General features: G+C 59.2%; 49 protein-coding genes (1 of these 49 running past the window's edge). 24 read left to right on the forward strand and 25 right to left on the reverse strand.

Translation table 11 applies throughout. The features are described 5' to 3' along the window. The 4 genes from KDL09_RS16620 to KDL09_RS16635 form a co-directional block, all read left to right on the forward strand. Positions 1-687 (forward strand): PfkB family carbohydrate kinase (locus KDL09_RS16620; RefSeq protein WP_294387479.1); only part of this gene is annotated, 687 nt, incomplete at its 5' end. Positions 688-793: 106 nt separating this feature from the next. Next, positions 794-1,987 carry a carboxynorspermidine decarboxylase gene (gene nspC, locus KDL09_RS16625; protein ID WP_294387482.1) on the forward strand — a complete coding sequence of 398 codons (1,194 nt, stop codon included), beginning with the start codon at positions 794-796 and terminating at the stop codon, positions 1,985-1,987. Between the two features lie 88 nt (positions 1,988-2,075). Then, positions 2,076-5,414: a PVC-type heme-binding CxxCH protein gene (locus KDL09_RS16630; RefSeq protein ID WP_294387485.1), complete on the forward strand. Its 3,339-nt coding sequence runs from the start codon at positions 2,076-2,078 to the stop codon at positions 5,412-5,414. 145 nt (positions 5,415-5,559) lie between these two features. After that, positions 5,560-7,614, forward strand: coding sequence for a hypothetical protein (locus KDL09_RS16635; protein WP_294387486.1), 2,055 nt, complete (start codon positions 5,560-5,562; stop codon positions 7,612-7,614). Positions 7,615-7,644: 30 nt separating this feature from the next. Here the strand turns inward: KDL09_RS16635 and KDL09_RS16640 are convergent, their stop codons facing one another. Together KDL09_RS16640 and KDL09_RS16645 are read right to left on the reverse strand one after the other, a co-directional pair. Continuing rightward, positions 7,645-8,124 carry a glycine cleavage system protein H gene (locus tag KDL09_RS16640; RefSeq protein WP_294387489.1) on the reverse strand — a complete coding sequence of 160 codons (480 nt, stop codon included), beginning with the start codon at positions 8,122-8,124 and terminating at the stop codon, positions 7,645-7,647. Positions 8,125-8,169: 45 nt separating this feature from the next. After that, the gene (locus KDL09_RS16645) at positions 8,170-9,930 is read right to left on the reverse strand and encodes an ATP-binding cassette domain-containing protein (protein WP_294387492.1); all 1,761 of its coding nucleotides are present in this window, start codon (positions 9,928-9,930) and stop codon (positions 8,170-8,172) included. A gap of 88 nt (positions 9,931-10,018) precedes the next feature. On the opposite strand from KDL09_RS16645, the gene KDL09_RS16650 reads away from it, so the two are divergent. From KDL09_RS16650 to KDL09_RS16660, 3 genes are all read left to right on the forward strand, one after another. Continuing rightward, positions 10,019-11,668 carry an altronate dehydratase family protein gene (locus tag KDL09_RS16650; RefSeq protein ID WP_294387496.1) on the forward strand — a complete coding sequence of 550 codons (1,650 nt, stop codon included), beginning with the start codon at positions 10,019-10,021 and terminating at the stop codon, positions 11,666-11,668. Between the two features lie 12 nt (positions 11,669-11,680). Further along, positions 11,681-12,907 (forward strand): polysaccharide lyase 6 family protein, encoded by a 1,227-nt coding sequence (locus KDL09_RS16655; RefSeq protein WP_294387498.1) that lies wholly within the window; start codon positions 11,681-11,683, stop codon positions 12,905-12,907. A gap of 65 nt (positions 12,908-12,972) precedes the next feature. Then, complete coding sequence (locus KDL09_RS16660) at positions 12,973-13,353, forward strand: DUF2237 domain-containing protein (protein WP_294387499.1); 381 nt, start codon at positions 12,973-12,975, stop codon at positions 13,351-13,353. Between the two features lie 184 nt (positions 13,354-13,537). On the opposite strand, the gene KDL09_RS16665 is transcribed toward KDL09_RS16660, so the two are convergent. Then, complete coding sequence (locus KDL09_RS16665; RefSeq protein ID WP_294387504.1) at positions 13,538-14,182, reverse strand: DUF4126 domain-containing protein; 645 nt, start codon at positions 14,180-14,182, stop codon at positions 13,538-13,540. A 117-nt stretch (positions 14,183-14,299) separates the two neighbouring features. Continuing rightward, entirely contained in the window at positions 14,300-14,524 is a 225-nt protein-coding gene (locus KDL09_RS16670; RefSeq protein ID WP_294387507.1) for a hypothetical protein, read from the reverse strand. A gap of 996 nt (positions 14,525-15,520) precedes the next feature. Between KDL09_RS16670 and KDL09_RS16675 the strand changes: the two genes are divergently transcribed. Beyond that, positions 15,521-17,536 carry an SEL1-like repeat protein gene (locus tag KDL09_RS16675; protein ID WP_294387509.1) on the forward strand — a complete coding sequence of 672 codons (2,016 nt, stop codon included), beginning with the start codon at positions 15,521-15,523 and terminating at the stop codon, positions 17,534-17,536. Positions 17,537-17,563: 27 nt separating this feature from the next. Here KDL09_RS16675 and KDL09_RS16680 read toward each other — a convergent pair whose 3' ends face one another. The 4 genes from KDL09_RS16680 to KDL09_RS16695 all read right to left on the reverse strand — a co-directional run bounded on the left by KDL09_RS16680 (position 17,564) and on the right by KDL09_RS16695 (position 19,534). Next, the gene (locus tag KDL09_RS16680) at positions 17,564-18,058 is read right to left on the reverse strand and encodes a GNAT family N-acetyltransferase (RefSeq protein ID WP_294387512.1); all 495 of its coding nucleotides are present in this window, start codon (positions 18,056-18,058) and stop codon (positions 17,564-17,566) included. A gap of 24 nt (positions 18,059-18,082) precedes the next feature. Beyond that, positions 18,083-18,688, reverse strand: a complete 606-nt coding sequence (locus KDL09_RS16685; protein ID WP_294387517.1) for a hypothetical protein — start codon at positions 18,686-18,688, stop codon at positions 18,083-18,085. A gap of 107 nt (positions 18,689-18,795) precedes the next feature. Continuing rightward, complete coding sequence (locus tag KDL09_RS16690; RefSeq protein WP_294387519.1) at positions 18,796-18,969, reverse strand: hypothetical protein; 174 nt, start codon at positions 18,967-18,969, stop codon at positions 18,796-18,798. A 136-nt stretch (positions 18,970-19,105) separates the two neighbouring features. Further along, entirely contained in the window at positions 19,106-19,534 is a 429-nt protein-coding gene (locus tag KDL09_RS16695; RefSeq protein ID WP_294387521.1) for a protease inhibitor I42 family protein, read from the reverse strand. A 184-nt stretch (positions 19,535-19,718) separates the two neighbouring features. Here KDL09_RS16695 and KDL09_RS16700 point away from each other — a divergent pair, with 184 nt between their 5' ends. Continuing rightward, the gene (locus KDL09_RS16700) at positions 19,719-20,228 is read left to right on the forward strand and encodes a hypothetical protein (RefSeq protein WP_294387523.1); all 510 of its coding nucleotides are present in this window, start codon (positions 19,719-19,721) and stop codon (positions 20,226-20,228) included. Here KDL09_RS16700 and KDL09_RS16705 read toward each other — a convergent pair. From KDL09_RS16705 to KDL09_RS16715, 3 genes are all read right to left on the reverse strand, one after another. Next, positions 20,210-20,734, reverse strand: a complete 525-nt coding sequence (locus tag KDL09_RS16705; RefSeq protein ID WP_294387525.1) for a tetratricopeptide repeat protein — start codon at positions 20,732-20,734, stop codon at positions 20,210-20,212. The genes KDL09_RS16700 and KDL09_RS16705 overlap by 19 nt on opposite strands. Before the next feature lie 25 nt (positions 20,735-20,759). Next, positions 20,760-22,319 carry a WD40 repeat domain-containing protein gene (locus KDL09_RS16710; protein ID WP_294387528.1) on the reverse strand — a complete coding sequence of 520 codons (1,560 nt, stop codon included), beginning with the start codon at positions 22,317-22,319 and terminating at the stop codon, positions 20,760-20,762. Positions 22,320-22,385: 66 nt separating this feature from the next. Beyond that, a complete protein-coding gene (locus tag KDL09_RS16715; RefSeq protein ID WP_294387531.1) occupies positions 22,386-22,730 on the reverse strand; it encodes a hypothetical protein in 345 nt (114 codons plus the stop codon). Positions 22,731-22,907: 177 nt separating this feature from the next. On the opposite strand from KDL09_RS16715, the gene KDL09_RS16720 reads away from it, so the two are divergent. From KDL09_RS16720 to KDL09_RS16760, 9 genes are all read left to right on the forward strand, one after another. After that, positions 22,908-23,777 carry an alpha/beta hydrolase gene (locus KDL09_RS16720; protein WP_294387535.1) on the forward strand — a complete coding sequence of 290 codons (870 nt, stop codon included), beginning with the start codon at positions 22,908-22,910 and terminating at the stop codon, positions 23,775-23,777. 4 nt (positions 23,778-23,781) lie between these two features. Further along, a complete protein-coding gene (locus KDL09_RS16725; protein WP_294387538.1) occupies positions 23,782-24,015 on the forward strand; it encodes a hypothetical protein in 234 nt (77 codons plus the stop codon). Positions 24,016-24,135: 120 nt separating this feature from the next. Beyond that, positions 24,136-26,643, forward strand: a complete 2,508-nt coding sequence (locus tag KDL09_RS16730; RefSeq protein WP_294387541.1) for a PSD1 and planctomycete cytochrome C domain-containing protein — start codon at positions 24,136-24,138, stop codon at positions 26,641-26,643. A gap of 24 nt (positions 26,644-26,667) precedes the next feature. Further along, positions 26,668-28,095, forward strand: a complete 1,428-nt coding sequence (locus tag KDL09_RS16735; protein ID WP_294387543.1) for a DUF1501 domain-containing protein — start codon at positions 26,668-26,670, stop codon at positions 28,093-28,095. A 67-nt stretch (positions 28,096-28,162) separates the two neighbouring features. After that, a complete protein-coding gene (locus KDL09_RS16740; RefSeq protein WP_294387545.1) occupies positions 28,163-29,677 on the forward strand; it encodes a hypothetical protein in 1,515 nt (504 codons plus the stop codon). 347 nt (positions 29,678-30,024) lie between these two features. Continuing rightward, on the forward strand, positions 30,025-32,523 hold the full coding sequence (locus KDL09_RS16745; protein WP_294387548.1) for a hypothetical protein: 2,499 nt from the start codon (positions 30,025-30,027) through the stop codon (positions 32,521-32,523). 252 nt (positions 32,524-32,775) lie between these two features. Next, positions 32,776-34,191 carry a tubulin beta chain gene (locus tag KDL09_RS16750; protein ID WP_294387549.1) on the forward strand — a complete coding sequence of 472 codons (1,416 nt, stop codon included), beginning with the start codon at positions 32,776-32,778 and terminating at the stop codon, positions 34,189-34,191. 47 nt (positions 34,192-34,238) lie between these two features. Continuing rightward, positions 34,239-35,516: a tubulin beta chain gene (locus KDL09_RS16755; RefSeq protein ID WP_294387551.1), complete on the forward strand. Its 1,278-nt coding sequence runs from the start codon at positions 34,239-34,241 to the stop codon at positions 35,514-35,516. Positions 35,517-35,563: 47 nt separating this feature from the next. After that, positions 35,564-36,334, forward strand: a complete 771-nt coding sequence (locus tag KDL09_RS16760) for a tetratricopeptide repeat protein (RefSeq protein WP_294387554.1) — start codon at positions 35,564-35,566, stop codon at positions 36,332-36,334. 24 nt (positions 36,335-36,358) lie between these two features. On the opposite strand, the gene KDL09_RS16765 is transcribed toward KDL09_RS16760, so the two are convergent. The 3 genes from KDL09_RS16765 to thrH all read right to left on the reverse strand — a co-directional run bounded on the left by KDL09_RS16765 (position 36,359) and on the right by thrH (position 40,038). Continuing rightward, positions 36,359-37,468 (reverse strand): glycoside hydrolase family 3 N-terminal domain-containing protein, encoded by a 1,110-nt coding sequence (locus KDL09_RS16765; protein WP_294387557.1) that lies wholly within the window; start codon positions 37,466-37,468, stop codon positions 36,359-36,361. Positions 37,469-37,856: 388 nt separating this feature from the next. Continuing rightward, positions 37,857-39,371 carry an anthranilate synthase component I gene (gene trpE / locus KDL09_RS16770; protein WP_294387560.1) on the reverse strand — a complete coding sequence of 505 codons (1,515 nt, stop codon included), beginning with the start codon at positions 39,369-39,371 and terminating at the stop codon, positions 37,857-37,859. A 58-nt stretch (positions 39,372-39,429) separates the two neighbouring features. Then, positions 39,430-40,038 carry a bifunctional phosphoserine phosphatase/homoserine phosphotransferase ThrH gene (thrH, locus tag KDL09_RS16775; protein WP_294387564.1) on the reverse strand — a complete coding sequence of 203 codons (609 nt, stop codon included), beginning with the start codon at positions 40,036-40,038 and terminating at the stop codon, positions 39,430-39,432. Positions 40,039-40,160: 122 nt separating this feature from the next. Between thrH and KDL09_RS16780 the strand changes: the two genes are divergently transcribed. Further along, positions 40,161-40,637, forward strand: coding sequence for a pyridoxamine 5'-phosphate oxidase family protein (locus KDL09_RS16780; RefSeq protein WP_294387566.1), 477 nt, complete (start codon positions 40,161-40,163; stop codon positions 40,635-40,637). Here KDL09_RS16780 and KDL09_RS16785 read toward each other — a convergent pair. Beyond that, on the reverse strand, positions 40,628-40,996 hold the full coding sequence (locus KDL09_RS16785; RefSeq protein ID WP_294387568.1) for a YkgJ family cysteine cluster protein: 369 nt from the start codon (positions 40,994-40,996) through the stop codon (positions 40,628-40,630). The two genes, KDL09_RS16780 and KDL09_RS16785, sit on opposite strands and share 10 nt — an antisense overlap. A 117-nt stretch (positions 40,997-41,113) precedes the next feature. Between KDL09_RS16785 and KDL09_RS16790 the strand changes: the two genes are divergently transcribed. Then, on the forward strand, positions 41,114-41,764 hold the full coding sequence (locus KDL09_RS16790; protein WP_294387570.1) for an urease accessory UreF family protein: 651 nt from the start codon (positions 41,114-41,116) through the stop codon (positions 41,762-41,764). An 11-nt stretch (positions 41,765-41,775) separates the two neighbouring features. Here KDL09_RS16790 and KDL09_RS16795 read toward each other — a convergent pair whose 3' ends face one another. The 6 genes from KDL09_RS16795 to KDL09_RS16820 all read right to left on the reverse strand — a co-directional run bounded on the left by KDL09_RS16795 (position 41,776) and on the right by KDL09_RS16820 (position 48,520). Then, the gene (locus KDL09_RS16795) at positions 41,776-42,543 is read right to left on the reverse strand and encodes a hypothetical protein (protein ID WP_294387572.1); all 768 of its coding nucleotides are present in this window, start codon (positions 42,541-42,543) and stop codon (positions 41,776-41,778) included. 51 nt (positions 42,544-42,594) lie between these two features. Next, the gene (locus KDL09_RS16800; RefSeq protein WP_294387574.1) at positions 42,595-44,688 is read right to left on the reverse strand and encodes a TonB-dependent receptor; all 2,094 of its coding nucleotides are present in this window, start codon (positions 44,686-44,688) and stop codon (positions 42,595-42,597) included. A 208-nt stretch (positions 44,689-44,896) separates the two neighbouring features. Further along, positions 44,897-45,823 carry a hypothetical protein gene (locus KDL09_RS16805; RefSeq protein WP_294387577.1) on the reverse strand — a complete coding sequence of 309 codons (927 nt, stop codon included), beginning with the start codon at positions 45,821-45,823 and terminating at the stop codon, positions 44,897-44,899. A gap of 200 nt (positions 45,824-46,023) precedes the next feature. Next, positions 46,024-46,983: an acetyl-CoA carboxylase carboxyltransferase subunit alpha gene (locus tag KDL09_RS16810; protein ID WP_294387578.1), complete on the reverse strand. Its 960-nt coding sequence runs from the start codon at positions 46,981-46,983 to the stop codon at positions 46,024-46,026. Positions 46,984-47,012: 29 nt separating this feature from the next. Next, positions 47,013-47,969, reverse strand: a complete 957-nt coding sequence (locus KDL09_RS16815; RefSeq protein WP_294387581.1) for a LysM peptidoglycan-binding domain-containing protein — start codon at positions 47,967-47,969, stop codon at positions 47,013-47,015. A 23-nt stretch (positions 47,970-47,992) separates the two neighbouring features. Beyond that, on the reverse strand, positions 47,993-48,520 hold the full coding sequence (locus tag KDL09_RS16820) for a hypothetical protein (protein ID WP_294387583.1): 528 nt from the start codon (positions 48,518-48,520) through the stop codon (positions 47,993-47,995). Between the two features lie 104 nt (positions 48,521-48,624). Between KDL09_RS16820 and KDL09_RS16825 the strand changes: the two genes are divergently transcribed. Continuing rightward, entirely contained in the window at positions 48,625-49,923 is a 1,299-nt protein-coding gene (locus tag KDL09_RS16825; protein WP_294387585.1) for a methyltransferase domain-containing protein, read from the forward strand. Positions 49,924-49,974: 51 nt separating this feature from the next. On the opposite strand, the gene KDL09_RS16830 is transcribed toward KDL09_RS16825, so the two are convergent. The 3 genes from KDL09_RS16830 to KDL09_RS16840 all read right to left on the reverse strand — a co-directional run bounded on the left by KDL09_RS16830 (position 49,975) and on the right by KDL09_RS16840 (position 53,603). Then, positions 49,975-50,196: a zinc ribbon domain-containing protein gene (locus KDL09_RS16830; RefSeq protein WP_294387590.1), complete on the reverse strand. Its 222-nt coding sequence runs from the start codon at positions 50,194-50,196 to the stop codon at positions 49,975-49,977. A gap of 115 nt (positions 50,197-50,311) precedes the next feature. Beyond that, positions 50,312-51,871 (reverse strand): MFS transporter, encoded by a 1,560-nt coding sequence (locus KDL09_RS16835; RefSeq protein ID WP_294387592.1) that lies wholly within the window; start codon positions 51,869-51,871, stop codon positions 50,312-50,314. A gap of 175 nt (positions 51,872-52,046) precedes the next feature. Further along, positions 52,047-53,603, reverse strand: a complete 1,557-nt coding sequence (locus tag KDL09_RS16840) for an MFS transporter (protein ID WP_294387594.1) — start codon at positions 53,601-53,603, stop codon at positions 52,047-52,049. A 180-nt stretch (positions 53,604-53,783) separates the two neighbouring features. Here KDL09_RS16840 and KDL09_RS16845 point away from each other — a divergent pair, with 180 nt between their 5' ends. The 3 genes from KDL09_RS16845 to KDL09_RS16855 are packed head-to-tail and all read left to right on the forward strand — an operon-like array spanning position 53,784 to position 56,769. Further along, on the forward strand, positions 53,784-55,844 hold the full coding sequence (locus KDL09_RS16845) for a penicillin-binding transpeptidase domain-containing protein (protein ID WP_294387595.1): 2,061 nt from the start codon (positions 53,784-53,786) through the stop codon (positions 55,842-55,844). Between the two features lie 13 nt (positions 55,845-55,857). Next, the gene (locus KDL09_RS16850; RefSeq protein ID WP_294387597.1) at positions 55,858-56,283 is read left to right on the forward strand and encodes a hypothetical protein; all 426 of its coding nucleotides are present in this window, start codon (positions 55,858-55,860) and stop codon (positions 56,281-56,283) included. A 6-nt stretch (positions 56,284-56,289) separates the two neighbouring features. Further along, complete coding sequence (locus KDL09_RS16855; RefSeq protein ID WP_294387600.1) at positions 56,290-56,769, forward strand: hypothetical protein; 480 nt, start codon at positions 56,290-56,292, stop codon at positions 56,767-56,769. On the opposite strand, the gene KDL09_RS16860 is transcribed toward KDL09_RS16855, so the two are convergent. Beyond that, a protein-coding gene (locus tag KDL09_RS16860; protein WP_294387603.1) for an exosortase/archaeosortase family protein crosses the window boundary here: on the reverse strand, positions 56,735-57,671 show its 3' portion. The gene runs 869 nt beyond the window's last position; the window shows 937 of its 1,806 coding nt (coding positions 870-1,806); its start codon lies beyond the right edge, outside the window — the gene reads right to left on this strand; the stop codon is at positions 56,735-56,737. The two genes, KDL09_RS16855 and KDL09_RS16860, sit on opposite strands and share 35 nt — an antisense overlap.

Below are 57,671 nucleotides of genomic sequence, written 5' to 3' on the forward strand. Positions count from 1 at the left end.
GACTGGGAGCACATCTTTGGCAAACTCGGCGTCCGCTGGTTCCACACGGGCGGCATCTTCGCCGCACTTTCCGCCACGACGGCCGAACTCACCGTTGAAGCGGTCAAGGCCGCCAACAAGCACGGAACGATCGTCAGCTACGATCTCAACTACCGCCCGTCGCTTTGGAAAACCATCGGCGGCCTGGCGAAGGCGCAGGAGGTCAATCGAGAGATCGCGAAGTATGTCGATGTCATGATCGGCAACGAGGAGGACTTCACCGCCTCGCTCGGCTTTGAGGTCAAAGGCGTGGACCACAACATCTCCAACATCGAGCTCGACGCTTTCAAGGCGATGATCGAAACGGCGGTGAAGGAGTTCTCGAACTTCAAGGTCGCCGCCACCACACTGCGCGGCGTGAAGACCGCCACTGTCAACGACTGGTCTGCGATCCTCTGGCACGACGGCCAGTTCCACGAAAGCCGCAAGTATCCCGGCCTCGAAATCCTCGACCGCGTCGGCGGCGGCGACAGCTTCGCCTCCGGCGTGCAATTCGGTTTCATGGAGTTCAACGACGCTCAGAAGGCTGTCGAATACGGCGCCGCTCACGGCGCCCTCGCCTCCACGACACCCGGCGACACCTCGATGGCGACCCGCAAGGAAGTCGAGAAGACTATGGGCGGCGGTGGCGCGCGTGTGGTGCGCTGATGCCGGTGACGATGATCGTGCATGCTGTTCACGCTGAAGTGTGAACAGCATGTGACGTGCTTCTTGCGGAGTTATCCGTAAAACCTACTCTCCGCATTCCACCGAAATGGCCTCCACTGACTTCACGCCCCCTCACGTTTACGAGCAGCCCTATCCGGCGTTCGACATCAACGCCATCGAAACACCCGCCTACGTGGTGGACACGGCGCTGCTGCGTAAAAACATGGAGAAGCTCGCCGGTGTGCAGCGTGAGTCAGGCGCCAAAGTCCTTCTCGCGCTTAAGGGCTTCTCGATGTTCAGCGTGTTTCCGATCATGCGCGAGTATTTGAGCGGTTGCTGTGCTAGCGGATTGCACGAGGCGCTGCTGGCGCAGGAGTTCGGCAAGGAGGTGCACGTTTATGCGCCTTCGTTCAAAGAGGCCGAGATGCGCGCGATCATTCCCATCGCCCATCACATCAGTTTCAATTCGCTCGCCCAGTTTCGGAAGCACAAGCCGATGCTGGATGCGGCGAAGGCTGCGGGACATGCGCCAAGCCCGGGCATTCGAGTGAATCCGGAGCATTCCGAGGTCGAGGTGTCGCTCTACGATCCTTGCTCACCCGGCTGCCGCCTTGGCATTCGTGCTGACACGCTTGAAGGCGAGGATCTGAACGGCATCGAGGGCCTGCACTTCCATGCGCTGTGCGAGCAGGACTCCGACGTGCTGGAGCGCACGGTTGCCGCTGTTGAAACGAAGTTCTCCCATCTCATCGAACGAGTGCAGTGGGTGAACATGGGCGGCGGGCATCACATCACCCGCAACGACTACGACGTGGAGCGCCTCGTCCGTGTGTTGCGCACCTTCCGCGAGAAGTGGGGCAAAGAAGTCTATATCGAACCCGGTGAAGCAGCGGGCCTGAACACCGGCTATCTCGTCGCTGAAGTGCAGGACATCGTGCCGACACCCGTTCCCACCGCGATCCTCGACATCTCCGCCACCGCGCACATGCCGGACTGTCTGGAGATGCCCTACCGTCCGCACATTTTTGGTGCGGGCAAAACAGGCGAATTCGCGCATGAGTATCGCATCGGCGGACCCACCTGCCTTGCAGGTGATGTGCTCGAAGGTTTTTCCTTTCCTGAGCCGCTCCGTGTTGGTCAGCGACTGGTGTTCGCTGACATGGCACACTACACGATGGTGAAAACGACCACGTTCAACGGTGTGCCGCATCCGGACATCGCGATCTATGATCCGACGACGCAGGGATACCGCGTGGTGCGTCGCTTCGGCTACGAGGATTTCCGGAACAAGCTCTCTTGACGCGACCTCGCTGTCACAAAAGCACCAAGTTTGGCTTCATTCGTGTCTGGCCCGGCAAATCGGCGGACGTACTCTGCGTATGCTTACCATGCGCTCGTTCCTCGCATTCCTCCTCGCCGTTCCGTTTGTCGCCTCCGCTCAGCCGGTGACCAAGAAGATTGACCTCCTCGAAGTCATCAAATCCGGCAACGTGGAGCACCACGTCAACCCGAAGGCCGACTTTCACGATGATCCAAAGGATATCTGGACATTTGCCAAAGACGGCACCTTCAACATCTCCGGTCGCGGCTACGGCTATGTCGCCACGAAGGACATCTTCCGCGACTACCATCTCGTCCTCGAATTTAAGTGGGGCACGAAGACCTGGGGTAAGCGCGAGAAGGCCGCAAAGGACAACGGCATCCTCCTGCATGCCTACGGTCCGCACGGCGCTTACAGCGACACCTGGATGGCGAGCATCGAGGCGCAGATCATCGAAGGCGGCGTGGGCGACATACTCGTGCTTTCGCCGAAGCTCGCCGATGGCACGGAGCTGACGACATCGCTTTCTTCAGAATACACGCTCGATCGCGACAAGGAGAAGATTTGGAAGAAGGGCGAGCCGCGTCAGACGGTGACCAAAGGCCGCATCAACTGGAAGCATCGCGATGAAGACTGGGCGGACAAAGTCGGTTTCCGCGGCAAGAACGATGTCGAGTCGCCGCCGGGCGAGTGGAACCGCCTCGAAGTCATCGCGAAGGGCGACACGCTGCAGTATTTCGTCAACGGCGCGCTGGTGAACGAGGCGTTCGATTGCAAGCCAAGCGAAGGCAAGATCCTGCTCCAGACCGAAGGCGCGGAGATGATCGTGCGCCGCTACGAGTTGTATCCGCTCGGCGAGTTCAAAGAGAAGTGGAGCGCCATCCAGGCCAGCGGCGGCAGCGACATCGGCGAAGTGCGCGACGGTCAGAGCAAACCGCTTTCGCCCGAGGAATCGATGAAGCGCATCCAGCTCGACGGCGACTATGAAGTGCAACTCGTCGCCGCCGAGCCGCTCGTGCTCGATCCCGTTGAAGTCACCTGGGACGCGCAGGGCCGCATGTATGTGGCCGACATGCGCGACTATCCGCTCGGTCCGCCGAACCCGAACGACCCATGGCTCTCGCGCATTCAATTGCTCACGGATGAAGATGGTGACGGTCGCATGGACAAGGCGGTGACCTTTGCCGATCACGTGGACAACGTGCAGGGCCTGCTGCCCTACAACGGCGGACTCATTGCCACGACGCGTTCGCAGGTTCTCTTCCTCAAGGACACGAACGGCGATGGCAAGGCGGACGAAATCAAACCGCTGATCAAAGGCTTCAATCCCCGCCACGCCCAGCTTCAAGTCAGCGCCCCGCGCTGGGGACTCGACGGCTGCGTGCATTTCAACAACGGCCTCGACGCGAAGGAGATCTATCCCGCCGATGCCCCCAAGGACGTCGTCAATGTGCCCGGCTCCAACTTCAAATGGGACCCACGCACCGACAAGATCACGCCCACCGGCGGCAAAGGACAATACGGCGGCGCCTTCGACGACTACGGCCATCATTTCTACTGCTCGAACCGCAACCCGCTCATGTTCACCGTCATGCCCTACGAGGCCATGCTGCGCAATCCGCACGCCGGCATCACGCAGGTGCATGAAGACATCGCCACGCCCGGCGCAGAGACGCGGGTGTATCCGCTGCAAATCACCCACACTACTGCGGACGCGCACGCGGGCACGAACACGGCATGTTCCGGTCTCGGCGTGTATCGCGGTGATCTCATGCCCGAGCTGCGCAACAACGTCTTCGTTCCCGATCCCACCGGCCAGCTCGTCACGCGCTACAAGATCGAGCCCAATGGCGCTTCGTTGAAGGCAACCCGCATCGGTGACCGCACGGAGTTCTTCCGCAGTGCTGACGAATGGTGCCGCCCCGTGAACTTCACCACCGGCCCCGACGGCGCGATCTACATCTGCGACATCTACCGCCGCTGGATCGACCACGCCCGCTTCTTCCCCGAAGAGTTCGTCAAAACCCACGACATGCGCCAGGGCGAAAACGAAGGCCGCATCTGGCGTGTCGTGCCCAAGGGTACGAAGAAGCTCGTCGCAAAGGTTCCCGGCAAATACCACGCCATCCCTGAAACAGGCTGGGGCGATGTGCCCGCCGAGCATGCCGACCGCGCCCTCTTCCTCAAAGTCCCCGGCATCAGCGACGCAGGCGAGCTCGCCACCATCCTCACCCAGCACGCCGACGATCCATGGATGGCCAAAATGGTCGCCTCCGCTGCAAGCGGAAAGATGGGCACCATCCTCAGCAAGCTCGGCAGCGACTTCTTCAAGACGTTCTCTGAAACTCGCAGCACCACGATTCGCACCTTCGCCGCGGGTTCGCTTGCCGACGGTCAGACTGATGACGTGAAGGCCACGCTGTCACTGCTCCAGAAATCCCCCGGTGAACTCCTGTGGTGGAAACCCGCACTGCTGCAAGGACTCGCCAGGCTGCCGAAAGGTCACGAAGACGCCGCCAGGGAAATCGCCGCCCTGCAATCGGAGATCGATGAAATCATCGCCAACAACAAAGCCCCGCTTGATGAACGCCTCGCCGTGCTGCCGTTGCTGGCTTCGCGGAAATGGGCCGCGGTCGAGCCGGTCGTGAAGAATCTGCTCACCACATCGCAACCCACCGAACTCAGCGCCGCCACACTCGTCCTGCTGAAAAAGTATCCCGCCACCAGCACCGCTCCGCTCATTTACGAACTGCTGCCAAAGGCAGGTCCTGCGTTGAAGCGAGATCTCGTGCCGATCCTCACCGGGAACGCCACGACCGCGCTCGATCTCTTCAAGCGCATGGAGAAGGGCGAGTTCCCCACCGCCTGGGTCGATGTCGAGACGCGCTGGCGTTATCAGCGCGGCAAGGGCGAGATGACCGACCTCGCGAAGAAGCTCTTCGGCGAGGCCAGCAGCGACCGCGCCGCTGTGGTGAAGGATTACATGGCCGCCACCACGATACACGGCGATGCGAAGAAAGGTCAGGCCGTGTTCGCCACCATCTGCATCACCTGCCACAAGCATGGCGACATGGGCGTCGATGTCGGCCCGCCGCTCTCCGATGTTAAAGTGAAGCCGCCGGAAGGCATCCTCTCCGACATCCTCGATCCGAACCGCATGTTCGAAGCACGCTGGACCGCTTATCAAATCGACACGAAGGACGGTCGCAGCCTGAGCGGCCTCATTCAAAGCGAGAACAGCGACAGCGTCGTCCTCGCCATGATGGGCGGAGCCAAAGAGACGCTACCGCGCAGCGCCATCAAGGAGATGAAGTCCCTCGACCGCACCCTCATGCCCGTCGGCCTCGAAGCCGCGATCACGAAGGAGCAGATGGCCGACCTGATCGCGTTTTTGCTGGGGAAGTGACCGTGACCTGATTATCGCTTCGAGGCGTGGCGTCTTATGCGAAACCGTCTCTGATGCTTGCGGTGGCGGTTGTGGCGGCCAGCGTGGGGAACGAATCCAAAGATTAGTCTTGCTTTGAACGTTCTCTCTACGCTGAAATTCCTCCATGCCTGCCAGCACTGACCAACTCCGAGCCCAACTGCGCCGAACACCGGCTGACTGGGGTGTTCGCCTCGAACTGGCGGAGGCGCTGGTGCGTGAGGGCAGCGGCCAGCAGGCGGCGCTCCTGATCTCCACAGCGCCCAAAGAGCCGCCGGACGTGGATTCAGTGCTCCGTGCGGCGCTGTTGGTGATGAAGCTCGATCCGAAACTCGCGATGCGTTTCACGGATCGCGCGCTGGCGCAGGATGAGTTCAATGTCGAGGCGGCGCTGGTGCGTGCGCGCATTCATCAGCTTCGCAATGAGTCCGAGGAGGCTCATCGCTTTGCCGTGGTGGCCTCCACACTGGATCCGGCACGCTGCGCCAGGGAAACGTCCTTGCTGAACTGGCTGGCCGCCGAAGGTCTGCCGATTGAGACCAGCGGGGTCGCGGAGTCGCATCAGAGCGAAACTGAGCCGGTGGCATCGCCCGCGGTCGAAGTCGAAGATGCGGTGGCGGTTGTTTATGAAGAGGAGGAAGAGGAGCCGGTGCTGTCTGTGGTGGAAGAGCAGCCGCCTGCTCCTGTCGTTCCAGTGAAGTCTGCGGCAGTTGCCGAAACAGAAGACGAAGATCCGGTGCTCGCGGCTGTGGCCGTGGAGCCTCCGAAGCAGGAAGCCCCGGCGGTGCCGGTGGCGAAGACGGAAGTGGCAAAAGTGGAGACAGAGGTCGCCGAGGCGCCGCCGTTGGTTGCAGATGAAAAACCTGTGATCGACGGCCCAGCTCTGATCGCTCCGCGTCCGAACAGTCATGTCGTGCAAAAGGCCTCTGCAATCACGGTCGCCTTGGTGGTGCATGTGATTTTGATTCTGCTCCTGGGGCTGCTCGTGGTGATCGTGCCGGAACCTCCGGTGGCGGAGCTGGTGGGCATCGTGGCGCCTGAGGCGGATCAGGAGCAGCCGGAAACAAAGCAGGTGATGCCCACGGCGATGCCGACGTCAACGGCGGTCGCCGCAGCACCTGCGCGTGCGATCACCGCCGCGGGTGTTTCGTCCGTCGCGCTGCCGGATTTCGAATCGAAAACTGAGGGCCCGCAGGTGATGGACATCGCCACGACCGACCTCGGCGCCAGCTTTGCGATGCCGTTCTCTCCGAAAGGCACTTCGCAGGTGAATTTCTTCGGCATTAAATCGCAGGGCAAACGCGTTGCCTTCCTGATTGATGCCGAACGCTACATGCTGACCGATCCACGCGGCGGCTATCCTGCTTATCAAATCGTCAAGGATGAGATCGCGGGCATGATCGGCAAACTCGGTCTGGAGACCTACTTCAACGTCATTTTGTACGAGGGCCGGGGTGTTTCGGCCTACTCCGACAAGCTTTTGCCGGCCACGACCGCCAACAAGGACAAGATACGTGACTGGCTCTATCCGGTGAACCGGGACTTCGAAAAACTGGGCATTCGGCCCATTGGCTATCCGGTCCAAACGGTGAGCAGCGAGGTGGAGCCGGTCGAGGCGCAGCATCTTACCGGCTACCTGCGTGCGATCCAGTTCGCGCTCGAATGTGATGTGGACGCAGTCTTCATCATCTGCAGCGGTTATCGCAGCATGGAGATTCCCAGCAAACTCACAGCTGAGGAAAAGGCGAAGGAACTCAAGCGCCTCAAGTGGACCGACAAGGATGCTCAGGCCTGGCGTGATGCCGTAAAAAAGGGTTACGACTGGCTGGCCAAGGAAAACGCCGCGCGCAAGGCCAAGGGCATCCCACAGCGCGTGATCGTGAGCATCGGCGAGGTGTGGCGTGACATGGGATTCCGACCTCCACGCTCACCACCGAACTTTGACACACAGGTTACCGCCGAGATGCGTGAGGATCAGGTCAAGAATGCCGTCCGTCTGCACTACCAGCTGAAGAACAAACCGAAGCCGCAGATCAACTTCGTGATCTTTATTGGCAAAGATCAGGACAAAGAGAAGGTGCCTTACCTAGAGCACTTTGAGAACATCGCGCGACGTGCGCGCAGCGGTAAAGTGCGGGTGTTGCAGGGGCTGGCGTCGTTGAAGAATGTGACCGGGAAGTAATGAGGAATACTGACTGCTAAGTCAGTGCGCTCACTCCTCGGAAGCGCCCTCTTCTCCATGACCTTCTTCAGCCATGCGCTGGATCGTGCCACTGAGGAGTTCGATGTAGCCGTTCACATCCATGCTCTCGGATTCAGGCTCGCCTCGCACGGCGTAAAGCCATCCCTGTTCATAGGGATCGCTGCGGACGATGCAGGCATCGACCTTGAGTTCCGGATTGCCTCCGGCGAAGGCGCCGTTCATCACGCAATAGACGTCCGATGCCGCTTTGAAACCTTCCACCCAGCCGATATTGTCTCCGGGGGTGACCTTCGCACCCTCACCGGGCTTCCATTCGCAATCCACAAGCTCTCCGAGCATGCGCGTGGCGAACTTGGTGAAGCCAACGCGCCAGAGATTCGATTCTCCTTCCACCGGAGCCATCCAATAGTGGGAACGAGAGTAGCGAAAGGTGTCGGGGAAGCGGGCGGAAAAGCGGGCGTGCTTAAAGCGGACGAAATTCAGCGGCATGGAACGGTCGAGGCAGGGAGGAGTCCGACGAGAAGACAGTGAAGATCACCCGTGGCGTCGCAGGCCTACGAGGGCGAGCGCCACGCCGACTAGGAAGTGCACAGCAAGCATGATCATTGCGAGATCAGGCGTGGCGAACCACGTCTTCACCATCTGGTCGATGGGAGTGAAGTAGGCGGTCTTCTCCAGCGAATGGATGATGCCCGACCAGCCGTAATGCGCGGTGACAAACGGATGGACGATGTGCCCGAGAGTCTGGGGAAAGCCCAGCAGAGCTCCGCAGAGCAGCACATTGGCGCTCAGCACCGTGAGCGAAACGCTATGGGCGCGCTCTTTGCTGCCGGAGTTTGCGGAAATGCCCAGGCAGATCGCGGCAAAGGCGGCGCCGGACATGGCCGGCAGAAGCAGCTTGGCAAGGCCGCTGCCCGGAAGGCCGCCTGACACGATGTCCAGGAACATCTCCATCCAGACGCTTTGAACGAGAATGATCGGCAGCATGAAGAGCAGGGAGCCCAGCAGCCATGCCATTGGCGTCACACCGCCGATGCGCTCACGTTCGTAGATCGCGCGCCGTGAGGCGATCTCACGCGCTCCGAGACGCTGCGCCATGAAGAGCACGAGCAGCACCTGGATCAGCACGATCATGGACAACGTGTAGGAGGCAGGCCAGATCACTTCGGCGTTCACAGCACCACCGCGCACTTCCTTGATCAGTTTCAGGTTAGGCAGCAGCAGCAGGGCTGCAATGACGGGCGCGCCGACGAGAAGCGAGGCATGCACGATCCATTCACGCGGCGTGCGCCGAAGCAGGGACCAGCGGCGTTTGAGAAGGTGCCGCGCCTGGCTGAAGGTGCCGGGAAGGGGAATGATCGGACGCGCTTCGACTTCTGAGGTCTTTCGGGTTTCGTCCTCTTCCGCCGCGCCCCGCTGCTTCATGATGATGGTGCGATCTTCGTCACCGGGGTCTTCCTCGGCGGCAGAGAGATTCTCCCCACCACCACCAAGCTTGAAGGCGGCATAGTAAGCGTCGCGATGCTTCATCCAGGAGTCACCCCAGCGCTGCGCGGGACGTTTGGCGAGTCGGGCATAGACTTCATCATAGGTCGGGACCGTGAAGTAGTGCGGCACCGCGCGGGCCGGACCATGGAAGGCCACGTAGCCTTCATGCATCACCACCACCGTGTCGTAGGCACCGAGATTTGCCAGCGAGTCCGTGGCATGAATCACGATGCGATCGGGGCGGTCACTGGCCACCAGCTTGAGAAGGGCCTCAAACTCGCGCTCACTGCGGACGTCCAGGCCCACGGTGAAGTCATCGCACAGCACGATCACCGGATCCGCCACCAGGGCGAGGCCCAGCTTCAGGCGACGGCGGTGGGGCAGCGCCAGCGCGGAGGTGCGTTCAGTGGCGATGTTTTCAAGACCCACGGTGACCAGCACATGCGAGACGCGGGAGAGCACCTCGTCCTTGGTGCGGCCGGCACCGCGCAGCATCGCCGCGCTGATGAGATTTTCGCGCACCGTCAGGTGCTCGATCAGGCCGTCATCCCCCGCGGGGACCCAGCCGAGCTGGTTGGCATACAGCGGTTGTTTTACCAGATCCCGCCCGCGCAGCATCACGCTTCCTGCCTCGGGTTCCGTCAGCCCGGCCAGGATGCGCAGCAGTGTCGTCTTGCCGCTGCCGGAGGGACCGATCAGAGCCAGCACATGACCGCCCGGCGCCGTGAAACTCACCTGCTCCAGCACACGGAGCGGCTCCTTGTTTCTTCCGGGAACAACATGGGACAGATTGTTGATTTCGAGCATGACTGCGATCTAAGCCGGTCTGGTAGAAAGAGCAAAGTTCAAAATTCACCCTTCCTTTCCCCGGTCCGTGCTCTATTCCTCCGCACCCATGGCCTCCTTCCTCCAAGTTCACCCCGCCGACGACCTCATCGTGGCCCTGCGCGATCTCGATGCCGGCGCCGAAGTCTCCCTCAACGGCCACCGCTGGACGCTGCGTGAAAAGATTCCCGCCAAGCAGAAGTTCGCCGCCAAAGACTTCGCCGTGGGCGACATCGTCACCATGTATGGCGTCATCGTGGGCAAGGCCACGCAGCCCATCGCCGCCGGAGCACTGGTGCACACGCACAATGTCGTCCACGCCACCTCCAGCTTTTCCGGCAAGCAGAGCGACTACGTCTGGACGCCGCCTGACGTCTCGAGGTGGGCCGGCCGCTCGTTCAACGGCTTCAAACGCCGCCAAGGACCTGCCGGCACGGCGAATCACTGGATCGTCATCCCGCTCGTCTTCTGTGAGAACCGCAATCTCAACTTCATGCGCGAGGCCCTCACCCGCAGCCTCGGCTATGGCAAGACCTCGCCGTATGAGCAGTTCGCGCATCGTCTGGTGCAAATGCAGCGCGAAGGCGCGTCGAAAGCGCAAATCGAAGCCGCGATGCTCGAAGCGGAAACGTCCGCTGTCTCATCGCGTGTCTTCAAGAACATCGACGGCGTGAAGTTCCTCGAACATGGCCTCGGCTGTGGCGGCACACGACAGGATGCCCAGGCGCTCTGCCGCATCCTTGCTGGTTACATTCATCATCCGAATGTCGCCGGTGCCACCGTACTCAGCCTCGGCTGCCAGCATGCGCAGGTCAGCCTGCTGGAGCAGGAGCTAGCCGCACTCTATCCGAAGCTCGAAAAGCCGCTCCTCGTTTACGAGCAGCAGAAGAGCAAATCCGAGCGCGACATGCTCGCCAACGCCATCCGCGACACTTTCCTCCAGCTCGGCATCGCCAATGAGCAGACGCGCGAGGCCTGTCCGATCACCAATCTCTTCCTCGGCGTCGAATGCGGCGGCAGCGACGGCTTCTCCGGCATCTCCGCCAATCCCGCCATCGGTCATGCGTCGGATCTCCTCGCGGCGCTCGGCGGTGCGCCGGTGCTGAGCGAGTTCCCCGAACTCTGCGGCGTCGAGCAGAGCCTCAGCGACCGCTGCGTCACCGCCGCGCTTGCCGACAAATTCGTGCACCTCATGCGCGCCTATGAAAACGCCGCGCAGGCCTGCGGTTCCGGCTTCGACGCCAACCCCAGCCCCGGCAACATCCGCGACGGCCTCATCACCGACGGCATCAAGTCCGCAGGCGCGGCCAAAAAAGGCGGCACCAGCCCCATCGTCGATGTCATCGACTATGGCGAGCCCGCCCGCCAGCGCGGCGGCCTCACGCTCTGCTGCACGCCCGGCAACGACGTCGAAAGCACCACCGCCATGGCCGCCGCCGGCTGCAACGTCATGGTCTTCTCCACCGGCCTCGGCACCCCGACCGGCAACCCCGTCTGCCCCACGCTCAAAGTCTCCACCAGCACCGGCCTCGCCACCCGCATGCCCGACATCATCGACTACGACGCCGGTCCCATCATCACCGGCGAAAAATCCGTCCCCCGGGCCGGCGAAGACCTCTTCGATCTCATCCTCGCCACCGCCAGCGGTGATTACACACCGAAGGCCGTCGCACTCGGGCAGGACGACTTCCTGCCGTGGAAGCGCGGCGTGTCACTTTAATCCGACATCGCCATGATCAAAAACATCGCGTTGATTCTGCTGGTTGCTTCGCAATTGCATGCCAAGAAAATCTCCGTCGCGGATGCGACTGCATTCGCTGATGCTGCCAAAGCTGTCGCCGCCGGTGACACTCTCATCCTTCAAGACGGCATGTGGGCGGATGCGCGGTTGAAGATTCATGCGGAAGGCACAGTGGAGAAGCCGGTGACGATCAAGGCGCAGACGCCGGGAAAGGTGGTGCTCACGGGAGACTCGCGCATCTCCATCGCGGGCCAGCACATCGTCGTGGACGGCCTGTGGTTTCAGAATCCGACGGGCGAGGAGGCGATCGAGCTGCGCATCGATTCGGATGAACTCGCCAGCGACTGCCGCATCACGAATTGCGCGGTGACGAACGAGTTGCAAGCGGCCCCCGGAAAGTCGGCGCGGTTTGTGTCGATCTATGGTGCGCGGAACCGCATCGATCACTGCTACATCGCCGGGAAGACCAGCGAAGGAACGACGATGGTCGTGTGGCTCTCGAATGAGGCGAAGGATCAAGGCAAACACCAGATCGATCACAATCACTTCGGCCCGCGCCAGAAGCTCGGCAAGAATGGCGGCGAGACGATCCGTCTCGGTGACAGCAAGACCTCGATGCAAACCGCCGCCTGCATCGTGGAGCACAATCTCTTCGAGAAATGCGATGGCGAGGCCGAGTGCATCTCCAACAAGTCCTGCGGCAACATCTACCGCTTCAACACATTCAAAGGCGTGTCAGGCACGCTGACGCTGCGGCATGGCAACGGCTGCACGGTGATGTTGAACGATTTCATCGGCGACGGTGCCAAGGGAGCCGGTGGTGTGCGTATCATTGGTGAAGGTCATGTCATCGAAAGCAACCACTTCGTGAATCTCACGGGGGACAACGAGCGCAGCGCCATGTGCTTCATGCTCGGCATTCCGAACTCGCCTGACAACGGCTACTTCCAGGTCAAAAACGCCAAGGTGACGAACAATGTCTTCATCAACTGCAAACATAACATTCTCATCGGCATGAAGGGTGACAAAAAGGCAGTGCTTCCACCCGTGGACACCGAGATCAGCGGCAATGCAATTCAGACGACGAACGGCGAGGCATTCGAAATCCTATGCGCCGCCGATGGTGTGACGATGAAGGACAATTTCACGGGCAGGGACGAGCCCGAGGGAATCCAGTCGCCCGTTCCAGAACCAACCAGCCCGAATTGGTGGAAGTAGCTTCGACTGGCAATCGAAGCCGAGTGCCCACTTGATTCGACTGCCAGTCGAATCTATCCGGACGCATGCGCACCAACGTCCTTCGCACTCCCCTCACCTGCTGCTGTCGCAAACCCATGACCGGCTTCTATCGCGACGGCTACTGCCGCACCGGTCCCGGTGATGTGGGGCTGCACACCGTTTGCATCGAAGCCTCGCGGGAGTTTCTGGAGTTCTCGCGTGCCATGGGCAACGATCTCAGCACTCCCGCTCCCGAGTGGGATTTTCCCGGCCTGAAACCCGGCGATCGCTGGTGCCTCTGCGTCACACGTTGGAAGGAGGCGTTCGAGGCCGGAGTGGCTCCGCCAGTGTCACTCTCTGCCACACACGAGTCCGCACTCGAATGGGTGGATCTCGAAGACCTGAGGGCTCACGCCCTCGATGATCCGGGTGAAGTGGAGCAGTGATCAGATTGCAGGGCAGGGTATTTGCGGAAATGCATTTCGCGTGACGTCTGAATCGAGTCGATACCGAATCGTGTTCTGTAGTTCCGCCATTAGGCGGTCTGGTTCGGAGTGGACCGGCTAAAGCCGGAACTACGGAACAGCGCTAGGTGGCGTGTCTGTCACAGCGGATGGCGAAGGATCTGCCCTACCTCGCGCATGCCGCGATGTTTGGATCTTCACGACTGAATGAAGTTCGCCACTTGTCCCGAATGATCTCAAAAGAGCGCCAGATCACACGCCAGATCCGCGGCAGCACGAGCCAGAGTGTGATGATCAAAACGGTGAAGAGGCAGAGGGCGATGACGGGCTTCAGCAGCATGATCAGCGTGCCTGCGCCGACGGCGATGTCCTCCGCAAGGCTGAGCACGATGTTCGATGCTGGTTCGGGCGAATGATTGACCAGCAGTCGCGTGCCGGCCTTCGCGCTGTGCGTTGTCAAAGCAGCGCCGCCCGCGAGCAGCGCGCCGATGACTTCGATGTGCGGCGGCAAGTCACCCAGCGCCTGCACGGCGAGGATGGTGCCGCCGATCGGACGAATGAGCGTGTGCACGCTGTCCCACAGCGAGTCGAGCCACGGCACCTTGTCGGCGGCGAACTCGATGACATAGAGCACGCCGGCGGCGATCAGCACCCAGTCATGCCCGAGAACGGCGAGAGATTCATACTTCGCCGCGAGATGCAGCGCGTCGAAGCGCACCAGCAGACCGGTGAGAAGCACCGTGAGGTAGAGATTGACGCCCGCGAGCGATGCGAGTCCGAGCGCCAGGCCAAGCTGTTCGAGGATTTGCATGCCAGTCCCATACCACACTTCGCGTCCTCGGTCGATGAACAAGTTCCTCCGGTTTTTGGAAACGGGAGGGGTATCGCCTTGCGCATCTCAATTTCCCTTCGGAAATGCATCATGCCGTCATGATCCGCTTCGAAGGAGACAGCGATCCTGTTCTTTTCCTGTGGTGCGTATCAGCGGCTGCGTGCGACTCGCAAATGTCACGGTCATTTCCAGATCCGAGCCACTGCCAGTGACCATCTTCACCTCGGAGACGCTGATGAGATCGTCCCCCAGCCGCAGGAAGCCGGTTTTGGCCGTGATCTTCATGAGGTCCGGCAGGCTGGGTTTGGTTTTGCCTGCCATGCGAAACGCGCAGCGCCGCCGCTGACCCGCCGGGCAGGGCGAAGAAATAGACGCTGCCTTCGGTGATGAGCTTCCGGTCCCGGCTGAAGACGGCGGCGGGCCATTCCTTCATCTCGTGGAGGTTCTTCAGATAGCGCTGTTCAAACTTGCGGATCGTCATCGGGATGGAGTGAACAACGCCCGCGCGAGTTCGATCGCAATTAAGCCTGCCCTTATTTAAGCCTGTCCGTTTTCGCTTCCAAATCTCGTCGTCGTTCCGTCAGGAAATGCACCCAGCTTAAAGATTCTGGCACAGCTGAAGGGAAGCGGGCGCCAGCGCGGAACGAAGAATACAACTACCGCGAGGTTCGCGGCTCCAGACGAGGATTGTCGGACTCAGAGCGGTAAACCAACACTGGGGCGCCCCATGTTCTGGGGTCGCGGGAGGTGTATTGCCAGGTTGTCACCCGCTGGGGACGGCCGGTCGGCGATGGCGGACGGCTCGATATGCTGTTGTAGTAGTACACGGGGCCAACGTAGACTGGACCGGAAGCATGGAAGCTCCGGTTCGTATAGGGCGGGCCATATCGGTAGTAACTGGTGCCATAATACGGGCCTTGGAACTGCGGACCGCTGTAGCCTCCGGTAGTGGAGACCTGCCGTTGGCGGGGGGCATTGCAGGCGGACAGCGCACAGGCTGCTGCCAAGACCCAGACAGGAAGACATGGGGTTTTCATCAGCGTGAAGGTGTGGGTGTTCCAGATTCGTCGCCAGAGGTGGGCTGTAGTTCACAGCGCCTTGGAAAGTCGCCCAGTGGAAAATACGTCGCAAGGGGACTTTCGTTTGCTCTTCCGACGTCTCGTTTATCCAGCGTTTACGTCGCTGATCTGCAGTCCAGTCTCAGCTCCGCTTCCTTGGTTTATCATCAGGGAAAAGTTGAGGGAGAGTTAGGTTCGCGTTGTCGCTGTTTGTTGGAGGGTTATAATTTCCATAACCTCCTCCCTTCGACACTCCTTCATGAAATCACCGTTTGCTCTCCTCGCGTTGGTCCTTGCCGCCGGTGTTCATGCGCAGACGCTTGAGCTGGTTCAGATGCCGCTCACCCGGCTCATGGCACAGGTGGATGAGGGCGACAATTCGGCCATGGTGCAACTGGCTTCGCGTTACCTTCTGGGCACGGGCATCATTCACAACAAGACCAAAAGCAAAGAGCTTTATGAGAAAGCGGCGAAGGCGGGAAACCTCACTGCTATCGGTGTCTGTGCGGCCAACGGCTGGGGACGTCGCGCCGACCCCAAGCTCGCCTTTGCGAGTCTGGAAAAGACCAGCCAGAAGGGAGACCTGACCGCAATCCGACAGCTCGCGCGCTTTTACGCCACGGGCATCGGCTGCAAGATCAACAAGGCGCGGGCCTTTGAACTTTACCAGCAGGCGGCCGTTGCCAAAGATCCCTCGGCACTTTACTCGCTGGCGCTTGCCTACTGTGGAGGCGTCGGCACCAAGGCCGACCCCGTCCGAGGCTTGGAGATCATGGAGGAGGCCGCACGTTTCAGCAGCGTGGTGAAGGTGGATGTCGGTGAGCGCTATGAGCGTGGCACGGGCTGCATGTGTGATCCAAAACACGCGAGACAGCTCTACCATGAAGCCGCCGAGGAGGGCAATGCGCGCGCCTTCTGGATCCTCGCTGCCCGCTACATCGAAGGTGATGGCGTGACGCAGGACGTGAACCTCGCCCTTAGCTACTTTTACCGGGCGGCTCAGCTGGGTGAACCTGAAGCCCTGATCGGAGTGGCCAATGCGTACCGCGACGGCCTCGGCGTGGAAAAAGACCTGGCGAAGCATGAGGAGGTTCTGCGCCAGGTCGCCGAAGGCGGTTACGCCGAAGCCTGGAGCTGTCTGGGAGACTATTATGAGAAGGGCATCGGAGGAGAGCCGGATCTGGAGAGGGCCAGGGAGTGCTACCAGAAGGCTGGAGACGCCGGCAGCGGCTTTGGTTACAACAAACTCGGGCTCTTCTACGAACGTGGCACCGGCGTGGAAAAGGACATCGGCAAGGCGGTCGAGTACTTCCTCAAAGCAGGAGACGCCGGCGAGGGCCGCGGCTACTCCAACCTCGGCAACTTCTACTGGTATGGCAAAGGCGTGGAGAAAAACGACGCCCGCATGATTGAGCTGTTTGAGCAGTCGATCGCGCTCGGTGATTCTTGGGGCTGTCATCACCTCGGGCTCTGTTACGAGCAGGGCAAAGGCGTCCGGCAGGATCTCCTCATGGCGCGGGAGCTTTACGACCGCGCCGGCGATCTTGGCGATCCCCGTGGTTACACCCGGCTCGGGGACCTCTATGATCACGGGCAGCTCGGCCCCGTGAACTTCCGCGAAGCCAACAAGCTGTACCTGAAAGCCGCCGTCGCCGGAAACGGCGAGGCCTGCTACTGCCTAGGTTACAACTACCGCCATGGCCGCTGTGAGGAAGGCAAGCCCATGCTCGAAAAAGCCCACACCTTTCTGGTGCAAGGAGCCAAGATCGGAAGCTCGCTCTCGATGGTCGAGCTCGCTGACTTCATGACCTGCGGGATCGGGGGCTGCGAGAAAGATCCTGCAGGTGCCGTGGAATGGCTCACCAAGGCCGCAGAGAATGGCTGCGTGGTCGCCATCTTCCGGCTTGGGGACGCCTACTTCGAGGGAATCGGGGTGAAACGGAATTATGAACTCGGTCTCCACCTTCTTCGGGCGGCCAGCGCACAGGGCAACATCCTCGCCACCCGCAAACTCGGCCAGTGCTACGAGAAGGGCGTCGGCGTCGAGGAGGATCTCACCACCGCGCGCTATCTCTATGAACTCGGCATCGCACTCGGCGATGACATCTCCCACGTGTTGCTGCGCGATTTGAAAATCAAAATCGCCATGCAGGACGAGTCGCCCCACGTCAAGAACTTCTCCCAGCCCCCGGTGCCGAAGCCCGAACAAACCCCGGTTCGGAAATCCACGGCACATTCCTATCATCAGGCGCATGTGAAGGCTGCGGTGCACTGAACCGTCGTTGTCCAGGAAGCGGGCGGATCAGAGAATGCGCTCAAGCACGGCGCAGCCGGCTTCGTCGCGTGGCTTGATTTCACTCCAGCCCAGTCGCCGATAAAAATCGGGCTGGTCGGTGTAGACATAAAGACGGTCGCTGAAGGGCCGCGCCAGTTCGCAGGCGAGGGAAACGAGAAGGGAGCCGATGCCGGAGCCCCGATGGCCGGGGGCGACAAACAGCGCGTCGATCCACAGGCCCGTTTCGGCGCAGTCCGGTCGGGGAAATCTTACGAAGGAAAGAACGCCCAGCGGCTCCACGCTGTCCGTGGCGGCATGGGTCTGTGGTGCGGTTGCATGATCAAAGAGGCGTTGGGATGTCTCTTCGAAGGTGCGGCCTTCTTTTGCGCCCCATTCATCGTGCACCCAGCCAGCGACGACCGATGCAAACGGATGATCGCAGTCGATGGGCCGGGTGGTGACCCTGGTTTCGGGGATGACGCTCCCGTTCTCTTTTGGACTACTGTCTCTTTTTTCGGCCATTTCACTTTTCACGGCTCACGCTGTCTACTTTTCGCCCTTCTCCGCGTCGGACTTGGTCTTGCTGCTCTCCTGCTTGGCATTGCGTTCACGTTGGGCGCGGGCCTTTTCGACCTTTTCGTGGTACACATCGGACGCGGGTTTGTCGGTGACCTCGATGTGGCTCAGCCGCAGGATCCACACGGAGTTCGGCCAACTGTCCCCCGCCATCAGTCCTTTCTCGGTGGGATGCAGGTTCGTCGGGAAAAACTCCTCGCTGCCAATCCCGCGATGCTCGCAGTCCATCGCAACGGTTTTCTGGATCTCCGATTTCCGCGAAAGCATGGTGATGGATTTGTCCTGCGTCATCTTGAAGGTGATCGTGCGTTTCGGGTGCTCCACCTTCGCCACCACCTTGGGCCGCACCAGATCCTCGCCCTTCTGCTCAAACTCCAGATGCACCGTGTCGCCGGGAAACAGTTCGAGCACTCCATCTCGGAAGCGTTTGATCTCGGGGACCTCGATCATGCGCTCAAACTTCAGCACCCCTTCTCCCGCCGGCCGAATGTTCGGATCAGCATCCTTCTCCTGCTGTGCATGCAAGCGTGCGACGGTCAGGACCAGCAGGGTGAGGAGGAGGGAAATGCGTTTCATGTGGGATGCTCGGTGAACGAAGCGATGAAAAACAATTCCGCCGGGCAGGTCAATCCTGTTGAAGAGGGCGGGTGAAAACCCTTCACATCTTCGCATTGCGCCTTCGGTCAGTCCTTTTTCTCCCCGGTCTTTTCGCTGCCGGTCATGGCGTCAAACGGAGCGGCGATGATTTCACCACTGGCTTTCGTGGTCGTTTTCACCACGCTGCTCACCGTCTTCGCCGGCACGGTGAACAGTGCGCAGCCCGAAAGGGCGGCCGATGCTCCGAGTGCGAGGAGCATGGTTTGGATGCGATGTTTCATACACCCGAATGTACGGCCCGACCGTCCGGTTGGTTGTTGGAAACTTGGCTGCGCGAGTCCATCCAATCGGGAGCGACTTGCTAAGAACCAAGAACGACAAATAAAGAACGAGCCCCTATTCGACCGAGACGTTGATCGTGCGTTCCCGGATTGGGTCGATGCCCTTCTCCCAGGGCCGACGGTAGATGAAGTGAAGTGTGGTCTTGCCCTTCTTTTCCGCCTGGAATTTCCACTGCTCCGTGCCTCCCACGCCCACTACTCCCGGCGGGTGGGGAGTCCCCACAAACTCATCGCTCACCTTGCGCACCACCGTCGCGTCCTCTTTGCCATCCAGCGCCCAGCCGTAACCCGTCGTCGGGTTCGACTCCAAATCGACAGTGAAGGTCTCTCCCGTCTTCTTGCGGATCGAATCCCCGTCCTCCTTCTTCGCTTCTGCTTCCGTTTTCGGCGCTTCCGGCGTCTCTTCCTTCACGGAAGGTTTGGGATCGGGACCGCAGGCCGCGAGATTCATCACCAACAGCAATATCACGAACGGTTTGCTCATGGGAAAAGTTTGCCGTCCCGTCAGCCTCCTGTCCACGGAAAACCATGAACCATCCTGCTTCGCTCATCGAGCACGAAGGACAAGATGAATTCCGGTTGCCGGATGGGCGGGGGCGGGGATGATGAGCAAGCCTGGAGCGCCGCGGTTGCTCTGCAGTCACTAAAACCTCCAAGCTTCATTCGCCATGGCCTACGACTGGGAAGACGATCGTGAGAGATTCTGCAGCAGTGCAAGCCGCGGGCATGTGGATTCACCTGCGGAAGAGTGGCTCGAGGAACGACTCGATCTGGCGGCGGAGCAGGCGAAGGCCGGAAATCTGAGCGGGGCGGTGAAGCCACTTGAGGAAATTCGCGCAAAGCTGGTCTCCATCAAGGAATTCGAGCGCTGGGACGATGGCATCCTGTGTTTCTCCAATTTGATCCAGCTCATTCGTGAGATGTCGGAGGAGACAAAGGTGCCTTCTGAATACCAGAACTTTCTGGATGCCGCGCCGAGTCTGAGGTGGGACGAGGACATGACGCCAAAGCAGAAGCTCTTCTGGTACGGTTCCCGCAACGCGGAGGTTGGAGGTGTCATCAGCATCGGAGCACCTGCCCCGACGACGAAGCCCGGCTGTGTCGTCGTAGCGCTGAGTTTGATCGGCGGCTGTTTCGGACTGGTCGCGTTGCTGGCGCTTCAGTTCTTCCGGGCGTGATCGTGCAGAAGACGGAGTATCTCGGCTGCACGAGGACAGCCGAGGCCCTTGGAGGTCTCGATGCAGAGCAGGGCTTCGGTGTGCTTGCCTGAGGAGAGTAGCGCCGCGCCTTTCAATCCCCACAGCTCTGCCTGCTCGGCAACGGGCGGATGACCTGCGAGCACGGTTTCATAAAAGGCGATCTCTTCTTCGATGCGACCGAGGCCATGCAGGGCGAGCGCCTTGTTTCTCCAAACGGAGGCGACAAGCGGGCGGTTGAATGAGTGGATTGTGGCGGGATCAAGAGCCTGAACACGATCGCAGAAGACAAGGGCATCCTCGAAGCGACGATGCTGGATGGCAAAGGACGCCTTCAGGATGAGAGCACCGGCACACTGAGGATCGACCGCGAGGGCGCGGTCGAAGCAGGCCTCTGCTTCTTCACCGGAGGAGTTCTCGGAGCGCAGCATGTTCATTCCGGCTTGATACCAGTCTTCGGCGGAGGCGGAGTCGTCGGACAGTATCATGGCATGCGTGAGGCGGAGGGTGATGTCAGACGTTCCAGACGATGACGGAGAGGTCATTGCTGCCGCTGATGACGCGACGCCCGTCCGGCGTGATGGCGGTGGCGTAGATGGAACGTGCGGGCTGGTGGCCGCTGAGATGCTGCTGCACGCCGGTGTTGGTTTTGATCACGCACACCTTCGAGCCGCTGGCGGCCGAGGCCCAGCGGCCGTCGGCGGCGAGGTTGAACGCATCGAAGTAGTCATCGTTCCCGTTCGCGAGCTGGCCGATAACCCGGCCTTCCGTCACGTCGAGGATGAGCAGCTTCGAACCGGACTGAACCACCGCCTTCCATTTCTCGGGAAGGAAGTGAATGGCTTTGACCGCACGGTCCGGGAAGTGGGCCGTCCTGGCTTCGAGGCCGTTGCTCACGTCCCACACCTTGACGGTGTCTGCGCATTCGCCACCGCCGGTGAGCGCCCACGCGCCGTCCGATGAGAGTGCCACCGCGCTCACAGCTCCCGGCAGTGTTCTGCCAAAGAAGCCGCCGAACTTGCGCAGATGGGAACCTTTGACCGTGTCCCACAGCCGCGCGGTGCCATCGCCGCTGCCGCTGATGAGCAGACGTCCGTCTGCGGATGCGGCGATGCTGTGGATGGTGAACGAGTGCTTGTTCAGGCGATGAAGGCGGCGGCCGCTGGCCAGCTCCCAGATCCAGACCGCGCCGTCGGCGCCCGCCGCGGCGACGCGTGATTCATCGCCGAGGAAAATGACCGACGTAAGGAAGTTTCCGCCCGCCTTGAGCTGGCGCAGCTCGCGGCCTGTCTCCAGATCCCACACGCGCACATGGGGATTCCAGCCGACGGAAAGTCCGATGCGGCCGTCGCGTGAGATGGCCACGGCTTCGACATTGTTGTCATGGGCGCGCTCGAAGCGGAAGCGAACATTGCCTTCCGATTGGGGAGAAGATTCTGGAGCATCGGGAGAGGCGCGCGGTGCCGCGGCGTGCGGGCGCTTTTCGCCTCTTTCCTCCTTCAGATCTTCGAGCGCCTTTAGGAGTTCGGCGCGCTTTTCCTCCACTTCATCAGGCGGAAGTTCTGGCAGATCGTCGCGCTCACGGATGCCGGAGCAGGCGATGGCAAAAATCTCCTGCAGCCAGCGCCATGCGCGGTGCCGTTTGGGATCGGCGCCTGTCTTTTTAATTTCTTCGCCGAGGGCGGAGAGCAGCTTGTCCTCGCACTCGTAGAGCGAGTCGGTGGGCATGTCGGTCTCGAGCATCTCGAGCGCGATCGCGGCGCATTTTCCTGCGAGCGCGAGGAAATCACGTTCATCCCCCTGAAGGCCTTCGATTTCGTCGATAAGACGGTTGATGCGCTGGCTCACGGCGAGCGCCTTGCGTCTGCGATACTCGCTGCGCGGTTCGAAGGGCATCAGGGCATCGCAACGAGGACAGGCGATGGTGTAGTCCTCAAGCACTTTGCGTGCTTCCGTGGGATCACTCATCACGGACATCGTACCGATCAGGTGCCGTGCACGGAGGTCGTCTTCGGTAAGCTGAGTGGAGCGCCGGCATTTTGGGCACTGGATCTGCCATTTTTTTTCAGACATCGGGAGTGATGAGGTTGGGAATGAAACGATGGAACGCGTGTGAGTACCTGCGCACGGAAGAAAGCCTCACTTGTCCATGCGGGTGATGGTTTTCACGATGAAGAAGGGGACGTCTCCGCGCTCGACGTAATGCTGCGTGCCAAAGGTGCCGGTCACCGCGACGACGAGTCCGTCTTTGGCCCAGGCGAGGGCGTCCTTGGGCAGCAGGAGTTCGACGTGCTTTTTGTCACCGTAACTCAATGACCAGCCGGTGGTGTCTCCGCCGATGGCGAACTTGCGTTCCAAGGTTCCGGTGAGGTGGCTGTCAGGCACGGGCACGGGCGAGAGAAGCGGGATGGCGCTTTCCGACTGGCCCCAGGTGATGGAGCAGGTCAGGGTGGAAACGAGGAGGGCGAGGAGCAGGTGTTTCATAGGATCATGATGGGTTGTCATGGAGTTCTTACCGAAACCGCGGCCAACTCTGCGCGGAAGATTTGAGAAACATGAATTCGTCTGAACGAATCCTCTCCGGAGCATACGCATCATGCGGGAGATGAAAAGAGGTCTTCACGGTTGCTGAGGAGGTCCGGCACGTCATCATCCGCGCCCATGCGCACGTTTTTACTCCTGCTCTGCCTCGTCTCCGCCGTTCAAGCCGCGGATCTGGTGATTCCTGACAGTGTCACCTTCACCCGTGACATCGAGTTCTCCAATCCGGACAACCAGCATCTGCAGGTGAATCTGGCGCAGCCGAAGGAAGGGAAGGGGCCGTTTCCTGCCGTGGTGTGCATCCACGGCGGAGGCTTCCGTGCTGGCAAGCGCGAGGGCTATGACAAGCTGCTGCTCACGCTCGCGCAGCATGGCTATGTGGCCATCACGGTGACCTACCGGCTGGCACCTGCGTATCAGTTTCCCGCTGCCGTGCATGACTGCAAAGCGGCGGTGCGCTGGCTGCGTGCAAATGCGGAGAAGTATCACGTGGACGGTGCGCGCATCGGCGTGATGGGCGGCTCCGCGGGCGGGCACCTCGCGCAGTTTCTCGGAGTGACCGCCGGCGTGCCGCAGTTCGAAGGCGAGGGGAATCTGGATCAAAGCAGCGCGGTGAGCTGTGTGGTGAACTTCTTCGGCCCGAGTGATTTCACGAAGAGCTATGACAAGAGCGTGGATGCGAAGGACGTGCTGCCGCTCTTCTTCGGCGGTGATCTCACCACGAAGCGCAAGGAGCACATCATCGGCAGTCCCTTGTACTGGGTGACGCCGAACGCGGCGCCTACGCTCTGCCTGCACGGCACCGCGGACGAATACGTGGCCTACGAGCAGGCCGTGTGGATCGTGGACAAGCTCAAGGCTGCCACGGTTGAAGCCGAGTTGGTGGGATTTGAAGGCGCGGGGCACGGCCTCAAAGGCGTGCCACCGGAGAAGACGGAAGGTTTGATGATTGCCTTCTTCGACAAACATCTGAAACCCGCAGCGAAGTAATACGATGAGCATCGGAACCAAGAACCGTCTGGCGCAAACCGCCGCTCTTTGCCGGGCGCACCTGCGGGAGAATCATCGCGATCAACTGGCGCTGGTCGAGGAGTTCATCGCGGAGATCGAAGGAGCTGGGCAGAGCCATGATCCGACGAGCTGGAACCAGTTTACCGATGCGAAGCGCAGCACCACGGAAATGATCCAGCGCGTGGATGCCGCGTTCGCGAAGTGGCTCAATCCGTGACGCCCCAACAGGTGGGCGGAGGATGAGTGTGTGGCGTATTGAGTATGCGTTGAAGTCATAACAACCATCACGCGAAACCTTTGAAGGGAAGTTGTGTTGAAGTAGTCAACAAGACCCTCCATGAAGACTCTCCTCTTTTTTTTCATGCTCAGCGCGTCAGTCGCTTCACAAGCGGCCGACGCAACGGAATCGGCCCACGCCGGCATTCCGGCCGACCAGTTGAACTTCTTTGAAAAGAACATCCGGCCGGTGCTGGTGGAGTCCTGCTACAAGTGCCACTCCGAATCCCAGAAGGTGAAGGGCGGCCTCACGCTCGACACCAAGCAGGCGATGCAGTTGGGCGGGGAGTCGGGACATCCGGGAGTGACGCCTGGCAATCTGGCTGAGAGCACCATCTACGAGGCGATGACCTGGAAAAACGATGACATGCAAATGCCGCCGAAGCAGAAGCTGCCGGACGATGTGATCGCGAACTTCAAGAAGTGGATCGAGATGGGCGCGCCTGATCCGCGTGAGACGACCGTGGTGAACTCCAACGGTGGCAAGCGTGTGATCGACATGGATGAAGGCCGCAAGCACTGGGCCTTCCAGAAGCCGGTGAAGCAGACGCCGCCAACGGTGAAGACAGAAGGCTGGGCGAAGACGGACATTGATAAGTTTGTGTTGGCGGGCATGGAGGCCAAAGGTCTGCATCCGGTGCGTGATGCTGACCGCCCGACGTTGATCCGGCGCATCGCATTTGATCTGACCGGACTGCCGCCGACGCCGGATGAAGTGAGGACCTTTGTGGCCGATCAGTCACCCGACGCCGTGAAGCGTGTCGTCGACATGTATCTCGATTCCGAACGCTATGGCGAACGCTGGGCGCGGCACTGGCTGGATGTGGCACGCTATGCGGAGAGCAGCGGCAAGGAAACCAATGTTCTCTATCCGCATGCATGGCGTTATCGCGATTACGTGGTGGAGTCGTTCAAGAAGGACAAGCCTTACGACCAGTTTCTCAAGGAGCAGATCGCGGGCGACTTGATGAAGTCCGAGAACAAGCGTGATCAGGCGGAGAAAATCGTCGCTACGGGATTCTTGGCGATCGGATCCAAGGGACATAATCAACGTGACCGTCGCCAGTTCGCGATGGATCTGGTCGATGAACAGATCGACGCCATGTCGCAGTCGATGCTGGGGCTGACGCTGGCCTGCGCACGCTGTCACGATCACAAGTTCGATCCGGTGACGCAACGCGACTACTATGCGCTGGCGGGCATCTTCCTGAGCAGTGAGACTCTCTATGGCACCTACAGCCAGCTTCAGAACGCAAACCCAAGCACATTGATCGAGATCGATCGTGCGGCAAACCAGATTGCCTCGCTGGCGAAGCTGACGCCTGCGGAAGTGGCGCAGTTGAAGAGCCGCTATGCCGAGGCTTCAGCGACCGCGACGAAGATTCGCGAGGAAGTGCGCAGCCAGAGCATGGCCAGCCGTGACAGTCAGAGTGCGGCCAACTTCCTGCGGGTGCGCAGTTCTTTCGACCGCGCGGACTCAATGAAGGCGGACATGGACCTGTTTTATGATGACGGCGCGCCACGCACGCTGGCGATGGGTGTCCTCGACCGGACGACTCCTGTCAACACTCCCATCCTTGTGCGCGGGGACATCAAGCAGCCGGGTGACATCGTTCCGCGCGGGTTGGTAGAAGTGCTTTGCGCGAAAGGCGAACCGCTTAACATCAGCCCGCAGAGCGGCAGCGGTCGTCTCGATCTCGCCTACTGGATCGCATCGAAGGACAATCCGCTGACGGCACGTGTCATGGCGAATCGTGTGTGGTTGAAACTGATGGGCAGCGGTCTGGTGACTACGCCGGACAACTTCGGAACGATGGGACAGAAGCCATCGCATCCGGAATTGCTCGATTATCTGGCGGTGAGCTTCATGGAAAACGGATGGTCAGTGAAGAAGCTTGTCCGCGAGATCATGATGAGCCGCGCCTACCAGACGGGATCGGTGCATGATGCCGCGAACTATGCGGTGGATCCCGACAACAAATATCACTGGCGGATGAGCCAGCGGCGGCTGGATGCGGAGGAAATCCGCGATGCGATGCTGGCGGTTTCTGGTGTCATCAATTACTACCCGGTGGATGGATCGCCGGTGGCTCGCGCTGGCGAGGGCCGGACCGGCATCATCGAGGTGCTGCGCGAAGTGAATTCGAATCCGCAGACGTATCGCTCGATTTATCTGCCGATCATTCGCGACCAGATTCCTGAATTCCTTTCGGTGTTTGATTTTCCCGACGCGAGCCTTGTGAACGGAGATCGTGAAACGACGAACGTGCCGTCGCAAAGCCTGTTCCTCATGAACAACGGGCAGGTGCAGGGAATGGCGGATGCTTTTGCACAACGGATCGCCAAGTTCGAGGGCGACCCGCAGGAGCGCCTGAGCTATGCCTATCAACTCGCGTTCGGCCGTGAGCCCACGGCGGGGGAGAAACAGGCGATCTCGAACTTCTGGACGCGCTTTCCGCAAGAGGCGGCAAAAAACAAAAGCATCCCGAAGGACAAGATCCAGGGCATGGCGCTCTCAGCTTTTTGCCAGGGCCTCTTTGCCAGCGCCGAGTTTCGCTACCTGAACTGAACCACCTTAAAGCCCCCCATCGTCATGAACACCGTGTCTCCCTCCCGTCGTGAGTTTCTGAAGACCACCAGCAGCGGCTTTGGCTATCTCGCCTTCGCCGCGCTGGCCCATCAACAAGCGCTGCATGGCAATCCTGCTGCCGGCCCATTGATGCCAAAGCAGTCACATTTCCCCGCACGGGCGAAGCATGTGATTTTTCTCTGCATGCAAGGCGCGCCCTCACATGTGGATACCTTTGACTACAAGCCCAAGCTGGTCGCGGATGCGGGCAAGCAGGCGCCCTCAGCAGCGGGGCGTTATGGGCGTGCGACTTTGATGCCTTCGCAATGGAAGTTCTCCCAGCATGGCCGCAGCGGCATGTGGATCTCAGAACTGTGGCCAAATCTGGCGAAGCATGCCGATGACCTTTGCATGCTGAACTCGATGGCCACCGATCTTCCGGCACATCCCCAGGCGTTTACCCAATTGCACACTGGAACCACTCAGTTTGTGCGCCCTTCACTCGGTGCGTGGACTCTTTACGGATTGGGCACGCAAAACCAGAACCTGCCGGGTTTCGTGACGATCAATCCTCCGGGCAATGCGACACGCACCTTCGGCAGCGCCTTTCTTCCGGCGATCTATCAAGGCACCAAGGTCGGCGGTCCGACGATTCCGGGACTGCCTGCTGCCGCGGCACGCCGTTTCGGTGGTGGCACGGAGCAGGCGACGGTGGCAAACATCAAGAATAACCGGTTCACGACCGAGGCACAGCGCACACAGCTTGATCTGGTGCAGTCGCTCAATCAGTCCGCCATGCAGCAATCCGGTGGCGTCAGCGCCGAGGTGGAGGGTGTGATCGAATCGTATGAACTGGCCTTCCGCATGCAGGCGGAAGTGCCGAAGGTGATGGATCTGAGCAAGGAAACCGAGGCCACGAAGGCGCTTTACGGCATCGGAGACGGCGACACGGATGCCTTCGGCAAGCAGTGCCTGATGGCGCGGAAATTTGTCGAGGCAGGAGTGCGCTTTATTGAGATCACGCATGGGAACTGGGACCATCACTTTAATCTGAAGGCGGGGCTGGAGCGCAATTGCAATCAGGTGGACAAGCCTGTGGCCGGCCTGCTTGCCGATCTAAAGTCGCGGGGTCTGCTCAAGGATACGCTGGTAATCTGGGGCGGAGAGTTTGGTCGCACACCGCATTCGCAAGGCGATGATGGACGTGACCACAACAACAAAGGCTTCAGCATGTGGATGGCCGGTGGCGGGGTGAAGGGTGGCATGAACTACGGCATGACCGACGACTACGGTTATGAGGCCATTCTGAACAAGATGCACATTCATGACTGGCATGCGACGGTCCTGGCGCTGCTGGGGCTTGATCACGAACGGCTTACCTACCGGTACGCCGGGCGCGATTTCCGCCTCACGGACGTGTATGGCACGGTCGCGAAGGAGATCATTATATGACAGGGTGTATTTCCCTATAATGCACGCGTTGCATCCGCTGTGATTCGCCTTATCAATGGCGCTGAGAATGGGAACCAGTATCACAGCATCCGCCGAAAACACGCCTGCCAGCGGTGTGCAGGTGACTCATTCCGGCGGTCTGTTTGATTCGCCGAATGGAAAGGTGGTTGGTCGTGTCGAGGCGATGATCGATACCGAACTTCCGGCTGAACTCAGAGAAACCGCTCGCGGGCTGCTGCGTGCGGTGGCCAACAAAGTCGCGGTTCCGGGTCATTTCGATGCCTTTTGCTGCCAGGCGTTTTCAAAACCTGAATGGGCTGCCGCGAGCAGTCCCCTGATTGCCGAGATGTTTGAGGAGGACGAGGATCAGCTCGCTGAGCTGGCACGAATCCCCGATCTCGTCATCGAGATGGGCAGCGGTCAGGTGAACGTGACATGCATGGTGGCTTCGCGCTGGGCCGCGAGAGGGGAGACACACCGTCTTTCAAGGCTGGCCGATGCCATTGTGGCATCGCATGCGTCGAAAAACACATGTGCGGTCGATGTGATGCTGGCGTTGGCCGCGACTCTGGCTGTGACCCGTTTTTCGCGTGCGGAACAATTGTACAACGCCGCATTGCCGCTGGCTGGCGAGGAACATCAGGAGGCGCTTGGAGATGCCAGACGCTGGCTGGCGGCAGGGCGCGTTGTTTGCAGTGCATCGCAGGAACAACGGGACTTTTGGGACATTCGCCTGAGGAAACCAAGAACGAACTGGTCCTGGCAGAGCAAGGAGGAACGTGAAGCGCTCGATATGCTGTCCGAGCGCCTGAGCACAAACACGGAGGGAGCTGATGTATTCAAGGCGGTGCTGCCCGAGTGCTGGTGGGAACTGGCACTGAAGTGTGCTCATCTTCAGGAAAAAATGTCCTTGGCGGCGCAAAAGCCGGCTGAAGAAAAGATGAACGTAGCTGCATCCCCTCGGATGCCTGTGGAGAATGTCTCGACTTTCGATGTGTCTGTGAGAGAAGCTCGCGTTCACTCCAAGGCTGGTCCGTATGCACGGTTTGTATTGGGCTGGATTTGCGGCAGCATGGCCATGGTGCTCACTGTTCTGGTCCTTCCGTCGGAGGTTATCAGTCGCATTCTGAATGCTTTTAGAACATCGGAAGTGCAGCCCTCAGTGGTCAAGACACCCGAGGAAATGGAGGCTTGGAGAGGGGAAATGATGAAGAAAGTGGCTTCTGAACTGACGCAGTTTGCGCCTCAGCATGCAGCGGCAAAGTCGGGTATCTGGAGGGAGAATGAGCAGTTGCTTTCTGGCCGCAGTCAGGAGTTGCCGGAATCGAGTGCGGAGTACATGAAATTTTTGGTGTGGCTGCATCTGGATCCACCTCAGGACGAAGAAGTTCGAATTCATGTTTGCAGCTTGCTGTTGAATCGAGTGAAAGCAGATGCCATCTCATTGTGGGAACAATTAGTTTATCCGGGCTCCGCAAATGCTGCAGCGATCAGGAAGGCAGCTGGCGAGGCGCTGACCGACTCAAGCTATCACTGGAACGATGAGGAACTTAAGCGCCTCAGATCTGTCGCTGAGGGATAGCCAAAAGCTTGATTGAAGAGTGTCTCTGTAGAGCGAAAGCCACTAGGCTAGTCGAAAAATGACCACTGGCTCGCATTATTGAGAATCCCAAGTCTTCTTCGATGGAAATGGTTTTGAAAAAAACGTTGGACTGAGTTCTATTCTTTTGATTGCGAGTGTATTGATGTTGTATTCAGTAAAGTTAAACTAAAGTTCTGAGTTTTTTACAGGTATAAAATTACCAGATTTTTCAGAATGTTTTTGCATTTTTGAGCCACAACCCTTAGAATTTAAAATATGAGCGTGAGGTTGTTGAGCGAATTACGCATTCGGAAACAACCTGCCTGCATGGTTTATTTATTTCTTCTATGATCGAGGAACTTCAGCAATTCGGCAGCCTGTCTGTGGCCCATCGGACCGGGGGAGCTCCCGTGGAATTGATGCGTTCCAAGGACGAGGTGGTGTTTCTGGCTTTTGATAATCGCATTCGTCGGCTGGTGGAGTTGCACGTCCTGCGTGGAGGGAACACACTTGACTCGGCAATGAAACGTTCGGCTTTTGACCGGGCGCGACAAGCTTCGGAGATTCGTGGCCATGCATTTATGCGCATCCTTGAGGTCGGAGAAGACCAAGGATTGGTCTATTATACCAGTAATCTCAATGATGGAGAGTTTGTCGAGGACTATACCAAAAGACGAGGGGCTGTGGCTCCAGCGACGGCGCTTGCGATGGTTTATCAGCTGCTGGACGACCTGCTGCAATTGAAGGGGTATAACCGTCTTGTATCCCGCATGCATCTGGATCGTGTTCTGGTCACGACCTTGGAAGATACGTTCCTGCAACTGCGCGTGTTTGATTATGGATTGTCTCAGCTGGATGCCGGTACCGAGGCGCAGAGCGGTACCCGTTTGGTGGTGGAGGCCTGCCGGCTCATATTCCTTTTGCTGACAGGGCGGCCCTATGCCGGCGAGAACCCTGATCGCTTTCCTTCGCTGACTCAACTGCCAATGAGCCTGCGTACCGCTGTGAGGGCGGCCCTGTCTGACCCCGAAAATGCCCCTGCATCAATAGAGAAGCTTCGGGATGATGTCCGTGAGGCGTTCAGTGCGTTGTCTAGCAACATCAAGGCGCGTAATTTTAGAAAACACCTTGTGGTGAGCGCCTCGCTGTTGCCACAATCTCAGTTGCAGGAACTGCTGTTGGAGAATGTGCCGGTTGAGACCATCTTGGGGACGCGTTTTCGAGTGGAAGATGCCGAGCATACCCGGCGCTATCCTTTCTCAATTCCGGCGATCAACACGAAGATCGAGCAGCCGGTGACGGTCCATCTGCTTCCTCCGTCTCGGATCGTTGAGAAGTCACGCTACGAAGCCGTGCCTTTGCAGATGTGGAGGTTCAATCCTGAACGGCACCCAAACATCCTGCGCTCTCTCAGTCTGTGGGAAAGTCCTGAATGGACCTTTTTGACCGAAGAGCGCGAACCGGGTTTCACGCTGAGCAGGCTGATGGCTGAGCGTATCACCTTGAATCCTGCTGAGGTGACGGTGCTGATGCGTCAGATTCGTGCGGGTCTGGAGCAGGCGGTGGAATGTGGTGTGCAGCGAGTGGACCTGCATCCTTCCAACATATTGCTGCGGGTGGGAAAAAACGGTCCCCTGCTGGCGCGAGAACTCGAGCGATTGATGCAGAAGCGGCTGGATGCGTGGCCTCCTTTTGTAGTGAAGCTGCGCCCGCACATGACGATGCGGAGTCTGTATGAACCGCTCCTGGTAGATATGGATATCGCGGAAGGAGAGGTGCGAGAGGAACATTTACAAGACCGTGACTTCCGACACCGCTCGTTCGTGGCTCTTGCGGGTTATTTGCTGACTGGCGAGCGTCTAACCGGGGGAGTTCCGCAATTCCCGGAAACCGTCCCTGATACAGCCGCCACCTATGTGCGGGAATGTTTGGAGCTCACACGCCGTGCCGGCAAGACACCCAACCCAGGTGAATTCATTGATAAATTTGAGGGGTTGTTGTCCGCTCCTGTAGTTGATCTGGCTACGCGATTGAAAGGCGGTGCCGTGGCAATTGAGGAAATGGAAAGTGTTGGCTCGGTCTCTGATTTTGAAGATGACTGGAGCGATGACTCCTCAGATTCGGGAGACTTTGATGGTGACGGACCTTCACCCAACAGGATTGGCATCAAGGCGCACGATTTCAGTCCGTTGCTCAATCAGAAGCGAGGAACCCCTTGGGGGGCTCTGGCGGCGGCGGCGCTGGTGATTATTGGCATTGGAACTTGGATGCTTGTAGGAGGTGGAGACTCAGAGAAATCGGTTGTGAATTCGGAGGTTCCCTCCTTGGAAGCCGAAGGGCCGGCAAGTGTCAAAAGCGAACCGAAGCCGTTGGGCGACACTCAGGTCGTTTTGACGCAGAAAACAACCACATCAGTGCAGGACGGTCAGGATTCTCAGCGATCAGCGTCTCCCAAGCCTGAGGTTTCTTCCTCAACCAAAGCTCCAGCCAAACCTTATGGAGCGGGAATCGCCGTGGCCGTGCCAAATCCTGACAAGAAGCCGGCATTGCAAAGTCCTCCGGCGAGTGTCGTGTCAGGTGAAAAGAAAAAGTTAGAGCAGGCGGTCGCTGTCAACAGCGGGAGTGCTCCGGTCATCAGTACAGAACCAAAGCCGGCTGCTCCTGTGCAGCCGGCGCCCGTTGTCAAGGTTCCTGAAAAAGATCCCATCACCATTCGTCGTGCCATCGTTCCTTCCAAAGAGGAAATTGACCGCATGAAACAAGGCCAGGTCGAAAACAGAACGGGGCAGTTGCCAGCCATGTCCACGGCATCGCCGTTGCCGCCGAAACGCAAAGAAAAGCCGTGATCCCTGCCTTTGCTCGTTCTTCGATATTGCATCCGAGTCGACGTGGGATTCCTCACGAAAGAACGGAATTTACTTGGACTCCCGCCGCACTCACAGGTAAAAGTACTCTTGTGGAGATGAGTGCAGCAAACAACGCCGCTTATGATTGGGACGTCCGGAGCACGCCGGATAGAAAGTCTGCGGCAGGGTGTGGCGGTCATCGTTCACGCATTTACACATCACATTAGAAACCGCGAAAACTAGGAGAGGCTGATGAAGGTCAACAATACAATCGTCATTTCAATCGGTCAGGCCGGCAATCAGATTGCCGCGTCTTTCTGGAAAACCATCTGCCAGGAGCATGGAATCGATCCGCTCACGGGGCAGACGGCCCAAGGGCAGCCCCCACGCGGCAACTGGAGCGCCTTTTTCACCAAGCTTGGGGAGTCAACTTCCGGCAGTTATGTGCCGCGCGCGTTGATGATCGATTTGGAGCCCAGCGTCATCGACAATATCAAAGCAACCTCGGGTTCATTGTTCAATCCTGGCAATCTGATCAGCCGGACGGAAGGTGCGGGTGGTAACTTTGCCGTCGGCTATCTGGGTGCAGGCCGCGAGGTGTTACCAGAAGTGATGGGACGGCTCGATGCAGAAATCGACAAGTGCGACAATGTTGGCGGGATCATTGTTTTGCATGCCACGGGTGGTGGTTCTGGATCGGGCTTTGGTGCGCTGCTCATCGAGTCCATCAAAGAAAAGTATCCGGAGTTTCCTGTGTTGAGTTGTGCAGTGCTGCCGTCTCCGCAGGTTTCCTCGGTCGTCACAGAGCCTTACAACACTGTCTTCACGCTAAACACACTGCGTCGCTCGGCCGATGCATGCTTGATCTTCGATAACGAGGCGCTGTTCGAACTGGCGCATCGCAAATGGAGCATTGAAAGCCCCACTGTGGATGACCTGAACCTGCTCATCACCGAAGCGCTGGCTGGGTTGACTGCATCCATGCGCTTCAGTGGTTTCCTGACTGTGGAAATCAGTTTGCGCGAGCTGCTCACCAACCTGGTGCCGCAGCCATCCTTGCACTTCCTTATGTGTGCTTTCGCGCCGCTGACGCCACCTGACCGTAGTAAGTTCGAGGAGATGGGGGTTGAAGACATGATCCGCAGTCTGTTCGACAACGACTCGGTTTTTGCCGCCTGTTCGCCCATGGAAGGGCGCTTTCTCAGCACTGCCGTCCTTTATCGTGGCATCATGGATGACAAGCCGCTGGCTGACTCGGCCTTGGCTGCCATGCGCGAGCAGCTGCCTCTTACTTACTGGATCCCGACCGCGTTTAAAATCGGTTATGTCGAGCAGTCTGGCATTTCGCACCGCAAGAGCATGGTTCTCCTCGCCAACAACACGGAGATCGCTCGCGTGCTGGACAGGATTTGCCATAACTTCGACAAACTCTGGCAGCGCAAGGCTTTTGCCAACTGGTACCTCAACGAGGGCATGTCCGAAGAGCAGATCAATGCTCTCCGTGCATCCGCACAAGAACTCATCCAGAGTTATCAGGTTGCTGAAGAAAGCGGCGCCAAGGCCAAGGTGCAGGATAGCTCTGCCGACATCCCGCGTGGAACATCCGGTTCGGATGACAGCCGCAGTGGCATGAGCCTGCGCGATCTCGTTGATCGTCGTCGCGCATAACAATATCAAATCAGGCAACAGAGAAACAACAGTTTGGAGGAACACCCGTGAGAGAGATTTTGAGCATCCATGTCGGACAATGTGGCAATCAAATCGCCGACCGTTATTGGCGGTTGGTGCTTCGTGAGCATGGCCTGACCGAGGCGGGGACGCCGAAAGAAGGAAACACGTCAGCGGCCACCAATGCCAACTTGGAGGTCTTCTTCCACAAGGTCCGCGATGGGAAGTACATTCCGCGTGCGGTGCTTATCGATCTCGAGCCCGGTGTCATTGCCAGGATTGAAGGGGGGGATATGGCCCAGCTCTTTGACGAAAGCTGCATCATTCGGAAAATTCCGGGGGCTGCCAACAACTGGGCACGCGGTTACAATGTCGAGGGCGAACGGATTATCGACCAGATCATGAATGTGATCGACGCTGCGGTTGAAAAGACCAAGTCTCTGCAGGGATTTCTCGTCACACACTCGATCGGTGGGGGGTCCGGTTCTGGTCTGGGTTCGCTTATTCTGGAACGCCTTCGCCAGGCTTATCCAAAAAAGCGCATCTTCACTTTCTCGGTTGTTCCTTCTCCCCTCATCTCCGATTCCGCCGTAGAGCCTTACAATGCAGTTCTCACACTGCAGCGCATTCTCGATAACGCTGATGCCGCCGTGCTGCTCGACAACGAGGCGTTGTTCCGCATCGCCAAATCGAAACTGCATCGCAGCCCGAACTACATGGATCTCAATCACATCATTGCGCTCATCATGAGTTCGGTGACCGCGTCTTTGCGTTTCCCGGGAAAACTGAACACAGACCTCAGTGAGTATGTGACCAACTTGGTGCCGTTCCCCGGCAATCACTTCCTCACGGCCTCCTTTGCTCCCATGCGGGCTCCAGGACAGGAAGGGCAGGTGAGAATCAATTTCCCAGACATCGCCCGCGAGACCTTTTCACAGGACAATTTCACTGCAGCCATCGACTGGACCAACGGAGTCTATCTTTCAGCTTGTGCTCTCTTCCGTGGGGATGTGAAGGCCAAAGAGGTGGAGGAAAACATGGCGGCCATTCGTAAAGGGCTGAATTTTGCCAGCTACGTGCCAACTGGCGTGAAACTTGGTGTTGCCGAGACGGCCCCCGAGGGCTTTGCGTCGAGCGGGCTTGCTCTTGTCAACCACACCGGCATTGCTGCTGTCTTCGAGCGCCTTATCACCAACTTTGACATCATGTTCGACAACCATGCTTACACGCACTGGTATGAGAGCAACGGCGTCAGTCGCGAGATGATGGCGCATGCACGCAATACCATCGCCAACCTTGCCCAGTCATATCGCGACGCCAGTTAGCCGTAGTCGGCTCGGTCCTGTTACCATTACCTAACTCAACCCCAATCGTGGATACTGCACTGGAGCGCCAAATCGCCTCCGCCTCCCGCAGCGTCGAGGAGGCGCGACGGCTCGCATATCATGATCCGGTCCGGGTGGGTGCTCTAGTGGAACAGATCAGTGTTTTGGCCGATTTGCGCCAGAAAGAGGGGGATTTCCGAAAAGCAGAGTCGTTGTATCGGGAAGCTTTGTTTCGTGCTCAGGAATTGCGCAGACAGGACCCCGACCTGCTCACAGGCATCTATTCTCTGCTGGCACACTTGTATGACCGATGGGGGCGGATGGACAAGGCGGCGGAGTTTTACGAAAAGGCGCTCACCATCAGTGTCGACAGTGGTCTGGAAGACAGTGACAAGGTTGCTACGATCAAAAACAACCTTGCCATGATTTTCAAGCAGATCCGCCAGTTCGAAAAGGCGGAGGGTTATTACTGCGAGGCGCTGGAGACTTTTCAGCGGCTCGATGGGGAACAGAGTTCACGAGTCGCCTCGGTCTATAACAATCTGGGCGTTCTCTATTACAGCAGTATGGATGTAGATCGCGCTCAGGCCATGCATGAGCGAGCGCTGGCCATCCGCCAAAACTTGAACGATAGCCAGATGGATCCGGCAGATCTCTCTCAGACATTCATCAATCTGGGGGCTGTATACAAAGCCTCCGGTGACTTTCAGAAGGCGGAGGCCTGTGTGGATCGCGCCAAGCGCATTCGGGCCGCGATGAACGGCTACCATCCGAACCCTCGCCGCTCAGCGTCTCTGTTGATCGACAAGAGCATGTAGGAGTCTTGGAACCTTCGTGAGGAGTTAGTAGAGTTCGACGGGAGATCGTTTGCCGTCTTCGACGCTCTTGTTTTTGGCTGCTTCCTCTCCGAGGGTGTCGACTCGAAGCTGCCAGATCTCCCGATTGATAGCGGCAAACTGATCGAGGTCGAATTTGGTCGGCTTCACGAGGCGCCTTTTGGTCTTTTCGATTCGCACGAGCGCGTCATGCAGAATCGGAGCCTCGACGCCTTCAAGATGCTGACGGGCTAGCTCCACCATTTCGACGCGGTGGCAGATCATGACGAGGTCGTTCCCGGCGCGAACAGCTTCCTGGATTGCCTGCTCAAAGGTCACCTCATTCAAGATGGCGCCCATGTCCAAGTCGTCAGTCATCGCAAGTCCATCGAAGGCGTATTGGTGACGTAGAAGCTTGGTCACAATGTTGTGGCTGAGGCTGGCCGGCCAGCGGCCGCGGTCTGGGTCGTAGGCGGTGTAGTTGCTGTGGCAGGTCATCACGCTGTCGAGTTCCGGCAGCAGGGCGGAGTAGGGGAGCAGTTCGCTGCGTTCCATCTCGTCGCGGCTTTTGGTGATCACTGGCAGGAATTCGTGCGGGTCGCACTCGGCTGGGCCATATCCGGGGAAGTGTTTGCCACAGCTCAAGATTCCTTCTGCGCGCATCGCGCGATTGAATATCCCGGCGTTGTCGATCACCTGCTGAGGATTGCGACCGTAGGTGCGGCCTTTGAGGGAGTTGTCCGCGGCATCGTCATAAGAAATGTCGAGCACTGGGCAGAGATCGAGATTGAAGCCGAAGAGGCGCAGAATTTGGCCGGTGAGCCGGCCGTGGCGTTTGATTAGCTCAGGATCGCCCTTGTCGCGTAGCGACTGCGCATTGGGAGGCTCTTCGCCGATGAGCCGGAGGCGTGATACACGTCCCCCTTCTTGATCGATGGTGATGAACGGTTCGATGTCGGAGAGATCGCGCAGGTCGTCTATGAGCTTGCGGAGCTGCTGGGGGCTCTGAATGTTGCGGCCGAAGAGAATGAAACCGCCTGGCTGGAGCTTTTTGAGGCGCGAAGCCACTTCTGGAGTGAGTTCTGTACCGGGGACTCCCATGAGGAGAAGTTGGCCGAGATTGTGAGAAGAGGACATGGAGACAAGTGTTCAGTTGTTCAGTAGGTGACGGGAAAGTTTCCCAAGGAGTGTCAAGCGGGCTTTTGCTAAAAGTTTGAGAAAAATCGGGGTTTTTGGGCTCTCAGGAATGCGACTCAAGGGTTTCTTTTTGCAAAAGACGGGGGCCTTGGTTGACGGGGGGGCAAAACTTTTTAACATGGGCGCGTCCGTGGGGTAACTCTCGGACCACATTTGCAGAGCTTCCTCAGCTAAGCATTTCGTGCCAATCGATCCTCCATCGTTGTTGGTTGCTGGATCGCTACGGAACCCTCCGGCTTCGCATGCCGGAGGGTTCTTTGTTTTCATGCGAAGGTGTTCGCGCACTGTGAGCAAGTATGTGATTAGACTGTGAGCAACTCGAACATTCTCACGATTCACCCAACTGCCGCGCCCACTGAATGGCACGCAGCATGCCTGTCGCCTTGTTGAGTGTTTCGCGATACTCATAGGCCGGATCCGAGTCGGCCACGACGCCGGCGCCCGCCTGCACATAGGCTTTGCCGTCTTTGACCACGCAGGTGCGCAGCGCAATGCAGGAGTCGAGGTTGCCGTCGAAGCCAAAGTAACCCACCGCTCCGGCATAGGCACAGCGTTTACTCTTCTCGCATTCGTTGATGATTTCCATCGCCCGCACTTTGGGCGAGCCGCTGACCGTTCCAGCCGGGAAAGTGGCGCGCATGACATCGTAGGCTGTCTTGTCGTCGCGAAGCTGGCCGTCGACATTGGAAACGATGTGCATGACGTGCGAGTAGCGCTCGATGATCATCAGATCGCTGACGCGCACCGTGCCGAAATCGGCGACGCGTCCAACGTCATTGCGTGCGAGATCGACGAGCATGATGTGCTCGGCGCGCTCCTTGGGGTCATTCAGCAGTTCCTCGGCCAGCGCATTGTCCTCCTCGGTCGTTTTACCCCTCCAGCGTGTGCCGGCGATGGGGCGGATGTCGATTCGTCCGTTCATGCACTTCACATGAACTTCCGGAGAACTGCCGACCAGCGCGAAGCCCTGCGGGAAGTCGAGACAGAACATGTAAGGGCTCGGATTGACGTGTCGCAGCGCGCGGAACAGGTCCAGGGTGGTGCCGTTGTAGTCGGTCTCGAAGCGTTGGGAGGGAACGCCTTGGAAAATATCGCCGGCACCGATGTACTCCTTCATTTTGAGTACCATCGCCTCGTATTCCTCTCGGGTGGTGTTGCTCACCGGTGGAGGTGGCTGATCATTGCCGGCGGGCGCGAAGGTTTGCAGTGGCTTGGCGGCCAGGGGTTGCTCCAATTTGGCGATCACGCTTGATATCTGCTCTCGCGCCCAATCATAGGCCGCTTCGAGAGAAGCATGCTCGTCGGTGTGGACATTGGAGACGATGGAGAGACGCCGGGTGCGATGATCGAACACGAGCACTGTGTCCGTGACCATAAAAACCATGTCCGGAAGACCGAGTTCATCTTTTTTCGGCGGGGGCAGGGTCGGTTCAAAGAAACGCACCATGTCGTAGGCTAGGTAACCGACCGCGCCGCCATGGAACACCGGCAAGGGCTGTGCTTCGAGGGGACGGAACGGCTTCATGAGTTCCTGCAACTCGGTCAACGGATCGCCCTTGGTGGTGAAACTGCGCTTCTTGCCGCGCTCCTCAATCTCGATTTCTCTTCCACGGGCGGTGAAGATGATGCGCGGCGAACTGCCCAGCAGCGAGTAGCGTCCCGAGTGCTGTGTGAGTTCCGCCGACTCAAGCAGGAAGGCGCAGCGCCCATCATGAATTTTTTGGAATGCCGAGAGCGGCGTTTCGTAGTCAGCGGCGAGTTCTGCCATCACCGGCACAAGATTGCCCTGCTGCGCGAGCGATTGGAAGGTGGCGAAGTCGGGCTGAAGATGAAGCTGGGGCATGCGCGGCGGGAAACGAGCGCGCATTCTGGACGCAAATGTTCCCTGTGGCAACGGCGCTTCAAAGAGAGCTGCGAATCGCGCTGAGCAGGTCTGAGTAGGTCTCAAACGCCCTAAAATGCGGGAACTGGGCCTGAATGCTCTCTGGTGCGTGAAAGAAGAAGCCCTCATCAGCCTCTCCCAGCATCGTCGTGTCGTTGAAGGAATCCCCGGCGGCAATGACGCGGTAATTCAGCGCCTTGAAGGCGGCCACAGACTTCTGCTTCTGGTTCGGCTGTCGCAGTTTGTAGTCCACGATTCGGCCGTCATCAGCGATGTCGAGCTGGTGGCAGAAGATCGTCGGCCAGGCGAGCTGGCGCATCAGGGGCTGGGCAAACTCTGCGAACGTGTCGCTCAGAATGATCACCTGCGTGATCGATCGCAGCTCATCGAGGAATGCCTTTGCTCCCTCCAACGGCGAGAGGGTGCCGATCACCTGCTGGATGTCAGGCAGCTTCAGTTCATGTTCGTCGAGAATCTTCAGCCGGCCCTTCATGAGCACATCGTAGTCAGGTTCGTCACGAGTCGTGCGTCGCAGTTCGGGAATGCCGGTTTTTTCGGCAAAGGCGATCCAGATTTCGGGCACGAGCACGCCCTCGAGGTCGAGGGTGACAATGGTCTGAGGTTTCATGAAGTGGAGATGCCTCAGATCAGGCTTTTGTCCAGTGCTGCAGATCGTTGAGTCTCCAAGATTGGAGCAAAAACCGGCAAGGCAGGCGGAGTGAGGTGAGTGGTTGGTGGGTATAGTCCCTCATGAAAATCGAAAGTGAGCTGGTCAAACTGGCGGAACAGGTTGTCCTGAAATGCAAAAACGCGGTCATCGCCACAGCGAATGCCGAGGGGCAGCCGCACTCCGCGTGGATGACTACTCAGGTCACTACGGATCTGGCTGAAGTCACCTCGATCACCGCGCCGACTTCTCAAAAGGTTGCCGAGCTCCGCCGGAATCCACATGCGGAGTGGATGTTCGCCTCGCCTTCGATGGAGACGATCGTGTATCTCTCGGGCTTCACACGTGTCATTGAAGGAGATGCCGCGAAGCGCTACTGGGATCAGATGCCTGGCAAGTCGCAGGCCTACTATCGGAAGTACTGCGAGACGGAGGACTACCACAAATTCGCCGTCATCCGGACCGAGGTTGGCAAGATCGTGGTTTGCAAACCTTACGCCTACAAGAAGACCATCGTCTTCGACAAACACGCGAAGCCCACGGTGAAACTTCAGGGCTGAGCCGTTGTGGGACGGGGGGCTTCGATGGCCTCACACTTTTCGCGCCAGCCCGGGAAACTCCAGGTATTGGGAAAGCCTTCACACTGCAACGGCTTCGCCGGTTGGATGCGGCAGACGTTGACGCCCTCAAGGAACAGGCATTCGCCGTTCGGCTTGTCGATGATGCTCAGGCCGGTCCGATTCGCATTCAGACGGGTGCATTGCTCGATGAACTCAAGACGTGGCATGTTCAGAAAGGCAGCGATGCGATCAACCTCATCGTCGGTGACACGAACATCACCGGGCCAGCGACAGCAGTTGCCGCAGCGCTGGCATGCATACCAAGGCGTGGATGTGTCAAGTGTGGAGAGCTCTGCCATAAAAAGTATTCTGTTCGCAGGAAGCGAAGCTGAGGGCATAGTTCGTGCGATGAATCGTTTCCTGCAACGAAGGTTTGAAAATCGCCGGCCCCCTTGGCCGTGCGGATTGTTGTCGTGATGAAACTTCATCTGCGGTCATCCATCACCCTGCTCCCTCCTCCGCATGAAAAGGCGGACGATGGGCAGGTTATTGAAGACTGGTCCCGCGGACTGGACTGGGTGAAATGGTTGCTGGGCAGCGTTCGCGCCAGGACGGAGCTTCTCATGGTAGAGGGCGGAACGATGCCCATGTCTGCTGCATGGGAGGAGTTTGCCGAGGGATCCATGCGCGTGGCGATTGGTCCGGCGCTCAAGTCAGCGTGGCGTTCGGCTCAGGCCGGAGATCTGGACGGACTCATCGCCGCTGACCTCGTGTTGTCATCCGAGCTTTCGGATGCCGCGGCCAGACGCAGTACGCGCGCGGGAGCGGTGCTGCTCAAATCGACGAAGAACGCCCGTTACCAGGCGGTGCTGGGCCGCCTGCGCGAAGCCGTGGAGCAGGGGAGGTGCGAGGGACACATTGCCGTGGTGTGGGCGGCGGTGGGGCACTTCTTCCAGCTTAGCCTGACGAATGTGATTGCCGAATACCTTCTTTTGGAGTGGGATATCCTTACGCGGGACGAGCCCTCGCTCACGCCGCCGGTCGGGAAGTTCGGCGTCGCTGGACTGACCAGTCAGATCATGCACGAGGCAACTGCGGAGTCGGTCCTGCGGGTGGTGGATGCGTGAAACTCAGGGGATCATTTCCCCAGCAGTTTGTTCAGGCCGTTCTTGAGCCCTCCGGCGTTGATCTTTGATTCGCTGCCCTGGAGCAAGTTCTTCAACTGGCCGCTGGCGCTGGCTTTGGCAGCTTCGGAACTGAGGCGGCTGAGCACTTGAGCGGTGAGTTCGGCGGGTGAGATGCCGGCGGCGCCCGAGCCGAGATTCGTCAGACGGATTTCTGGCAGAGTCACCTTGGCATCGGCACCCGGAATGATGCCTGCAGCGCTGGCGCTGAGTTTGGCACCGGTGATGAGCAGTTCATTGACCTGCAGTTTGACGGACTTCTTGGGTGCAGCTTCACCAGCGGGGGCGGCATTGGTTTTGCCTGCCGCAGACGAAGTCTGCTGAGATACGAAGTTCTTCGCGTTGTCGGCGATGTGCTTGAGGTTGGTGCCACCGAGTCCGGCTTCGAGATTGATCTCGGGATCGGTGATGCGGATGTGTTGGATGACGATCTTGTCTCCGCTGACGCTGGACGTGTCCAAGGCCACCTCAGCTCTTCCGATATGAACGGCGCGGGCACCGGAGAAGCCTTTGGGATTGCCGATTTCGAATCCCTCAATGACTCCGACGCCGGAGAAGGGGGAGAGCTTGACCGATGCGACGCTCACGTCCGTCTGCACGACCGGCGGCGTGCCTTTCTCGATGCCGAGTTTAACCAGCTTGTCGATCTGCGAGTAGCCAAACCACAGGGCGGCCAGAATGAGAACGGCAAGGAGGGCGGCAATGCGGATGATCCATTTCATAGGTCCGCAGCTTTCCCGGCAAGCGGAGCAGTGTAAAGCTCCAATCTGACGTTAAAACTTCACGGTCACGCCGAGGTTCGCACCGAATCCGGGTTCGTTCGATCCGGAACCGTGATAGCGATAGGTTTGGTTCAAGAGGTTGTCGAGAGAGGCGGTGAGGATGAGATTCTCGTTGATGGCGTAGCCGCCACGCAGGGTGAGCAGCCAGAAGGATGGCGTGCCATTGGGCGGGATGCGCTGCGTATCCAGCTGATCGGAGGTGTTGAGCCGGCCCGCTTCGCCATAGGTGAGGCAGACAAACTCCGTCCAGAAGCGATGGTCCGTGGTCTGCCAGCGCACTCCGCCGTAACCGACGAGCGGCGAGATTTTGCCCAAAGGCTCACGTCGTTTTTGAGTCGTGGTGCCGATGAACTGATCCGATTCGCCTTCGACCCAGGCCAGGTGTCCGAAGATGCTCCAATGCCGGTCGATCTGCCAGCGTGCGGCGAATTCGAAGCCCTGCATGTAGCCGTCGCCGCCGTTGGTCTTGGTGTCCTGCAGTGGCACCGCAGTTGAGCGGCGGATGATCAGGTTGTTCAGGCGCGTGTAGAAGTAGCCCATGCTGGCGGTGATCGTTTCGGTGACTGCCTTGAGGCCGATCTCATAGGTCAGGTACTTTTCCGGTGACAGTCCTGGGGCCGGCGTCTCGGTTCGTCCGGAGAGCGCCACGTCGAAACGAGAAAGGTCGGAGAGATTGGGCGCGCGGAAGGCTTGGGACACGCCGCCGTAGAGTGAGAAGCGGTCATCCTCATCAAGATCGATCACGAAGCGCGCGCTGCCGGAGAAGTTGTTCCAACTGTTGGCAAATGATCGCTGCGCCAGCGTGAAGGGATCGCGGAAGCTGCCCAGCCGGGCGGTGGCGTGCGTGTAGCGCTCGCCGATGAACAGGTGCACCCGGTCGCAGAATTCAATCTCGTCCTGAATGTGGACGCCGAGCAGGCTGTAGGTGGAATTGTCCGCCACCGCGCCCTGGAAGGGATTGTTGGAGGCGTTGGACTGCACGAAGTCCTCGTAGAAGTCGACGCCATAGACGAGGTTGCCGATGGGCGAGTCGCTCTCGAACTGGAGGTCCGCACCGATTGTGGTCACATCCACCTTGTTGCTGGACTGGACTCCGCCGCCGGTAATTCTGAACTGGTCCTCGCTGGCGGTTTGCAGCGAGAGTGTCAGGCTCGCATTGTCGATGAAACTGTTCAGGTCTTTCCCGGCGAGACGCGCATAGGAAAGAGTGCGCTCCTGGTCGAAGAGGCGCACGCGATCGGTGCCGATCACGGTGCCGGCAAACGAAACACCCGAGTTCGTGGAGTGGGTGCGCCACACATCGTTTTGACGCACCTGCTGATGCGCAGCGGTGAACGTCCACTGCTCGTCGAGCGCCACGTCCAGCCTCACGTCGAAGGCCCACTGATCGTAGCCCGTGTGGCGTTGCCGCCGCCCGCTGCCATCTGTCACATCGCCGAACTGGCTCAAGGTCACGCCCGCATGCAGGCCCCACTTCTGTCCTTCACCGATGCTTGTCTCCAGATGCTCCACGTTGCTGTGCTCCGCCGTGGAGTAGCGGTAGTCCGCGCGGCCGTGGGAGAAGAAGCCGCCCTCCGCCTCGCTCAGAAGGCCCGAGTCCTTGGTGAAGGCGTTCACCGTGCCGCCGACGGCGTCGCTGCCATACAGCACCGATCCTTGCGAGGGCAGCACCTCCACGCGGTTCAGCGCGTAGGAGTCGAGGGTGTTCCAGTACTGGTTCGGACCATCGCGGAAGGTGGAGTTGTTGAAACGGATGCCGTCGATCATCATCAAGTTTCGGAAGCCGGTGAAGCCGCGGATGAAAGGCGAGCCCTGGCCGTTCGAGGTCTTCTGGATCGCCACGCCCGGTGTTTCGCGCAGCGCTTCGGGAAAGGTGCGCACAAGCCGCTCCTCCATCTGCCGCCGGTCCAGTGTTTTCACCGCCGCGGGCACCTGGGACACAGGCGTCTCGCTGCGTGTCGCCGTGATGACCACCTCGGGGACCTCGACGGCTTTTTTTACACCGCCTTTTTTCGCTTCCACCACTTCAGCGGTGAAACCAGTGGTGGAGACGGCGATGAAGACAGGGAGGGAGAGACGGCGCATGAGGCGGAGAACGGGAAACCGCAATCAAGCACTACGGTCAGTTCTTGTCGTGCCTGCGGGTGGCGAAACTTGAGCGTTGGACGGATTTGCACCAAATCGAACCGCGCGTGGGCGAAAACTGACCTCATAAATCAAGGCGCTGGCAGTCCCGTGGGACTGCCAGCGCCGATGAGCCAACAACCAAGGCTATTCAGACTGACAGGGGAACTCAGCGCGGTGCGGACACCGGCCGGGAAATCGAGGGACCGCTGGCGATGCGGCCAAAGTTGTAACCGAAGATGACGAATCCTTCGATGGCCGGTGTGGGGGCCGAGCAGCCGGCGAGGCAGACCAGATTGATCCAACTGTTCGGGGTGGGGCGGATCTGGATGGAGGGACCGATGCCGAACTTGCGATCGCCGCTGCTGTTGTGGCGCCCACCTTGCTCGTTTTCGTATTTGTACTGCATCTCGAGACCGGCGGAGAGCACCTGGTCAATGAGGGTGTAGCTGAGGCCCTGGCTGATGGCGAATTCGTTGGCGCGGCCGCGGCTAATGGCACGCTCATAGGCGAAGTTCAAAGCCCAGTGCAGGCGCGGCGTGAAGTCGTCTCCGAGCAGCAATTTGACCTCATAGACATCACTTCCGTAGGTGCCGTCGGTGGCTTTGTACTCGGCGTAGAGCGTGGGATTGAGCGGGATGACGCCCCAGTCCGCAAGCGCCCAGCGCAGTTCAAAGGCGAGATCCTGTTTCAGGGTTCTGCCATCCTCATGACCCCAGTCGGCGTAGATGTCCAACTGCATGCGCCAGGGGAGGCCGATTTCGATTTCCTCGATAAACTTTTGCTGCGGCTTCTTGCCCTGATCGCGATAGGAACGCACACGCCACCACTGTTCGACGGACACCTGTCCTGGATCCTGCTGGATGTATACCCGGGAGAAACCGAACCGGCGCTTCGAGGTCCATTCAGGACGCTTCATCTCGCCAATGAAGGCTTCTTCCTTTAACCAACCGGGTCGGTCCACGACGACGATGGGTTTGAGCAGAATGGACTCCATGGCGTCCACCTGAGCGGAGGCCTGCTGCTGGGTGGAGAGCAAGAGGAGTGAACAGAGCGAAGCGATGAGAAATCGGGGGCGGAACAGCACGGGAGTCATGAGGCGCGTTGTGAGTCGGGCCGTTGCTATGACCGACTCAATCCGTGCTGTAAAGCCAACGCGTTTCTTGTGGGACTATTGAATTCCAGTCGGCATCCTTTTTGACCACGAAGTACGCGGTTTGGACAATCATGAACCACCAAGAGTGAGGGGTGTAGCCACGCTCTCACTCCTGGCTCGACGTGCTTGAGATCCTCGTCTCAGGCCTGAGTGAACTGCCCCAGCTCACGGAACTTCTGGTAGCGCTGTTCCAGCATTTTGGCGGTCGGAAGGGCTGACAGATCCTTCAGGGTGGTGAGCACTGCCTCCTTGAGAGAGTTTGCTGCGGCGAAGTGATCGTTATGGGCTCCTCCGAGGGGTTCGGGGATGATGCCGTCGATGATGCCGAGCTTGGAAAGGTCCTGCGCACTGAGCTTGAGAGCGGAGGCGGCTTCGGGCGCGTGTTCGCGGTGTTTCCAAAGAATCGCCGCACAGCCTTCAGGGCTGATGACGGAGTAGTAGGCGTTTTCCATCATGAGGACCTTGTCAGCGATGCCGATGCCGAGAGCTCCGCCGCTGCCGCCTTCGCCGATGACGATGGCGATGATCGGAGTGCGGAGCGTCATCATCTCGCGCAGGTTGAAGGCGATGGCCTCGGCGATGTTGCGCTCTTCTGCGCCGATGCCAGGGAAGGCTCCGGGGGTGTCGATGAGGGTGACGATGGGAAGGCTGAACTTTTCGGCCATCCGCATCAGGCGGAGGGCTTTGCGATAGCCTTCCGGATGGGCGCTGCCGAAGTTGCGCAGGAGGTTTTCCTTGGTGTCTCGTCCTTTCTGGTGGCCGAGAATCGCGACGCGCTGTCCGCCGATGGTGGCAAAGCCGGCGGGCATGGCGTTGTCATCGCCGATGTGGCGGTCGCCGTGGAGTTCCACGAACTCGTCGCAGATGTGCTTCACGTAGTCGAGCATGAAGGGGCGGGCGATGTGGCGGGAGATTTGCACGCGTTGCCAGGGGGAAAGGTTGGCATGGATGTCACGCTGCAGCGCGTCAGCCTTGGTTTCGAGGTCGGCGATCTGTTGCGCGAGCTTGTCAGTGGGCTTCGAGGCGAGCTTTTTTTTTGCCTCCTCGATTTCTTGACGCAGTTTGACGATGGGCTTTTCGAATTCCAAGATTTGTTTCATGTCGTTCAGGGGAAAGGGGGTAAGAGCGATTACCTCACGAGGCTCAACTTTGACCCTCTGCTCACAAGCGCAAAGAGTTCTTCAATGTCCTCGCGGGAGAGAAAAATGCCGGTTTCTGCCGCAGGGGAGGGGGGCGGGGCGGGCATGGCGCTTGCCGCTGCCGGCGTGGTGGTGGATTTTTTGGCGTTCTTCGGGGCGGCCTTCGGTTCTTCTACCGGTAGAGCACGAGCCACGGGCGGTGTACGGATGCTGATGCCAGCCTTGGTTCCGGCGAGCCACTTTTCCGCATCGACATGCTTAATCTCGGTGGATCCTACTGCCTTGCCATCGTAGATGGCGTTTTTCCCGGCAATTTGCATTTCTACAGGGAGACGCGTGCCGGGTGGCAGGTTGATATCCTTTGCCTGGTAGATTTTGAAGAGGTACTCTTTGTCGCCAACCTTGCGCAGCAGCATGACCTGCTTTTTGGAGACGCTGACGCCGAGGTGAAAGTCCATCGGAATGATGGTCAGGTGATCGCCCGGCTGGAGATTGAAGCTCATCAAGCCACTGGCACGGATGATGGAGTCCACCGTGGTGCCTTGTCGGCTGGCGATCAGATTTAGTGAATCACCCGGCTGCACGATGTAGTCTTTCTTACCCGAATGATTGTTGGGCGAGTAAAGTTGGTCCATGTTGATTTCACCGATGATGCGCATGGCTTCGGGGCAGGTTGCCGACTCGGGAAACTGCTGGCGCAGCTTGTAGAGCGCCTCGCGGCCTTCCTCGATTTTGCCGTCGCGAATAAGTTCGACGGCGGCTTCGAAGCGGCGCACTCCTGGATCGATCCGAGGGCGGTCCGTGGCCTTCATCGCGGCGATGTCCTCTTCGACCTGGCTTTCCTTGAGCAGGACGTTCATATAGACCCAGTAGCCCATGGCCAGCGTGCCCGCGACGAGTCCGACGGTGATGAGGAAAATCAGCAGTTTGATCTGGGTCCGTGCCATTGCGGGAATCGACAAACGTTCGCTCAGCCCAGGAGGCCGCGGCGTTTGAAATCGAAGAGGTTGATGTTCTGGGACTTTTCGATCATCTCGACGGTGAACTTGAGCAGGCAGATCTCCCAGGTGTCGTCCACGCCCTGAATCACCGCTCGCATCGGGTTGCCGGTGGTGCGGATGTTGCCGAGCAGTTTGCCGCAGACTTCGTCCATGGACTCATGGACGATTTGTTCGCTGATGTCGCCTTTGCGAAACTTGAAGCCGTACTTGAGGATGGCCAGTTTGTGCAGGTTCTCCCTGAGGAATTCGCCAAAGGCGGAGGCCTCCTGGCTGAAGCCTTCGAAGTCAAAGTTTCCCGGCATTTCCGGACGCAGGATGAGCGGCTTTTCGGCCTCAATGCGCCCTTCGCGGACGCGCACGGCTCCAACGGTGTCCATGAGTTCTGTGACAATCTGAAACTCGAACTGCGTGCTCCCGAAGGTGTCGATGCGGCGGTCCGGTTCATGCAAGACCTGGGTGTTCTCCAGGGCATATTGAATGTCGAACTCGGTGGGCATGATTTGAGGGGTCGCGGAGATTAATCTGCTTCGACCGAGGGGCCAGTGATTTCTTGGCCGCAACGGTTGTGAAAAGGATACGCCTGCGCCATTGCTCCCATCCCATGAAACTGCCCCCGCATTTGCTCGATGAGATTGTCCTTTCCCTCGGAGAGGTCTTCGTGGGCAGACGCTATGCGGACAAGGTGATCGAGTTCACCTTCAAACGACACCGCAAATGGGGCAGCCGCGACCGGCGTATCTTTGCTGAGTCGATCTATGAATGTGTGCGCTGGTGGCGCTGGTTTTGGCATCTGGCCGGACTGCCCGACGAGGAGCATACCCAGCCGGAATACATCACGCCAGAGCGTCTGTGGCGCGTGTGGGCAGCCTACTGGATCACCAACGGCCGGGAACTGCCGCAGGACGAAACAGCGCCGCAGGTGAAGCCGGGCGATGTTTTGAAGCGGGCCAAAGAAGGTGCCTCGCCCGCGGTTCGTGCGGCGATTCCCGACTGGCTCGAAGAACGTGGCAGCCGTGAACTCGGCACCGCATGGCCAGCACTGCGCGAGGCGCTCAATGTGCCGGCGGACGTGTATCTGCGGGTGAACACGCTCAAGAACGACCGGCGTGCACTGCGGGAAAGGCTGGGGCGCGAAGGCTTCGAAGCTGAGGCCGTGGAGAGTGTGCCGAGCGCCCTGCGGTTGAAGCAGCGGGCGAGTTTGTTTGGTTCCGCCGCCTACAAGGAGGGACTGTTCGAAGTGCAGGATGCAGCTTCGCAACTCATCGCTCCCTTTCTGCAACCCGAGCCCGGCATGCGTGTGATCGATGCGTGCGCGGGTGGTGGTGGCAAGTCGCTTCACCTCGCCGCGATCATGCGCAACAAGGGGCGCCTGCTCGCACTCGACGTGCATGCGTGGAAGTTGGCCGAACTGCGCAAGCGGGCGTCACGCGCAGGCGTGGACATCATCGAAGCGCGCGAGATTGAAGGATCGAAGACGATCAAACGCCTGGCAAACAAGGCGGACCGCGTGCTTCTGGACGTGCCATGTTCGGGACTTGGCGTGCTGCGCCGCAATCCTGATGCGAAGTGGAAGCTCAGTGATGCGGAGATCGACCGGCTTATCGCCCTGCAGGCGGAGATTCTGGAAAGCTACAGCCGCATGGTCAACCCTGGCGGCAAGCTGGTGTATGCCACGTGCAGCATTCTGCCGAGCGAGAATGAGCAGCAAGTGAAGGCGTTTCTAGCTCGGCACGGCGATGAATGGAGCCTCGAAGAGGAGCTGCATCGTACGCCGGAGACGGGCGCGTTTGACGGGTTCTATGCCGCGCGCTTGCTGAGGAAGAGTGCTGCCGATTCTTCAACCACGGAAAACACTGAACACACGGAAAAGAAAGAACCAACGGAACACACTCAAAGCTGAGGATCAGACTCTGGTCGTTCCGTGTATTCTATGTTTTCCGTGGTTCAAATCTCAATGGCATCCGCAGCCGCTGCCACAGGAGCCACCCCCTGACTGTGGTGCGGAGCTGCCGCCACCCATCAAGCCTGTGCCTCCGATGGGCACACGACGGACTGGCTGTCCGTTGTCGGGATGCTGCGTGAGGGCGGCGTCCTTCATGCTCTGACGGACTTCGAAGCGTTTGACGGGTTCGCCTTCAAACTGGGGAATGGTTTCGTAAACGTAGGTGGGCATGGCGGGGAGTTGTAAGTTCCAAGTTCAAGGATTCAAGTTTCAAACGGGTCCCGGGAGGAAAAATAAAAGCGGCGTCCCGGTGAGGGGACGCCGCGTGGGAATGCTGAAAAGCGGATCAGGCTTTCTCTGCCGCTTCTTCGTCGTCAATGGTGATCGGCTTGTAACCGCCGATGGCCTTGAAGTAGAGCAGCAGCAGCAGGTAGATCGCGGCCATGGTGCCGGGAATGTAAGCGTCGAACTTCAAGGTCTTGCGGTCGCCCTGTTGGTCAGCTGCGACAACCACCTGCTGATCGGGAGTCTTCTCCTTGGCTTCCTTGGCTTCAGAGAGCTTCTTGCCATCGAGACCGGAGGCTGCTGTGGCGTCGAGGTTGAGGAACTTGCTCGGCGTGGCCGCCTTGTAGGTTTCAAACAGGGCAGGGTTCTTGGATTTGAGATCCTCACCGGCAAAGCGGTCCTTCATGTAGCCCAGGCCCGGGCCGCCGATGATGCCGGCGGACAGCATGCCAATGCCTCCCATGATGGAAATGGCGACAGCGCCCGTGCGCGGGAAGCGGTCGGAGGCGACGGCGAGCATGGTCGGCCAGAAGAAGGTCTTGCCGAAAGCATAGATGCCGAGAGCGATGAGCGCCGTGGCGAAAGTGTTCATCGTGGAGGCGAGCGTCAGACCGCCGGCGGCGAGAGCCGAGCAAACGAAGAGCAGTCCGACCGGGGAAAGCTTGAGGGTCTTCTCGATCCAGTGGGCGCAGAAGCGCAGGCCGAACATGATGGCAGAGGTCCAGAGGAAGAGAGCCTTGCCCTGCTCAGGCGTGAACAGATTGCCCGTGATGTTCTGAATCCAGCCATCCGTGCCGAGTTCGACCGCGCCGACGAGAGCGTGAGTGACAAAGAGAACAAATAGGACGATGGAGCCGAGGGAGAACTTGGTGATCACGCCGACACCGATGAGCAGCACGCCGCCCACCCCGTAGCCGAGGTTCTTGGACAGGTCAGGAGCAAGACCGACCACATCTTTGAAGAAGCCCTCCGCGAAGAAGGAAAGCAGGAAGCAGGCCACGGCGCCGCCGAGGATGCCCACGTCTTTGAGCATGTTGCCAAAGCTGACGCCCTTCGCGGCGGCTTCGGATTTCGGGAAATGCTGGCCCATGAACATGAGGCCGTAGATCACGGTCGGGATCAGGTAGAGCGCGAGCTGGATGCGCCAGTTGATTTCCATCTTGTCATCCAAGAACCAGCCGAGCACGACGCCAATCACCATGCCAGCAGGCCAGGAGGCATGCAGGATGTTGAGGTAATGGGTGCGGTTTTCCGGGAACAGCGTGGCGACGAGCGGATTGGCCACGGCTTCCAAGGTGCCATTCGCGAAAGCGAAGATGAACATGCCGAGGGACAGCACCATGTAGGCATTACCACCGCTGGCGGTGAAGGTGACGAGCGCGGAGACCACATGCAGCAAGAAGGCCAGCACGACGAGTTTGCCGTAGCCGATTTTGTCCACGACCACGCCACCAAGAATGATGCCGAAACAGAAGCCGTTGAAGCCCATGCCCCCGATGGCTCCGAGCTGTGCTCCCGTGAAGCCGAACTCCTTCGCCCAGTTGTCAAAGATACCGCCACGAACGGCGAAGCCGACGCCGGCGGCGAGGATGGCCATAAAGCCGGCCCAGAGAAGTCTCATTCGATTGTTTTCGCTCATAGAGGGAGTGGAGTGTGTTGGTTGGATGGAGTGGTTGTCGGGGAAAGGGCGAGTTTTAGGTGCCTCGCTTCATCGCGACAAGGAAAAAATGCTCGCAAGACTGAGAAGGCGGGCGAATGCCCGGATGCTGTCGCTGAAAGATTGAGATGCCGCAGGCTCAGAATCCGGGATCGGCTTCCGGTTCCTGGCTGATGGCGACGGGCTTGTAGCCGCCTCTCGCCCTGAAGTAGAACAGCATCACCAGATAGCAGACCAGCATGAAGGCGGGGAGCACCGCGATGTTGGTGAAGGCACCGCGTTTGCTGTCGGCCTGCACCGCGTTCAGTTCGTTCGCAGAAGCAGCGTCGAGCGCCTTGATTTTCTCCTGGTCGAGACCGGGCGTGCTGCCAAAGATGGTGGGCTTGGCGGCGCCTTCGACTTTGGTCAGCAGGGCAGTGTGGCCGTTGGAAAGACGTGAATGCATGTCCTTGTCCTGCTGATAGCCGATGAACGGACTGCCGAGGACGCCAAGGAATAGCACGCCGACGGCTGAGACGCCGTTGAGCGTCAGGGCGCCGCCTTTCGGGAACTGCTCGGATGTCAGCCCAAGGGTGGTGCTCCAAAGGAAGGTTTTACCGAAGGCATATACGGTGGATGCGGCGACGATGGCCCAGCCGACGCTCTTGGAGAGGAACATCAGACCGGCGATGGCGACGGCGGAACCGAGCACAAGCAGACCGATGGGCGAGATGCGATGGACGATGGGGCCTGCGTAGAAGCGCAGGATCGTCATGATCGTCGAGACATAGACAAAGACCCATGCGGCGAAGGTCACATTGCTCTCACCGGAAGCGAAGGGGCCGTTCAATTTCAGCAACTCTGGCATCCAGCCGTCGGTGCCGAGTTCGGTGGTGGCGAGCGGTCCGATGATGATGAGCACTAGAATGAAGAGCCAGTTGCCCGGAGACATGGTGTAAAGACCGGCCAGCAGGCCGATGACCGCGCCTGCGATGAGCGAGGCTGTGAGCGACGCGTCCTTGCCCGCCATCTGCATGATGGCGAAGTACATGAGGAAGCCGATGATGAAGAAGCCCACCGCGCCGACTTCCTTCAGCATGTCCCGGTAGGTCACACCAGCGGCGACACGTTCATTTACCGGGAATTTGCACGGCAGGATCAGCAGCGCGTAGAGCACCACCGGGATGAAGCAGAGCCCGAAGCGGAACTTCCACACGGCGTCGAAAAACAGCGTCGTATTAGGGAACAGGGCGCAGAACAGGGCTCCCAACGCGAGACCTGCCGGCCAGCCGGCATGCAGGATGTTCAGCCATTTTGCCTTCTCTTTGCTGAACACCGTCGCGACGACCGGATTGATGAAGGATTCCACCGTGCCGTTTGCCACGGCCACGAGCAGCGTGCTCCAGTAGAACGACTCATAACCGGTGGCGTTCAGCGTGAGCACGAGCGAGACCAAGTGGCAGGCGATGGCGAAGATCGCGACGGTCTTGTAGCCGATCCAGTCGATGACGAGGCTGAAGAAGATGATGCTGATTGCGAAGGGCCACATGCCGGCGCCGTTGATGTTGCCTTTCTGTGCTTCGGAAAGATTGAAGCCGTCCTGCAACAGTCCGATGGAGTTGGCCCGGACGCCGAAGACGAACGAGGTGGCGACGAGGGCGATGAAGCAGGCCCAAAAGAGTTTCATGTCGGCTTTGCCGGGAGCTGTCTGAGTCATGGAGCGGGTCGGGTAAAATGAAGGGCGATTCCAGCAAAAGCGGACTGCCAGCGCAATGCCTTTTTCCCTGGTCGCGAAATTCCCTGTGTCCGACCTCCGGCTTGACGCCAAGCGTGCGGGGCCGCATGTTCGGTTGTTCAGCGGGGCGGATCGTCGATTCCCTGCGGAAGTCTATACCCCATGCTCTTTTTGTATGATCTGACACTGACGCGCACACCCTGCCGGTTTCTGGCGGTGTGCTTTTGGATGCTGGCTCTCTTTGCCCCACTGGCGCAGGCCCAGGTGGTGCTGAAGGCGCAACCGGTGGAGGCTGTGGATGACGAAAAGACCGTGGTGCCTGCCCCTCAGGAGAAACCTGACCTGAAGGCCTCGTGGCAGACTCAGAAAGAGGCGCGTGCCTTGACTCTGAGTGTGCCGGCTCCGCGTGGACAGATCGTGGACCGCCACGGGGTGCCGTTTGCGCAGAACCGGGCGGCCAACTACCTCGCTCTGGTGATGCCCTACATGGAAGGTGCCAGCGATGAGCAGATCACGGCCTTTGCACGCTCAACGATCGACAAGGTCAACAAGGTGCTCGGCAAGACCTGGTCGCTCTCGGATGACAAGGTGCTGCTGCACTACAAGCATCGCCGCTGGCTGCCGCTGGTGTTTTCCATTGAGGAGGGGTTGAACGTGGAGATCACCCCGGACATGGAGGAAAAGCTCAAACCTCTGCTGGGCAGCAGTCTGGTTATTCAAGCCGCTTATCTCCGCCATTACCCGCAGGGCACCACCGCCTGTCATATCATCGGTTACACTGGGAAAACGCGTCCGCTGCCCACCGGTCCGATCGTGGACGGGGATCCTGTGTTCGAGGAAATGGAAGGACGTGAGGGCATCGAGGCTGCATTTGACAGTGACCTCAAAGGCCAGGCTGGCATTGTGAACGTGCTGTTTAGTCCTGACGGCAAGCGTCTCTCCGAGGACGTGCGACGTGCTCCTGTTCCGGGGCACAACGTGGTTCTTTCTCTCGACTACAGCTTTCAAAAGTATGCCGAAAACGCTCTGAGGAAGCACACCACGGGTGGTGCGATGGTGATCATGGATGTGACCAACGGTGACATTCTGGCGATGGCCTCCAATCCCGGGTTTGATCTCAACGAGTTCGTGCCGGGCATCCGTCAGAAGCGCTACGAGGAGCTTACCAAAGATCCGCACCTGCCGCTCTTCCCGCGTTCGTTCCGCGGTGAGTACCCGCCGGCATCGACTTTCAAGATCGTCACGGCGCTCGGCGCACTGGACAGCGGCAAGGTGACGGCCAAGACTTACTATGACTGCCCAAACGCGTTGGAGATCGGGGATCGCGTCTTCAAGAACTGGAACAAGGAGGGCGAAGGATCGATGACCGTCGTCTCTGCCATCAAGCGTTCATGCAACACCTGGTTTTATCGTGCCGCGATTGATTCAGGCGCGGAGTACCTCTCGAACATGGCGATGCGGCTTGGATTTGGCGAGCGCACGGGCATTCCGCTCAAGGCAGAGGGAGAAGGCTTCGTGCAGACGAACGCGTGGACGTTGCAACACCGTGGTCACAAGATGCTTCCGGGCGATATCGCGAACATGGCCATCGGTCAGGGAATGGTGCTCGCCACTCCGCTGCAAGTCTGCCAGTGCATGGCCGGGCTCGGCGACGGCTCACGCATTCCTCAGCCACGTCTGGTGCTGCAGATTCAGGATCTGGCGGACCGCGTGGTGATGGCTTATGAACCTAAGGATCGCAAACGCATCGATCTGAATCCTGATCAGCGCCAGACCGTCATCAGTGGCATGGTGGCGGTGGTGAACGGTGGCGGTGGCACCGGACGTGCGGCCGGAATCAAGCAGGCTGAAATGGCAGGCAAAACCGGCACGGCCCAATGGAGGATCGCCAAAGACCACAATCTCGCATGGTTCACCGGATTCCTGCCTGCCGGAAAGCCGATGTTTGCCTTCGCTGTGTTGTATGAGGGCGAGCCGGGAGAAGGGGTTAGCGGAGGACAGAAGGCGGCACCTATCGTGCATGAAGTCTTCACCAACATCTTTGAGAAGGCTCCGGCAGATGACCCCATGCTTTTGGCGATGAAAGAGGTCCCAAAAGCCACGGTGGTCGAGGAGGAAGTCGTCGAGAAACCGGTGGAGGTTCAAAGCGTCCGTCCCCCGCCTCCGCCTCCGCCTGAGAAAAAGACGATCGGTGGTTTCTTCCGCAAGCTGTTTGGCCGCTAATCAGGCGATCTCGATGAACATTCAACTCGCCACCGTCTGTGACTTTGCCGCCGACTACCAGGGCAAGCTGTGCATTCAAGGCGCGTTCGACACGCTCTGCGCCCAGACTTTCCCGGTGGTGCATCCGCAGTGCTCCATCGCCGTGCGCGCGGTGTTTCAGGCGGACGATGCGGGCAAACATGAGTTTGTGATCCGCTGCGTCGATCCTGACGGGAAGGAGTGCCTGCCGCCCATGCCTGCGGTCATCGATGTGACCTTTCCCTCCGCCTTCATACCCTTCGTTTCGCGGAATATCGTTTATACCCTGCAGCGTCTGAAGTTCGAAAGGCAGGGGATGTATCGCTGGCTGGTCCAGCACCAGAACGACACTCTGGCGAGCATTCCGCTGCGGGTGACGCTGTTTGATGACAGGCGCTCCGCCACAGGTCCCGCAGGCTAGCCCATCATGACGACGTCAAAGCCCAAGACCCATTCCGAGCACGCGACCCCCACCGGCGCTCCGGTTCGTCAGTTGTCAGTGTTTTTGCACAACCGGGTCGGTGCGCTCATGTCGCTGGTAAAACTGCTCACCGAGCATCGAATCGAGATTCTGGGGCTCTCCTTGCAGGACACGACGGAACTGGCGCTCGTGCGTCTGGTTCCCAGTGATCCCGAGACCACGGAGATGCTCTTGATCGAGAAGGGGATTCCTCATGTCGTGTGCCCGGTCACCGCCGTCGAACTGCGTGAAACCGAGCACTCGCTCGTGCATGCGTTGTCAGCCCTGCTCTCCGCCGAGATCAACATCGACTTCAGCTACTCGCTCTTTGTGCGTCCCGCCCACAATCCGGTTTTTGTGTTGCATCTTGACTCACCGGACGTGGGTGCCGAGGTGCTCACCAGCGCTGGATTCAAGGTGCTGATGCAGGAGGATTTGAGCCGGTAGCCAGATCCTGATTCTTGAGCATGAAGGCTGGGGCCAGTTGGGCAATGAACGCCCGTGAATCTTCCATGGCGCTGAGTTCGATAATAGGATCCTCCTGTCCGACGCGCTGTTCCGGCAGGGGCACGTAGATCGAGGCCATGGCCCACCGGTGCTGGATGTTGCGGAAGACGGAGTCGTAGTAGGAAAGGAACACGTGCTCGTAGTGTTCCGGGCAGGTCGTGCCGTTGGAGCCGATGTACCAGTAGAAATTGAGAGCCCGTGTCCGAATGCGGACGCCTGGTCGCGGCTCCACATCGCGGAAGATCCTCATCATCATGACCGTGATCTCACGACCGTCTTCCAGACGCAGCGGAATCGGTGTACGGTCGGTGACCGTCCACCCTTGGTTTGGCAGGCAGACCTCAGGACGGTGCAGGCTGCGCTTCTCAAAGCCACTCAAGATCACCGTTGCCATGATTTGTCTGCCCGTGGAGGAGGCATAGACGTTGCGCGACAGTCTCACGCCTTCATCCAGCAGATTCTTCTCCTGAGCCGTCATTTCATACTCGCGGCCCTGATAGTCTCCCAATGACAGCGGCAGCGCGGGTTGGAGACCGTCGGACTTCAATTTCACTCCGGGTATGGAAACGTGGAAACCGATGTCTGTGCGGGCACATATGCCGAGGGCGGCCAGCGGCAGCACGACGGCCGCCGATAGTTGGGCCAATGTGCGGCGGGGCAGAGGGATGGAGAAGGTTGTGCCAGAGGAGACGCTCTTCACACGTCGTTGCAGGTTCTTTTTCATCTCCCGCCCTTCAAGCAGCCAGCAGAGGGCAAACATGCCCGCCAGAGCGACACCAAATACGGCGAAACCGGCGAAGGTGTGATAGGGCGACATCTCCTGGTGTTCGCCGATATGTCTG

Origin of the sequence: Prosthecobacter sp. (genome assembly GCF_020439865.1) — a bacterium.
In the GTDB taxonomy this organism is placed as follows: Bacteria; Verrucomicrobiota; Verrucomicrobiia; order Verrucomicrobiales; family Verrucomicrobiaceae; genus Prosthecobacter.

Bases quoted from the DNA above. Each gene is read 5' to 3' on its own strand.
- KDL09_RS16815 (WP_294387581.1), bottom strand. From the start codon at position 47,969: ATGGCACGGACCCAGATCAAACTGCTGATTTTCCTCATCACCGTCGGA.
- KDL09_RS16695 (WP_294387521.1), bottom strand. From the start codon at position 19,534: ATGAGCAAACCGTTCGTGATATTGCTGTTGGTGATGAATCTCGCGGCC.
- KDL09_RS16785 (WP_294387568.1), bottom strand. From the start codon at position 40,996: ATGGCAGAGCTCTCCACACTTGACACATCCACGCCTTGGTATGCATGC.
- KDL09_RS16715 (WP_294387531.1), bottom strand. From the start codon at position 22,730: ATGAAACACCTGCTCCTCGCCCTCCTCGTTTCCACCCTGACCTGCTCC.
- KDL09_RS16805 (WP_294387577.1), bottom strand. From the start codon at position 45,823: ATGACTCCCGTGCTGTTCCGCCCCCGATTTCTCATCGCTTCGCTCTGT.
- KDL09_RS16820 (WP_294387583.1), bottom strand. From the start codon at position 48,520: ATGCCCACCGAGTTCGACATTCAATATGCCCTGGAGAACACCCAGGTC.
- thrH (WP_294387564.1), bottom strand. From the start codon at position 40,038: ATGAAACCTCAGACCATTGTCACCCTCGACCTCGAGGGCGTGCTCGTG.
- KDL09_RS16810 (WP_294387578.1), bottom strand. From the start codon at position 46,983: ATGAAACAAATCTTGGAATTCGAAAAGCCCATCGTCAAACTGCGTCAA.
- KDL09_RS16685 (WP_294387517.1), bottom strand. From the start codon at position 18,688: ATGAAACGCATTTCCCTCCTCCTCACCCTGCTGGTCCTGACCGTCGCA.
- KDL09_RS16830 (WP_294387590.1), bottom strand. From the start codon at position 50,196: ATGCCCACCTACGTTTACGAAACCATTCCCCAGTTTGAAGGCGAACCC.
- KDL09_RS16675 (WP_294387509.1), top strand. From the start codon at position 15,521: ATGAAATCACCGTTTGCTCTCCTCGCGTTGGTCCTTGCCGCCGGTGTT.
- KDL09_RS16635 (WP_294387486.1), top strand. From the start codon at position 5,560: ATGCCTGCCAGCACTGACCAACTCCGAGCCCAACTGCGCCGAACACCG.
- KDL09_RS16740 (WP_294387545.1), top strand. From the start codon at position 28,163: ATGGGAACCAGTATCACAGCATCCGCCGAAAACACGCCTGCCAGCGGT.
- nspC (WP_294387482.1), top strand. From the start codon at position 794: ATGGCCTCCACTGACTTCACGCCCCCTCACGTTTACGAGCAGCCCTAT.
- KDL09_RS16710 (WP_294387528.1), bottom strand. From the start codon at position 22,319: ATGTCTGAAAAAAAATGGCAGATCCAGTGCCCAAAATGCCGGCGCTCC.
- KDL09_RS16765 (WP_294387557.1), bottom strand. From the start codon at position 37,468: ATGTCCTCTTCTCACAATCTCGGCCAACTTCTCCTCATGGGAGTCCCC.
- KDL09_RS16825 (WP_294387585.1), top strand. From the start codon at position 48,625: ATGAAACTGCCCCCGCATTTGCTCGATGAGATTGTCCTTTCCCTCGGA.
- KDL09_RS16720 (WP_294387535.1), top strand. From the start codon at position 22,908: ATGCGCACGTTTTTACTCCTGCTCTGCCTCGTCTCCGCCGTTCAAGCC.
- KDL09_RS16730 (WP_294387541.1), top strand. From the start codon at position 24,136: ATGAAGACTCTCCTCTTTTTTTTCATGCTCAGCGCGTCAGTCGCTTCA.
- trpE (WP_294387560.1), bottom strand. From the start codon at position 39,371: ATGCCCCAGCTTCATCTTCAGCCCGACTTCGCCACCTTCCAATCGCTC.
- KDL09_RS16630 (WP_294387485.1), top strand. From the start codon at position 2,076: ATGCGCTCGTTCCTCGCATTCCTCCTCGCCGTTCCGTTTGTCGCCTCC.
- KDL09_RS16745 (WP_294387548.1), top strand. From the start codon at position 30,025: ATGATCGAGGAACTTCAGCAATTCGGCAGCCTGTCTGTGGCCCATCGG.
- KDL09_RS16660 (WP_294387499.1), top strand. From the start codon at position 12,973: ATGCGCACCAACGTCCTTCGCACTCCCCTCACCTGCTGCTGTCGCAAA.
- KDL09_RS16780 (WP_294387566.1), top strand. From the start codon at position 40,161: ATGAAAATCGAAAGTGAGCTGGTCAAACTGGCGGAACAGGTTGTCCTG.
- KDL09_RS16855 (WP_294387600.1), top strand. From the start codon at position 56,290: ATGACGACGTCAAAGCCCAAGACCCATTCCGAGCACGCGACCCCCACC.
- KDL09_RS16670 (WP_294387507.1), bottom strand. From the start codon at position 14,524: ATGGCAGGCAAAACCAAACCCAGCCTGCCGGACCTCATGAAGATCACG.
- KDL09_RS16725 (WP_294387538.1), top strand. From the start codon at position 23,782: ATGAGCATCGGAACCAAGAACCGTCTGGCGCAAACCGCCGCTCTTTGC.
- KDL09_RS16840 (WP_294387594.1), bottom strand. From the start codon at position 53,603: ATGACTCAGACAGCTCCCGGCAAAGCCGACATGAAACTCTTTTGGGCC.
- KDL09_RS16680 (WP_294387512.1), bottom strand. From the start codon at position 18,058: ATGGCCGAAAAAAGAGACAGTAGTCCAAAAGAGAACGGGAGCGTCATC.
- KDL09_RS16690 (WP_294387519.1), bottom strand. From the start codon at position 18,969: ATGCTCCTCGCACTCGGAGCATCGGCCGCCCTTTCGGGCTGCGCACTG.
- KDL09_RS16850 (WP_294387597.1), top strand. From the start codon at position 55,858: ATGAACATTCAACTCGCCACCGTCTGTGACTTTGCCGCCGACTACCAG.
- KDL09_RS16650 (WP_294387496.1), top strand. From the start codon at position 10,019: ATGGCCTCCTTCCTCCAAGTTCACCCCGCCGACGACCTCATCGTGGCC.
- KDL09_RS16835 (WP_294387592.1), bottom strand. From the start codon at position 51,871: ATGAGACTTCTCTGGGCCGGCTTTATGGCCATCCTCGCCGCCGGCGTC.
- KDL09_RS16790 (WP_294387570.1), top strand. From the start codon at position 41,114: ATGAAACTTCATCTGCGGTCATCCATCACCCTGCTCCCTCCTCCGCAT.
- KDL09_RS16655 (WP_294387498.1), top strand. From the start codon at position 11,681: ATGATCAAAAACATCGCGTTGATTCTGCTGGTTGCTTCGCAATTGCAT.
- KDL09_RS16750 (WP_294387549.1), top strand. From the start codon at position 32,776: ATGAAGGTCAACAATACAATCGTCATTTCAATCGGTCAGGCCGGCAAT.
- KDL09_RS16705 (WP_294387525.1), bottom strand. From the start codon at position 20,734: ATGATACTGTCCGACGACTCCGCCTCCGCCGAAGACTGGTATCAAGCC.
- KDL09_RS16665 (WP_294387504.1), bottom strand. From the start codon at position 14,182: ATGCAAATCCTCGAACAGCTTGGCCTGGCGCTCGGACTCGCATCGCTC.
- KDL09_RS16795 (WP_294387572.1), bottom strand. From the start codon at position 42,543: ATGAAATGGATCATCCGCATTGCCGCCCTCCTTGCCGTTCTCATTCTG.
- KDL09_RS16700 (WP_294387523.1), top strand. From the start codon at position 19,719: ATGGCCTACGACTGGGAAGACGATCGTGAGAGATTCTGCAGCAGTGCA.
- KDL09_RS16735 (WP_294387543.1), top strand. From the start codon at position 26,668: ATGAACACCGTGTCTCCCTCCCGTCGTGAGTTTCTGAAGACCACCAGC.
- KDL09_RS16845 (WP_294387595.1), top strand. From the start codon at position 53,784: ATGCTCTTTTTGTATGATCTGACACTGACGCGCACACCCTGCCGGTTT.
- KDL09_RS16640 (WP_294387489.1), bottom strand. From the start codon at position 8,124: ATGCCGCTGAATTTCGTCCGCTTTAAGCACGCCCGCTTTTCCGCCCGC.
- KDL09_RS16645 (WP_294387492.1), bottom strand. From the start codon at position 9,930: ATGCTCGAAATCAACAATCTGTCCCATGTTGTTCCCGGAAGAAACAAG.
- KDL09_RS16800 (WP_294387574.1), bottom strand. From the start codon at position 44,688: ATGCGCCGTCTCTCCCTCCCTGTCTTCATCGCCGTCTCCACCACTGGT.